Annotated in this window: 58 protein-coding genes, 1 tRNA gene and 1 riboswitch (2 of these 60 running past the window's edge); of the genes, 33 read left to right on the forward strand and 26 right to left on the reverse strand. The window is 34.6% G+C overall.

Annotation, left to right across the window (positions count from 1 at the left end; translation table 11 throughout):
- The 8 genes from IPM51_02095 to IPM51_02130 all read left to right on the forward strand — a co-directional run.
- Positions 1-728 carry the 3' portion of a gliding motility-associated C-terminal domain-containing protein gene (locus tag IPM51_02095; GenBank protein MBK9283092.1) on the forward strand. The gene continues 448 nt to the left of window position 1, outside the view, so the window shows 728 of its 1,176 coding nt (coding positions 449-1,176); its start codon lies beyond the left edge, outside the window; its stop codon occupies positions 726-728.
- An 81-nt stretch (positions 729-809) separates the two neighbouring features.
- A complete protein-coding gene (locus IPM51_02100; protein MBK9283093.1) occupies positions 810-1,604 on the forward strand; it encodes a thymidylate synthase in 795 nt (264 codons plus the stop codon).
- A 5-nt stretch (positions 1,605-1,609) separates the two neighbouring features.
- The gene (locus tag IPM51_02105) at positions 1,610-2,362 is read left to right on the forward strand and encodes a cyclase family protein (protein MBK9283094.1); all 753 of its coding nucleotides are present in this window, start codon (positions 1,610-1,612) and stop codon (positions 2,360-2,362) included.
- A complete protein-coding gene (locus IPM51_02110) occupies positions 2,362-2,949 on the forward strand; it encodes a sigma-70 family RNA polymerase sigma factor (protein MBK9283095.1) in 588 nt (195 codons plus the stop codon). Before IPM51_02105 ends, IPM51_02110 begins: the two co-directional genes overlap by 1 nt.
- Positions 2,950-3,294: 345 nt before the next feature.
- Positions 3,295-3,657: a hypothetical protein gene (locus tag IPM51_02115; protein ID MBK9283096.1), complete on the forward strand. Its 363-nt coding sequence runs from the start codon at positions 3,295-3,297 to the stop codon at positions 3,655-3,657.
- A gap of 55 nt (positions 3,658-3,712) precedes the next feature.
- Positions 3,713-4,552, forward strand: a complete 840-nt coding sequence (locus IPM51_02120) for a DUF692 domain-containing protein (protein ID MBK9283097.1) — start codon at positions 3,713-3,715, stop codon at positions 4,550-4,552.
- Positions 4,545-5,297, forward strand: coding sequence for a putative DNA-binding domain-containing protein (locus IPM51_02125; protein ID MBK9283098.1), 753 nt, complete (start codon positions 4,545-4,547; stop codon positions 5,295-5,297). Before IPM51_02120 ends, IPM51_02125 begins: the two co-directional genes overlap by 8 nt.
- Positions 5,294-5,728, forward strand: coding sequence for a DoxX family protein (locus tag IPM51_02130; GenBank protein ID MBK9283099.1), 435 nt, complete (start codon positions 5,294-5,296; stop codon positions 5,726-5,728). Before IPM51_02125 ends, IPM51_02130 begins: the two co-directional genes overlap by 4 nt.
- Position 5,729: 1 nt before the next feature.
- On the opposite strand, the gene IPM51_02135 is transcribed toward IPM51_02130, so the two are convergent.
- The gene (locus tag IPM51_02135; GenBank protein MBK9283100.1) at positions 5,730-6,587 is read right to left on the reverse strand and encodes a 1-acyl-sn-glycerol-3-phosphate acyltransferase; all 858 of its coding nucleotides are present in this window, start codon (positions 6,585-6,587) and stop codon (positions 5,730-5,732) included.
- A 265-nt stretch (positions 6,588-6,852) separates the two neighbouring features.
- Here IPM51_02135 and mraZ point away from each other — a divergent pair, with 265 nt between their 5' ends.
- Genes mraZ through ftsZ form a run of 13 tightly spaced genes read left to right on the forward strand, consistent with a single transcriptional unit; the run spans position 6,853 to position 22,335 of the window.
- On the forward strand, positions 6,853-7,323 hold the full coding sequence (mraZ, locus tag IPM51_02140) for a division/cell wall cluster transcriptional repressor MraZ (GenBank protein ID MBK9283101.1): 471 nt from the start codon (positions 6,853-6,855) through the stop codon (positions 7,321-7,323).
- Positions 7,316-8,230, forward strand: a complete 915-nt coding sequence (gene rsmH / locus IPM51_02145) for a 16S rRNA (cytosine(1402)-N(4))-methyltransferase RsmH (protein ID MBK9283102.1) — start codon at positions 7,316-7,318, stop codon at positions 8,228-8,230. Before mraZ ends, rsmH begins: the two co-directional genes overlap by 8 nt.
- 21 nt (positions 8,231-8,251) lie before the next feature.
- Positions 8,252-8,704, forward strand: coding sequence for a hypothetical protein (locus tag IPM51_02150; GenBank protein ID MBK9283103.1), 453 nt, complete (start codon positions 8,252-8,254; stop codon positions 8,702-8,704).
- The gene (locus IPM51_02155; protein MBK9283104.1) at positions 8,705-10,846 is read left to right on the forward strand and encodes a transpeptidase family protein; all 2,142 of its coding nucleotides are present in this window, start codon (positions 8,705-8,707) and stop codon (positions 10,844-10,846) included.
- A gap of 1 nt (position 10,847) precedes the next feature.
- Positions 10,848-12,311, forward strand: coding sequence for a UDP-N-acetylmuramoyl-L-alanyl-D-glutamate--2,6-diaminopimelate ligase (locus IPM51_02160; GenBank protein ID MBK9283105.1), 1,464 nt, complete (start codon positions 10,848-10,850; stop codon positions 12,309-12,311).
- Positions 12,311-13,573 (forward strand): phospho-N-acetylmuramoyl-pentapeptide-transferase, encoded by a 1,263-nt coding sequence (locus IPM51_02165; protein ID MBK9283106.1) that lies wholly within the window; start codon positions 12,311-12,313, stop codon positions 13,571-13,573. The genes IPM51_02160 and IPM51_02165 overlap by 1 nt, the downstream gene beginning before the upstream one ends.
- Positions 13,573-14,922, forward strand: coding sequence for a UDP-N-acetylmuramoyl-L-alanine--D-glutamate ligase (gene murD / locus IPM51_02170; protein MBK9283107.1), 1,350 nt, complete (start codon positions 13,573-13,575; stop codon positions 14,920-14,922). The genes IPM51_02165 and murD overlap by 1 nt, the downstream gene beginning before the upstream one ends.
- A gap of 10 nt (positions 14,923-14,932) precedes the next feature.
- Positions 14,933-16,087 (forward strand): FtsW/RodA/SpoVE family cell cycle protein, encoded by a 1,155-nt coding sequence (locus IPM51_02175; protein MBK9283108.1) that lies wholly within the window; start codon positions 14,933-14,935, stop codon positions 16,085-16,087.
- Positions 16,065-17,183: an undecaprenyldiphospho-muramoylpentapeptide beta-N-acetylglucosaminyltransferase gene (gene murG, locus IPM51_02180; GenBank protein ID MBK9283109.1), complete on the forward strand. Its 1,119-nt coding sequence runs from the start codon at positions 16,065-16,067 to the stop codon at positions 17,181-17,183. The genes IPM51_02175 and murG overlap by 23 nt, the downstream gene beginning before the upstream one ends.
- Positions 17,180-18,562 (forward strand): UDP-N-acetylmuramate--L-alanine ligase, encoded by a 1,383-nt coding sequence (locus tag IPM51_02185; GenBank protein MBK9283110.1) that lies wholly within the window; start codon positions 17,180-17,182, stop codon positions 18,560-18,562. Before murG ends, IPM51_02185 begins: the two co-directional genes overlap by 4 nt.
- A 1-nt stretch (position 18,563) precedes the next feature.
- Positions 18,564-19,376 carry a hypothetical protein gene (locus tag IPM51_02190; GenBank protein MBK9283111.1) on the forward strand — a complete coding sequence of 271 codons (813 nt, stop codon included), beginning with the start codon at positions 18,564-18,566 and terminating at the stop codon, positions 19,374-19,376.
- 4 nt (positions 19,377-19,380) lie between these two features.
- Entirely contained in the window at positions 19,381-20,742 is a 1,362-nt protein-coding gene (gene ftsA / locus IPM51_02195; protein MBK9283112.1) for a cell division protein FtsA, read from the forward strand.
- Positions 20,743-20,781: 39 nt separating this feature from the next.
- Positions 20,782-22,335, forward strand: a complete 1,554-nt coding sequence (ftsZ, locus tag IPM51_02200; GenBank protein MBK9283113.1) for a cell division protein FtsZ — start codon at positions 20,782-20,784, stop codon at positions 22,333-22,335.
- A 52-nt stretch (positions 22,336-22,387) separates the two neighbouring features.
- Here ftsZ and IPM51_02205 read toward each other — a convergent pair whose 3' ends face one another.
- Genes IPM51_02205 through recF form a run of 3 tightly spaced genes read right to left on the reverse strand, consistent with a single transcriptional unit; the run spans position 22,388 to position 27,981 of the window.
- Positions 22,388-23,614, reverse strand: a complete 1,227-nt coding sequence (locus IPM51_02205) for a sensor histidine kinase (GenBank protein MBK9283114.1) — start codon at positions 23,612-23,614, stop codon at positions 22,388-22,390.
- 14 nt (positions 23,615-23,628) lie between these two features.
- Complete coding sequence (locus tag IPM51_02210; protein ID MBK9283115.1) at positions 23,629-26,826, reverse strand: leucine--tRNA ligase; 3,198 nt, start codon at positions 26,824-26,826, stop codon at positions 23,629-23,631.
- Positions 26,827-26,877: 51 nt separating this feature from the next.
- Positions 26,878-27,981, reverse strand: coding sequence for a DNA replication/repair protein RecF (recF, locus tag IPM51_02215; GenBank protein MBK9283116.1), 1,104 nt, complete (start codon positions 27,979-27,981; stop codon positions 26,878-26,880).
- A gap of 107 nt (positions 27,982-28,088) precedes the next feature.
- Here recF and IPM51_02220 point away from each other — a divergent pair, with 107 nt between their 5' ends.
- The 3 genes from IPM51_02220 to IPM51_02230 all read left to right on the forward strand — a co-directional run bounded on the left by IPM51_02220 (position 28,089) and on the right by IPM51_02230 (position 30,516).
- Positions 28,089-28,853 (forward strand): tetratricopeptide repeat protein, encoded by a 765-nt coding sequence (locus tag IPM51_02220; GenBank protein MBK9283117.1) that lies wholly within the window; start codon positions 28,089-28,091, stop codon positions 28,851-28,853.
- 39 nt (positions 28,854-28,892) lie between these two features.
- Positions 28,893-29,393 carry a 6,7-dimethyl-8-ribityllumazine synthase gene (locus IPM51_02225; GenBank protein ID MBK9283118.1) on the forward strand — a complete coding sequence of 167 codons (501 nt, stop codon included), beginning with the start codon at positions 28,893-28,895 and terminating at the stop codon, positions 29,391-29,393.
- A riboswitch (cobalamin riboswitch) is annotated at positions 29,371-29,492 on the forward strand. Its footprint overlaps the gene before it by 23 nt.
- 52 nt (positions 29,493-29,544) lie before the next feature.
- Complete coding sequence (locus IPM51_02230; protein ID MBK9283119.1) at positions 29,545-30,516, forward strand: T9SS type A sorting domain-containing protein; 972 nt, start codon at positions 29,545-29,547, stop codon at positions 30,514-30,516.
- Position 30,517: 1 nt separating this feature from the next.
- Here IPM51_02230 and IPM51_02235 read toward each other — a convergent pair whose 3' ends face one another.
- The 4 genes from IPM51_02235 to IPM51_02250 form a co-directional block, all read right to left on the reverse strand.
- Complete coding sequence (locus IPM51_02235) at positions 30,518-31,027, reverse strand: hypothetical protein (protein MBK9283120.1); 510 nt, start codon at positions 31,025-31,027, stop codon at positions 30,518-30,520.
- Positions 31,028-31,065: 38 nt separating this feature from the next.
- Positions 31,066-31,953 carry a 4,5-DOPA dioxygenase extradiol gene (gene ygiD, locus IPM51_02240; GenBank protein MBK9283121.1) on the reverse strand — a complete coding sequence of 296 codons (888 nt, stop codon included), beginning with the start codon at positions 31,951-31,953 and terminating at the stop codon, positions 31,066-31,068.
- A 116-nt stretch (positions 31,954-32,069) separates the two neighbouring features.
- Positions 32,070-32,306, reverse strand: coding sequence for a hypothetical protein (locus IPM51_02245; protein ID MBK9283122.1), 237 nt, complete (start codon positions 32,304-32,306; stop codon positions 32,070-32,072).
- Positions 32,307-32,542: 236 nt separating this feature from the next.
- Positions 32,543-32,626 (reverse strand) — tRNA-Leu (locus IPM51_02250).
- 245 nt (positions 32,627-32,871) lie between these two features.
- Between IPM51_02250 and IPM51_02255 the strand changes: the two genes are divergently transcribed.
- Both IPM51_02255 and IPM51_02260 read left to right on the forward strand, forming a co-directional pair.
- Positions 32,872-33,804, forward strand: a complete 933-nt coding sequence (locus IPM51_02255) for a ribose-phosphate pyrophosphokinase (GenBank protein ID MBK9283123.1) — start codon at positions 32,872-32,874, stop codon at positions 33,802-33,804.
- Positions 33,805-33,877: 73 nt separating this feature from the next.
- Positions 33,878-34,513, forward strand: a complete 636-nt coding sequence (locus IPM51_02260; GenBank protein MBK9283124.1) for a 50S ribosomal protein L25/general stress protein Ctc — start codon at positions 33,878-33,880, stop codon at positions 34,511-34,513.
- 53 nt (positions 34,514-34,566) lie between these two features.
- On the opposite strand, the gene IPM51_02265 is transcribed toward IPM51_02260, so the two are convergent.
- From IPM51_02265 to IPM51_02275, 3 genes are all read right to left on the reverse strand, one after another.
- Entirely contained in the window at positions 34,567-34,800 is a 234-nt protein-coding gene (locus IPM51_02265; protein MBK9283125.1) for a DUF4188 domain-containing protein, read from the reverse strand.
- Positions 34,801-34,896: 96 nt separating this feature from the next.
- Positions 34,897-35,973, reverse strand: coding sequence for a 3-phosphoserine/phosphohydroxythreonine transaminase (serC, locus tag IPM51_02270; protein MBK9283126.1), 1,077 nt, complete (start codon positions 35,971-35,973; stop codon positions 34,897-34,899).
- A gap of 51 nt (positions 35,974-36,024) precedes the next feature.
- A complete protein-coding gene (locus IPM51_02275; protein MBK9283127.1) occupies positions 36,025-38,094 on the reverse strand; it encodes a WG repeat-containing protein in 2,070 nt (689 codons plus the stop codon).
- Positions 38,095-38,425: 331 nt separating this feature from the next.
- On the opposite strand from IPM51_02275, the gene IPM51_02280 reads away from it, so the two are divergent.
- Positions 38,426-39,208, forward strand: coding sequence for a hypothetical protein (locus IPM51_02280; protein ID MBK9283128.1), 783 nt, complete (start codon positions 38,426-38,428; stop codon positions 39,206-39,208).
- Here IPM51_02280 and IPM51_02285 read toward each other — a convergent pair.
- Positions 39,198-39,800 (reverse strand): CoA pyrophosphatase, encoded by a 603-nt coding sequence (locus IPM51_02285; protein ID MBK9283129.1) that lies wholly within the window; start codon positions 39,798-39,800, stop codon positions 39,198-39,200. The genes IPM51_02280 and IPM51_02285 overlap by 11 nt on opposite strands.
- Positions 39,801-39,910: 110 nt before the next feature.
- Here IPM51_02285 and IPM51_02290 point away from each other — a divergent pair, with 110 nt between their 5' ends.
- The 3 genes from IPM51_02290 to IPM51_02300 all read left to right on the forward strand — a co-directional run bounded on the left by IPM51_02290 (position 39,911) and on the right by IPM51_02300 (position 43,577).
- Positions 39,911-41,122 (forward strand): bifunctional 3,4-dihydroxy-2-butanone-4-phosphate synthase/GTP cyclohydrolase II, encoded by a 1,212-nt coding sequence (locus tag IPM51_02290; protein MBK9283130.1) that lies wholly within the window; start codon positions 39,911-39,913, stop codon positions 41,120-41,122.
- A 20-nt stretch (positions 41,123-41,142) separates the two neighbouring features.
- The gene (locus IPM51_02295; protein MBK9283131.1) at positions 41,143-42,567 is read left to right on the forward strand and encodes an AAA family ATPase; all 1,425 of its coding nucleotides are present in this window, start codon (positions 41,143-41,145) and stop codon (positions 42,565-42,567) included.
- Between the two features lie 95 nt (positions 42,568-42,662).
- Complete coding sequence (locus IPM51_02300; GenBank protein MBK9283132.1) at positions 42,663-43,577, forward strand: hypothetical protein; 915 nt, start codon at positions 42,663-42,665, stop codon at positions 43,575-43,577.
- A 93-nt stretch (positions 43,578-43,670) separates the two neighbouring features.
- Here the strand turns inward: IPM51_02300 and IPM51_02305 are convergent, their stop codons facing one another.
- From IPM51_02305 to IPM51_02335, 7 genes are all read right to left on the reverse strand, one after another.
- A complete protein-coding gene (locus IPM51_02305) occupies positions 43,671-44,525 on the reverse strand; it encodes an OmpA family protein (protein ID MBK9283133.1) in 855 nt (284 codons plus the stop codon).
- Between the two features lie 158 nt (positions 44,526-44,683).
- Positions 44,684-45,886, reverse strand: a complete 1,203-nt coding sequence (locus tag IPM51_02310; protein MBK9283134.1) for a PD40 domain-containing protein — start codon at positions 45,884-45,886, stop codon at positions 44,684-44,686.
- A 79-nt stretch (positions 45,887-45,965) separates the two neighbouring features.
- Positions 45,966-46,442, reverse strand: a complete 477-nt coding sequence (locus tag IPM51_02315; protein MBK9283135.1) for a hypothetical protein — start codon at positions 46,440-46,442, stop codon at positions 45,966-45,968.
- A gap of 6 nt (positions 46,443-46,448) precedes the next feature.
- Positions 46,449-46,952 (reverse strand): metallophosphoesterase family protein, encoded by a 504-nt coding sequence (locus IPM51_02320; protein ID MBK9283136.1) that lies wholly within the window; start codon positions 46,950-46,952, stop codon positions 46,449-46,451.
- Positions 46,953-46,964: 12 nt separating this feature from the next.
- On the reverse strand, positions 46,965-47,861 hold the full coding sequence (locus tag IPM51_02325; GenBank protein ID MBK9283137.1) for a ParB/RepB/Spo0J family partition protein: 897 nt from the start codon (positions 47,859-47,861) through the stop codon (positions 46,965-46,967).
- 42 nt (positions 47,862-47,903) lie between these two features.
- Positions 47,904-48,737, reverse strand: coding sequence for a ParA family protein (locus IPM51_02330; GenBank protein ID MBK9283138.1), 834 nt, complete (start codon positions 48,735-48,737; stop codon positions 47,904-47,906).
- A gap of 2 nt (positions 48,738-48,739) precedes the next feature.
- On the reverse strand, positions 48,740-49,420 hold the full coding sequence (locus tag IPM51_02335; GenBank protein MBK9283139.1) for a metal-dependent hydrolase: 681 nt from the start codon (positions 49,418-49,420) through the stop codon (positions 48,740-48,742).
- A 115-nt stretch (positions 49,421-49,535) separates the two neighbouring features.
- On the opposite strand from IPM51_02335, the gene IPM51_02340 reads away from it, so the two are divergent.
- Positions 49,536-50,072, forward strand: a complete 537-nt coding sequence (locus IPM51_02340) for an NAD(P)H-dependent oxidoreductase (protein MBK9283140.1) — start codon at positions 49,536-49,538, stop codon at positions 50,070-50,072.
- 23 nt (positions 50,073-50,095) lie between these two features.
- On the opposite strand, the gene IPM51_02345 is transcribed toward IPM51_02340, so the two are convergent.
- Positions 50,096-50,554: a hypothetical protein gene (locus tag IPM51_02345; protein ID MBK9283141.1), complete on the reverse strand. Its 459-nt coding sequence runs from the start codon at positions 50,552-50,554 to the stop codon at positions 50,096-50,098.
- Entirely contained in the window at positions 50,554-51,909 is a 1,356-nt protein-coding gene (gene purB / locus IPM51_02350) for an adenylosuccinate lyase (GenBank protein ID MBK9283142.1), read from the reverse strand. Before purB ends, IPM51_02345 begins: the two co-directional genes overlap by 1 nt.
- Positions 51,910-52,019: 110 nt before the next feature.
- Here purB and mtaB point away from each other — a divergent pair, with 110 nt between their 5' ends.
- Positions 52,020-53,360: a tRNA (N(6)-L-threonylcarbamoyladenosine(37)-C(2))-methylthiotransferase MtaB gene (gene mtaB / locus IPM51_02355; protein ID MBK9283143.1), complete on the forward strand. Its 1,341-nt coding sequence runs from the start codon at positions 52,020-52,022 to the stop codon at positions 53,358-53,360.
- On the opposite strand, the gene IPM51_02360 is transcribed toward mtaB, so the two are convergent.
- The 5 genes from IPM51_02360 to IPM51_02380 form a co-directional block, all read right to left on the reverse strand.
- Entirely contained in the window at positions 53,357-53,716 is a 360-nt protein-coding gene (locus IPM51_02360; GenBank protein ID MBK9283144.1) for a hypothetical protein, read from the reverse strand. The genes mtaB and IPM51_02360 overlap by 4 nt on opposite strands.
- 56 nt (positions 53,717-53,772) lie before the next feature.
- Entirely contained in the window at positions 53,773-55,863 is a 2,091-nt protein-coding gene (locus IPM51_02365) for a dihydrofolate reductase (protein ID MBK9283145.1), read from the reverse strand.
- A gap of 139 nt (positions 55,864-56,002) precedes the next feature.
- Positions 56,003-56,305 carry a ribosome-associated translation inhibitor RaiA gene (gene raiA, locus IPM51_02370; protein MBK9283146.1) on the reverse strand — a complete coding sequence of 101 codons (303 nt, stop codon included), beginning with the start codon at positions 56,303-56,305 and terminating at the stop codon, positions 56,003-56,005.
- Between the two features lie 28 nt (positions 56,306-56,333).
- Positions 56,334-57,227, reverse strand: coding sequence for a tyrosine-type recombinase/integrase (locus IPM51_02375; GenBank protein MBK9283147.1), 894 nt, complete (start codon positions 57,225-57,227; stop codon positions 56,334-56,336).
- A gap of 80 nt (positions 57,228-57,307) precedes the next feature.
- A complete protein-coding gene (locus IPM51_02380; GenBank protein ID MBK9283148.1) occupies positions 57,308-57,505 on the reverse strand; it encodes a 30S ribosomal protein S21 in 198 nt (65 codons plus the stop codon).
- Positions 57,506-57,621: 116 nt separating this feature from the next.
- On the opposite strand from IPM51_02380, the gene IPM51_02385 reads away from it, so the two are divergent.
- A protein-coding gene (locus IPM51_02385) for a bifunctional oligoribonuclease/PAP phosphatase NrnA (GenBank protein MBK9283149.1) crosses the window boundary here: on the forward strand, positions 57,622-57,671 show its 5' end (the start). Its footprint extends 958 nt past the window's final position; only the first 50 of its 1,008 coding nucleotides appear in the window; its start codon is at positions 57,622-57,624; its stop codon lies beyond the right edge, outside the window.

Genomic DNA, 57,671 nt, shown 5'->3' on the forward strand with positions numbered 1-57,671 from the left:
CTCAAGAACACGCAGCCGCAGTTGTATACGATTTCGGAAATGGCGATGTGTTAATGGGTGACGATCTAACGCATTGTTTACAAAATGCAGGAATGTATAACCTTAAAATTAAAACAACCGGTAAAAATGGATGTAGCTGGACATTCGAACATGGAACACCAATAGTGGTTAATCCTATGCCGGGCTCTAGTTTCACCTCAGACCCTGAGTTAATTACAACGGCTAATAATAATGTAACTTTCTTACCTACAAACGCTAGTGGAGTAGTTACTAACTATCTGTGGACGTTTGATGGTGCTAAAGGAAATCAAGGTAACGACACTTCTAGTTCAAAATACCCTACAAGATTGTATGACAAAACTGGTAATTATGCAGTTATGCTAATTTCGAAAACAGATAAGGGTTGTATAGACAGTGTGTTGAAAGTTATTGAAGTGCGCGATGAATTCACCTTGTTTATTCCTAATTCATTTACACCAAATGGAGATAACTTAAATGATGTTTTCAATGTAAAAGGAGTAGGCATGAAATCTGAAGGATTTAGCATGGAAATTTATGATCGTTGGGGTACTTTAGTTTATTCAACCAAAGACGTTAATAAAGGTTGGGATGGAACAGTAAAAGGAATAACCGCTGAAAACGGAGTTTATGTATTCAAGGTGAAAGCAACAGGCTCAAATGGCGAAGGTCGTAAAGAGTATGTTGGGCATGTAACCCTAATGAAATAAACGCTAACAACTTTTTAAAAATCCCCTCTGTGATAAACGGAGGGGATTTTTACTTTTATACTGTTTTTAAATTAGTAAGAAATGAAGCAGTACCACGAGTTGATGGATCATGTGTTAAAGCACGGAATCAAAAAAACAGATAGAACGGGAACAGGAACCATAAGTGTTTTTGGATACCAGATGCGGTTTAATTTACAAGAAGGTTTCCCGTTGTTGACCACTAAAAAAGTACACACCAAAAGCATCATTCATGAGTTGTTGTGGTTTTTAAAAGGGGATACCAATATTAAATATTTGAAAGATAATGGCGTGAGTATATGGGATGAATGGGCTGATAAGGACGGAAATTTGGGTCCGGTTTATGGTTACCAATGGCGAAACTGGCCCACGCCAAATGGCCAACATATCGATCAAATTACTCAGGTGATTGATATGATTAAAAAAACCCCGGATTCAAGAAGGTTAATCGTAAGTGCTTGGAATGTTGCCGATATAAATAATATGAAGTTACCTCCATGTCACGCTTTTTTTCAGTTTTATGTGGCCGATGGTAAATTAAGTTGTCAGCTTTATCAGCGTAGCGCCGATATTTTTTTAGGCGTTCCGTTTAACATCGCTTCCTATGCATTATTAACTTTTATGGTAGCGCAGGTTTGTAATTTAAAAGTAGGAGATTTTGTGCACACACTGGGCGATGCACATCTTTATTCAAATCATATTGAACAGGCTCGTTTGCAACTGTCCCGCGATTTTAAATCTCTCCCAACTTTACAAATAAATCCTCAAATAAAAAATATTTTTGATTTTACATTTGATGATTTCAAAATTCAAGACTATAATCCACATCCACACATTAAAGCTGATGTTGCTGTTTAACTAATATGATAGGAGCTTTATTTCACAAGGGAAAAGAATTTAAAATTGATTTTTATAAACCAATTGACATTTCTATTCCGTTACATACGGGAGAAAATTGTGTTAGTGCTTGGTACGTTGCTCCAATGAAATTAGAGCCTGTAGTTAACGGACAATGGATAGGCGACATAAATAAAGGAGGTAGTGTAAACTTCAGAAATGTTATTTTTAATCCGCATGGAAATGGCACGCACACAGAATGTGTTGGGCATATCAGCAAAGAGTTTTATACAATCAATCAATCCTTGCAAAAGTTTTTCTTTATTGCCGAATTAATTACTGTACTTCCGATAGAATTAGAAAATGGAGATTTTGTCATAACAAGAAAACATTTTCAATCGGCTTTACAGGATTTAAAAAATACCGAAGCACTGGTTATACGCACAATAAGTAATTCGCCGGAAAAAAAATCTCATCAGTACAGCAATTCTAATCCTCCTTACATTGACCCGGATGCAATTGCTTATTTAAACGAAATTGGCATCGAACATATATTAATTGATTTACCAAGTATCGATAAAGAATTGGATGAAGGGAAATTGGCTTCGCATCACTTATTCTGGAATTATCCGGATAATCCCGCTTTAAATAAAACAATCACAGAGTTGATATATGTTCCAAATGAAATTCAGGATGGCACATATATTTTAAATATTCAAATTGCACCTTTCGAAAATGATGCCAGCCCAAGTAAACCTGTGCTTTATAAAATTTATTAATGGGCAGTCCAAATAAAAATTCATTAAATCCTCCCGAATGGGTAAATGAATACGCCGATTACTTGTATAAGTTTGCATTTTATAGAGTAAATGACAGCGAACTGGCCGAAGACTTAGTTCAGGATACTTTTTTATCGGCATTAAATGCTTCAAACGAGTTTAACGGTTTAGCCTCTGAAAAAACTTGGCTTTCGGCTATATTAAAAAACAAAATTATTGATCATTATAAAAAAGCGTCAACACAAATGGAAAAAAATTTTTCAGAGGGACAACCAAACTACTTGAATTATGAAAACTTTTTCGACGATAAAAAAAATGGGCATTGGCAAAAAGGCGCTATGCCAAAAGAATGGGAAGAGCCGGCTATTGAATTAAATAAAAAGGAGTTTCAATCTGTTTTTGAAATGTGTTTAAATAAAGTTCCGGTAAAATGGCGAGGTATATTTACTATGTGCGTTATAGATGAGTTGGATGCAAAATTAATTTGTAAGGAATTTGAACTTACATCGTCTAACTTTTGGGTGATTATTCATAGAATTAAATTACAACTAAGAGCATGTTTGGAAAAAAACTGGCTTAAATTATAATGAGCGAAATAAAAGAACATACTTACAAGTGGTATACGTTTGGATGTAAAGACGCATCTTACCTAAAAGTTAAGTCTTCTTTTCATAAATTAAATTTATCCGAAAAAATCCTTTATCATTTTCACCTTTTTATGTGCAAATATTGCCGTAGATTCTCTCAGCAAATTCAAAAGTTAGATGATTTCATTAAAAATTCTTCTAAAACAGACAGTTTAACTATGTCAGAGTCAAAAAAAGCGCTTATAAATCAACAAATTAAGCAATTTTTAACGAAGAATTAATATTGGGCTGTAAGGAAGCCTTTCTTTAATCGTATATTAGTATATAACTTAAAATAAACACAAAATGGAAAAAAAATCAACATTAGTTACCTGCTCTATGATTGCAGGTGCATTATTAAGCGTATCATCTGTTAAAGCTAACAGTTTATTAGAGTATAATGCTCTAGGAAGCGCCGGTGAAGTTCGTTCTGCTTTAGTAAAATCTATTGAAGCAAGTTGCGGAGAGAAAAAAGCCGACGACACTAAAGCAAAAGACGCGAAGTGCGGAGAGAAAAAAGCAAAAGATGCTAAGTGTGGTGAGAAAAAAGCAAAAGACGGAAAGTGTGGAGAAGGTAAATGTGGAGAACACAAGGGTAAAGCAAAAGACGGAAAGTGTGGAGAAGGTAAGTGCGGAGAGAAAAAAGGTGATAAAAAAGATCCTAAATAATTAAATAAAGAGCTGCCCTTCTTAATCGGAAGGGCAGTTTTTTTTAAACAAGATTATGAATATGAATACGCACACCGGTATAGGCTTTAGAAAAGATTTTGCCGAAGAATTGATAAATTCTGAAGTGTTACGTCCTTCATTTATTGAACTGGCTCCTGAAAACTGGATTGGGATGGGTGGTTATTGGAAAAAACAACTTGATAAAGCTGCCGAAAAATTTCCAATTACTGCACATGGGCTTTCTTTGTCTATCGGAAGTCCGGAAGAACTCGATATCACTTTCATCAAACAAGTAAAAAAGTTTATTAAGCAATACAATATTCAGGTTTATTCAGAACACTTAAGTTATTCGAAATGCGACAATGCACATTTATATGATTTACTACCAATTCCATTTAGAATGGACGCAGTAAATCATATTATTCAAAGAATAAAAACAGTTCAGGATATACTTGAAATCCCATTGGTAATTGAAAATGTTTCGTACTACACTCCTGTTGCAGCAGAAATGAATGAGTCGGAATTCATATCCGAAATCATTAAAGGTTCGGGTTGTAAAATGCTTTTGGATGTAAATAATGTTTATGTAAATGCTTTTAATCATCAATACAATGCTAAAGATTTTATAAGAGAATTGCCACTGGAGCAAGTGGCCTATATGCATATGGCTGGACATGAAAAAGTATCTGATTCATTAATTATTGATACGCATGGTCAGGCCATAATTGATCCGGTTTTTGAATTATTTGAGTTTGCAGTTTCTCTATTGAATCCGGTGCCGGTGTTATTAGAAAGAGATTTTAATATACCGGAAATGCAAGTGTTGCAAAATGAATTATCCAGAATGGATCTTATAATTGCCAAGTCGTGGAAATCTAAAAAATTACATGCTTAATAAAGAAACAAAAAGTCAGCAAAGTTTATTAGCCAACTACTGTAGAGATGGCCAAACTCCGAATGGACTCATAAACGTTAAATCAGAAAACCTTCATCATTATCGCAGGTTAGTTTTTAATATTGCTTCTGATATTTTAGAAACAGCTTTTCCTATCACATTTAGTTTTTTGGAAGAAAATGTTTGGCAAGATTTGGTACACACCTATTTTAAAGAACATAAATGTCAAACCAATCAGGTTTGGCGGATGCCCCTTGAATTTTACGATTATTGTAAAGAAAAAAATATAGCCGAAAAATTAAATCTTCCTTATTTAAATAATTTATTATATTTTGAATGGCTCGAACTGGATGTGCATACGATGGAAGACATGGAGTTCCCGGAATTCAAATCCAATGGCGATTTGCTTGCTGATCCTATCGTTTTTAATCCGGAATATAAATTAATTCCATTCACATTTCCGGTACATAAAATCCCTCCCGGGGAAGAACTTCTCAATCAAAAGGGAAATTATTTTTTACTTATTTACCGGGAAAAGGAAAGCGGAAATGTACAATTCATAGATCTTTCTATGTTTTATACTTTTTTATTGGAAAATATTGCCAATGGATTAATTGTAAAAGATATTCTTGTGGATGCTAATTCTATGTTTGGTATAAATGATATTAAGTTATTAAAAGAAAATACATTACTTTTTTTGCAGGACCTTCAAAAGAGAAAATTTATTTTAGGCTTTAAAAAATGATAAAATTAATTAATCAATTCCAGTCACTGGCTCAGAAAAGTGGAGACATAAGTCTTTTTCTGTTACGTATACTTCTTGCTTATGGATTTTGGGAACCGGCTAAAATGAAATGGGACGATATTCAATCCGTTGCTGATTGGTTTGAAAGTTTGGGCATATTTGCTCCAAAATTAAACGCGTACATGGCAGCCTCAACTGAAATGTTGGGCGTGTTTTTATTGGCTTTAGGCTTGGGTTCTCGATTTATTGCTATTCCATTAATTGTTGTTATGCTTGTGGCTATTAAAACTGTTCACTGGGAAAACGGATTTTTAGCGTCAGATAACGGTTTTGAAATTCCTTTGTATTACCTCTCAATGCTTTTGATTTTGTTTTCCTTCGGAAGCGGAAAATTAAGTCTGGATTTTGTAATTCAAAAAATCAAAAAATAATTTACTTCATATTTTTAACGTATTCACGAAAGGTTATTCCGGATTTTATTGCATTGGTATAAATATAATCATGCATAATATTAGACCATTTTTGAGGGGTGTGATTGGCATAAAAAAGTGATGGCTCAATAATTTTCCCGAAATGTATTTTAATGGTATTTCCTTTTTGCTTGAACATTTCATCCGGTAAAAACAACATTTCTAAATTTGCTTTAATACCTAAGCGTTTTCTCCATTTAGCGAAGTTGTAAAAGAATCTTGAATTTTGCCCTTCAATAAAAACCGGTACAATCGGTTTATTGTATTTAATGGATTTATTAATGAAGCTTTTATTCCATTCCAAATCACGAATTCCTTCTTTAAATTTTCTGCTTACTAATCCGGCGGGAAAAACCAAGATAGCCGATTCGGTGGCATAAATCTGCTCAACAAACTGCAAACTATTTCTACTTTGGCCGCCAACTTTATTCACGCCCACAAAAACATCTCCGTAATTTTTTATATTTTTTAATATATCGTTTACAATAAACCGAACGTCATTCCGCTTATCGCCAATTGCTTTAATCAAGGCCATGCCGTCTAAGCCTCCTAAAGGATGATTAGCCGCAACAATCACGCCACCTTTTAATGGCAAATTCTCATGGCCGCTCACCTCCAGTTTCACATCAAGAAATTTAAGCACTTCTGTATTAAATTCCAGTTCATGAAATTGTTCGAGGTAAATCATACCCTTGTTAATGTCATCCTCGTGCAACTTTCTTTTTAGCCAATTAATCGCAAAACGGGGTAAAATTTTATACAGCGTAGGCGCCTTAGTCATTAAAACTTTCTCTACGTCAATGTATTTTTTTACTTCCATGGGTGAGTGCAAAATAATCCTCTAATTGTTAATATCCTAAGGCATTTTTTACCTGGTTTTTTAAGCTTTTCTGTTCTTTAAAATCATTGAAAAGCCTTGAGCCATAAGGCCTGTAGCCATTCCCTCTCTTTTTTCCATAATGAATTTTTACTATGGATTGGGTGTTAATAAGTGTAATTTATTAACAAAAGTGGTAAAAAATGGAAGTTTGTGGTAAAAAGTGGTAATTATTTAACTATTTTTGCCACTATCATTAACACACCAAATGTCCAGTATCATAGGAGAATACGATTGTAAAGTTGACGCTAAAGGCAGATTCATGTTTCCTGTTGATTTAAGGAAACAGTTGGAAGCTTTGTTTGACCTGGGATTTGTAGTGAACAGAAACTTACATCAGCAATGTTTGGTTTTATACCCAATTAAAGAATGGGAAAAACTAAATAAAAAAATAAGCAAGCTTAATCGATTAATAAAGGCTAACGATGTTTTTGTGAGAAAGTTTACGGGTGGGGCAACAAGTGTGTTAGCAGATACTACAGGAAGAATTTTACTTCCAAAAGCATTAATTGATTACGCAAGTGTAAAAACTGAAATTAAAGTATTAGGAAGTAATAATGTGATTGAGATTTGGGATAAAACAATTTATGAAAACTTCCTAAAACAAGATATTGATATTGAAAAATTAGCCATAGATGTACTTGGAGGATTAAATTTCAATGAAGGTGACGATGAGTAAGACTTCTGCTTATCACACCCCCGTTCTTTTAAAAGCTTGTATTGATAATTTAAACATTAAACCGGATGGTACTTATGTTGATTTAACTTTTGGTGGCGGTGGTCATTCCAACGAAATTTTAAAGTGTTTGAATGAAAAAGGAAAACTGTTTGCCTTTGATCAGGATGAAGATGCTTTAGCAAATAACATTCATGATTCAAGGTTTACTTTAATTCCGCAAAATTTCAGATTCCTAAAAAATTATCTTCGTCTAAATGGAGTAACCACAGTGCATGGAATTTTGGCCGACCTTGGAGTATCTTCTCATCAGTTTGATGTTCCGGAAAGAGGGTTTTCAATTCGATTTAATGCGGATTTAGATATGCGCATGAATCAGAAAAGTTCGATTACCGCAAAATCTATTTTAAATGATTACGAAGAAATTCAACTCACCAACATTTTTAAGGAATATGGCGAAGTTCAAAATCCACGTAAGTTAGCTCGTTTAATTGTTGCCGCCCGATCTGAAAAATCAATAGTAAATTCTGACGACTTAAAAAAGATAATCGCGCCTTGTACTCCACCCAAAGACGCTAATAAATTTTTAGCAAAAGTATTTCAGGCTCTACGAATTGAAGTGAATGCCGAAATGTCTGCTCTAAAAGAATGTTTAACGCAGTGTTTGGATGTTTTGGATAACGGAAGTAGAATAGTGATAATTTCTTATCACAGTTTGGAAGATAGAATAGTGAAGAATTTTTTGAGATCGGGAAATACCGAGGGGAAAGAAGAAAAGGATGTGATTTATGGCACGGTTAAAAAAGTTTTTAAGTTAATTACCACAAAACCTATCATTCCGGATGAAAAAGAAATTGAAATCAATACAAGAGCAAGAAGTGCAAAGTTACGTGTGGGAGAAAAAATATAATTTATAACACACACTAATAAAGTGGCAAACAAATACCGGGATAAAACTGTTCCCGAAATAGAAACTGAAATGCCTGAGATTCAAAATGAAACTCAGCAGGAAAAGAAACCCCGTAAAACTCGTAAAAAAGGAGTCCTGGCTAAAGGCCTCTCTTCTGTTTTCAGCGGTTCATTTTTAACTTCTGAAAAAACCATAAAACACCTTCCGTACATTTTATTCCTTACTGCAATTGCTGTTTTTTATATCGCTAACGGATTTTATGCAGATGATAAAATTCGTCAAGTGAACAAGCTTTCTAATGAAATAAAAGAAAAGCACTCTGAATTTATTTCAACTACAACTGAATTGATGTTTGTAAGTAAGCAGAGCGAAGTGGCAAAATCAGCGGAAGTATTGGGTTTAAAAGAATCGGTTGAGCCACCGGTGAAAATTAAGGTTGATAGTTTGCAACTTAAAGAAAATCGAAAGAACTAAATGGAAAATAAAAAACAAATATTAGTTCGAACCTATATTTTATATGTAAGCATGTGCTTATTTGCGGTTGGCATATTTTATAGAATATTTGTTATTCAATTTATTGAAGGGGAAGAATGGAGAAGAAGAGCAGAAGCTAATACAACACAGCTTCACACCATTGAAGCAGTTCGGGGAAATATTTTTGATGTGAACGGTGCCTTATTGGCAACTAGTGTTCCGTATTATGAAATTGCCATCGATATTTGCGCGCCATCAATTGATGAAAAACTTTTTAAAGAAAAAAGAGACTCATTGGCCTTGTGTTTAAGTAATCTTTTTGGAGATCATACTGCTTCCGAATATCTAAATATTTTGAGAAAAGCTCGAAATAACAGAGATCGTTATGTAGTACTGCAAAGAAATGTTTCTTACAAAAATCTACAAATTCTGAAAAAATTCCCAATTCTAAAAAAAGGTAGTCGGGGCGGTTTAATTACCCTACAAACAAATAAAAGAGAGCGTCCTTTTCAGTTGTTAGCTGCTCGAACCATTGGTTTGGCGCGTGAAGGTATAAAACCGGTTGGTCTTGAAGGAGCATATGATTCTGTTTTATTGGGTGTGCCCGGAAAAAGATTAATGCAAAAAATTGCAGGAGGCGTATGGCGTCCGATAAATAGTGAAGCGGAAATTGAACCTAAAGAAGGTAGCGACTTATATACTACTATTGATATTAACGTACAAGATGTGGCAGAACATGCCTTAATGAAAGCACTCATTAAAAATCAAGCTTCACACGGCTGTGCCATTTTAATGGAAGTTAAAACAGGCGCCATTCGGGCTATTGCAAATTTATCAAAAGGAAAAAAAGATTCTAGTTATTATGAAAGTTTAAATCATGCTATGATAGATGCAAACGAACCGGGATCAACATTTAAGCTCGCTTCTTTTCTTGCAGCAATTGATGATTATGATGTGAGTTTGGATGAAAAAATTCATGTTGGAAATGGAGAGGTTACCTATTATAACAAAACTATTAAAGATGCTCACCCTCCAAAAACTCCGTCATTATCTGTACAGGAAATTTTTGAAACTTCTTCAAACTGCGGAACTGCAAAATTAATCATGAAGTATTATTCAAAAAATCCGCAAAAATATGTAGATAAAATTAAATCTTTTCATCTCGATCGTAAACTCGGGCTTTCAATTCCCGGCGAAGCAAGTCCATTTATTAAGGATGTAAAACACAAAGATTGGAGTGGTTTAACCTTACCGCAAATGAGCTATGGCTACGAAACTTTGATTACGCCTTTATTAACCTTAAGCGTTTATAATGCCATTGCTAATAATGGGAAAATGGTAAAACCTCGTTTTGTAAATGAAATCAGAAGAAATAATCAAGTGGTGAAAAAGTTTGAACCGGAAGTATTGATAGAGCAAATGGTAAAGCTGGAAACCGTTAGTAAAGCAAAAAAATTAATGGAAGGTGTGGTTGAAAATGGAAGTGGAAAAGGTTTAAATATTAAATCTTTTAAAGTGGGTGGGAAAACCGGAACTGCTCAAATAGCAAAAATTGGTCGCCGAAAGGGGAGTGGTAAAACTGCTTATGGCGATGTGGGTGACAGAACTTATCAGGCCTCGTTCGTAGGATATTTCCCAGCTGAAAAACCCCTTTATACTTGCATCGTAATTATTAATTCTCCAAGTAATGGAATATATTATGGTGGTTTAGTGGCTGGTCCGGTTTTTAAAGAAATTGCCGAAAAAGTGTATTCAAGCGGACTTGAATTTCTTCCTCCTATTAATAAAGGAAAAGATTTAATTACAAAAGTTCCGGAAGGAATTAATACGCTTTCAGATGAATTACAAAGATTAGCAAAATCGTTTTCACTGCCAGTTAAGGAAGTAAACTCAAATCAATTTGTAAGTAGAATTAAAAGCGATACTTCAACAATCGCAATGATCGAAAATAAAATAGAAAGACAACTTAAAAATGGTGTAATGCCAAATTTACAAGGCCTTTCTGCTAAAGATGTTTTATATATTCTGGAGAATCACGGGCTGAATGTAAAAATTGTTGGATTCGGAAGCGTTCAGAAACAAAGTATTGATGCAGGAACTAAAATTGAAAGAGGAAATAAAGTTATTCTCACTTTGATATAAATTGAAATTATTAAGCGACATATTATATAAAGTAAAACTGGAACAAGTTATTGGTGCTACTCACTTGGCTGTTGCCAATGTGGTTTTTGATTCCAGAAAAGTGAGAAAGAATTCTTTGTTCGTTGCTATAAAAGGTACTCAGTCGGATGGTCATGAATTTATTGAACAAGCCATAGAAGCCGGAGCCTTGGCTGTAGTTTGTGAAAAACTACCCACCGAAAAAAAATCGAATGTAACTTATGTAAAAGTAAACGACTCTAATTATTCACTGGGCATTATTGCTTGCAATTTTTTTGACAACCCTTCTTCTAAGTTAAAATTAATTGGAGTTACCGGAACTAATGGTAAAACAACCACCGTGACTTTACTTTTTAATTTATTCAGAGCATTGGGTCATTCTGTAGGATTATTATCTACAGTTCAGAATAAAATAAATAATTCGGTAATACCATCCACGCACACTACTCCTGACGCGCTAGCCTTAAACGAATTGTTAAACGCAATGGTAGAACAAGGATGTAATTATGCCTTTATGGAAGTGAGTTCTCATGCCATTGTACAACATCGCATTGCCGGAATTAATTTTGCAGGAGGGGCATTTTCCAATATCACTCACGATCATTTAGATTATCACAAAACCTTTGATGAATACATTAAAGCAAAAAAATTATTTTTTGATAATTTATCATCATCATCATTTGCTTTAGTGAATAAAGACGACAAGAATGGATTAGTGATGGTTCAAAATACCAAAGCACTAATAAAAACTTATTCATTACATAGTATAGCCGACTTTAAATGTAAAATTCTTGAAAGTCATCTTAATGGATTATTTCTGCAAATTGATCAAAGAGATGTTTGGGTAAAATTAATCGGAACATTCAACGCTTATAATGTTTTGGTGGTTTACGCAATTGCAACTTTACTGAAACAGGATAGTACGAATGTGCTTACTGCTCTAAGCAATTTAAATTCAGTTGAAGGAAGATTTCAGTACGTAAAGTCTGATACCGGAGTAATTGGTATTGTTGATTATGCGCACACCCCTGACGCATTAAAAAATGTGCTCGAAACAATAACAGATATTCGTTCGGGTAATGAGCAAGTAATAACTTTAGTGGGTTGCGGTGGTGATCGGGACGCGAAAAAACGACCAATCATGGCAGCAATAGCTTGTGAGTTCAGTAACCGGGTAATTCTCACTTCCGATAATCCCCGAACTGAAAATCCCGAAACTATTTTGGATGAAATGCAAACCGGAGTAAACCCGGCCGAAGCTAAAAAAGTACTTCGCATCAGTGATCGTAAAGAAGCAATTAAAACAGCTATTAGTTTTTGTAAATCAGGAGATATCATTTTGGTTGCCGGAAAAGGACATGAAAAGTATCAGGAAATAAATGGTGTGAAACACCCATTTGATGATTTTGAAATTTTAAAAGAAACCATTAAAACCCTGGGCGTGTAATGTTATATTATTTATTTCAATATTTAGATAAAGCTTTTGATTTCCCCGGTGCCGGCATGTTTAATTACATTTCATTTCGGGCTGCTCTCGCTTTAATTTTTTCACTATTGATTTCGCTGGTATTTGGCAAACGTATTATAGCATTCATTAGAAAAAAACAAATCGGGGAAACTATTCGGGAATTGGGACTAGAAGGACAGGCACAAAAAGGCGGAACACCAACCATGGGCGGATTAATTATTTTGGCAGCGATTATTATGCCTACTATTCTATTTACAAAAATTGATAATGTTTATGTAATTCTGATGCTGATTTCAACTGTTTGGTTAGGAGGTATCGGATTTTTGGATGATTACATCAAAGTTTTCAGAAAGAACAAAGAGGGATTACAAGGTAGATTTAAAATAATCGGACAAGTAGGTATCGGATTAATTGTAGGTTGTGTTTTTTATTTTCATCCGGATGTGGTAGTGAAAGAAAGAATTGCTAAAGGAAAAACAGATTTAATTTCAATTTCACAGGTTACCGAAAAAGTGGTAACACTTCCAAAATATGAAGAGCATGCCAAAAAGAATTTAAAAACATCGATTCCTTTTTTAAAGAATAACGAATTAGACTACTCTTCATTTATATCTTGGCTATGCGATGATTGTGCGAAATTTGGCTGGATAATTTTTATTCCAATGGTAATTTTGGTTGTTACCGCTGTATCTAACGGGGCTAATATTACCGACGGAATTGATGGCCTGGCAGCAGGAACAAGCGCAATTATTGGTGTAGTATTAGGAATTTTAGCCTGGGTATCCAGTAACACCATTTTTGCCGACTACTTAAATATTATGTACTTACCAAATACCGGAGAGCTTGTGGTATTTATTGCGGCATTTATTGGAGCTTGTGTTGGGTTTTTATGGTACAACTCATTTCCAGCGCAGGTTTTTATGGGCGATACCGGAAGTTTAGCTATTGGTGGAATAATTGCTGTTTTCGCAATCGCTATTCGTAAAGAATTATTAATTCCAATTCTATGCGGAGTATTTCTGGTAGAAAATATTTCTGTGATCCTACAGGTGTATTATTTCAAACATCAGAAAAAGAAACGCGGACTTGAATATGCACAAACCCATAGGCTTTTTAAGATGGCCCCTTTACATCACCATTATCAAAAAAGTGGATTTCATGAGTCTAAAATTGTGATGCGGTTTTTTATTATAAGTATTGCTCTTGCTGTATTAACCCTGGTAACGCTGAAGATTCGCTAATGAATAAAAGAATAATCATACTCGGTAGCGGCGAAAGCGGAGTAGGCAGTGCAATACTGGCTAAAGAAAAAGGCTTTGATGTTTTTGTGAGTGATCAGGGAACGATAAAAGAAAAGTATAAAACGCAATTACAAACTGAAAAAATATTATTTGAAGAAGGAAAGCATACTTATGAATTGTTACAAAATGCTACGGAGGTTATTAAAAGCCCCGGCATTCCGGATTCAGCAGACATTATAATGAAATTAAAGAGCAAAAATATTCCAGTGATATCAGAAATTGAATTTGCGGGAAGATATACCAAGGCTAAGAAAATTTGTATAACGGGCTCTAATGGAAAAACAACTACCACATTATTAACTTATCACATTCTTAAAAAGGCCGGATATAATGTAGGGTTAGGCGGAAATGTGGGAAAAAGTTTTGCCTTACAGGTTGCCCGTGAAAATTTCGATTACTATGTGTTGGAGCTAAGTAGTTTTCAATTAGACAACATGTACGATTTCAAGGCCGACATAGCCATTCTCTTAAACATTACTCCTGATCATTTAGACAGATACAATAACTCTTTTGACGAATACGCCAACAGTAAACTAAGAATAATTCAAAATCAAACCGAAAAAGATTTCTTCATATATAATTGCGACGATGAAACAATTCAACGTAAGGTAAAAGAAATACAGTGCAAAGCCGAAAAAATTCAATTCAGCATTAAAAAAAAAATCGAAGGAAACGGCGCTTATTTAAACGAAAATCAACTAACCCTTAATTATAAACCAAATCAAAACCAACCCTTAATTATGACAATTGAACAATTAGCCCTCCAAGGAAAACACAATGTGTACAACAGCATGGCCGCATCTTTAGCAACAAGAATTGTTGATGTGCGCAAAGAAATCATTCGCGAAAGCTTACAGGATTTCCAAAATGTTGAACATCGCTTAGAATTTGTAGCCTCCATCAACGGAATCGAATTTATTAATGATTCTAAAGCAACTAATGTAAATTCAACATGGTATGCACTTGAAAGTATGGAAAAGCCCGTAATTTGGGTTTGTGGTGGGCAAGATAAAGGAAATGATTACAATGAATTGTCGGAAATTGTAAAATCAAAAGTAAAAGCCATCATTTGTTTAGGTAAAAACAATAAAAAAATTGTAGAAGCCTTTAAAGACATTGTTGAATTAATAGTAGAAACGGATAACGCTCAGGATGCTGTAGCCGCTTCATACAAAATTGGTAAAAAAGGCGATGTAGTTTTATTGTCACCTGCTTGCGCAAGCTTCGATCTTTATAAAAACTATGAAGATAGAGGTATGCAATTTAAAGCCGCTGTTCGCTCACTTTAATTAAAAAAAAATGAAGGTATTCAACTATTTAAAAGGAGATAAGGTAATATGGGCCATCATGCTCTTGCTATCTCTATTGTCCGTTTTAGTTGTTTATAGCGCGGTTGTTACACTTGCGCATAAGTTCAAACAAGGGAATACCGAATTCTATTTAATGAAACATATGGTAATTATTGCACTCGGTTTTCTTATTGCCTATTTGTTTCATCGAATGCGTTATACCATTTTTAGTAAAATTGCGCAAATCGGATTCTATCTTTCTATTCCTTTATTAATTTACACGTTATTAAAAGGAGTTAGCGCCGGCGAAGCTTCACGTTGGCTTGAAATTCCGGGATTGGGTTTAACTTTTCAATCTTCCGATATTGCCAAACTGATGCTCTTAATTTATGTGGCTCGCGTGCTAACTATTAAAGCGAAGGAACTGGTAGATTTTAAATCGGTACTTAAACATTTAATGATACCAATTGGAATTGTATGTATTTTAATATTACCGGCTAACTTTTCTACAGCTGCATTATTGTTTATTAATTGCATGCTGTTATTATTTTTGGGCGGAGTGCATTTAAAAATAATTGCCAAAATTTTCGGTATTTGTATTTTAGCAGGAGCCATGTTCTTTGCATGGGTTTGGTTGGCTCCTTCTTCTATTCCGGGAGGTAGAGGTACTACCTGGAAAGCTCGTATTGAAAATTTCACCAATGGCGATTCTAAAAATAATTATCAAAGTGAACAGGCAAAAATCGCAATTGCTACCGGAGGGGTTATTGGTAAGGGTCCGGGTAATAGCACACAACGTGCATTTTTGCCACAAGCATCTTCCGATTTTATTTATGCTATTATTATTGAAGAGTATGGATTATTAACCGGATTCATTATTCTTTTTTTATACATGATTTTACTATATCGAGGGGTCAAATTATTAAGGGATGGAGATAAACCTTTTGGTAGTTTCATGGCCTTGGGCCTAACATTTAGTTTGGTTTTTCAAGCTTTAGTAAACATGGCAGTTGCTGTTAATTTATTTCCGGTTACCGGACAACCTTTACCATTGGTGAGCATGGGTGGAACTTCTATTTGGTTTACGATGATTGCCATGGGAATAATTTTAAGTGTAAGTAAAGGAGTAGAAGAGAAAACAGATGAGCAACTCGAAACAACTTAAAGTAATATTAAGCGGTGGAGGCACCGGTGGACATATTTTTCCAGCAGTTGCTATTGCTAATGAATTGAAAAGATTAGTCCCCGATGTAAAAATTTTGTTTGTGGGAGCACAGGGCAAAATGGAAATGGAAAAAGTTCCTGCCGCCGGATATGAAATTATAGGAATTCCAATTGCCGGACTTCAAAGAAGATTTACTTGGTCAAATTTTAAATTACCCTTTCTCATTATTTTGAGTTTAATCAAAACCAAAAAAATTATTGCTGAGTTTAAACCAAATGTTGTGGTGGGAACCGGGGGTTTTGCGAGCGGACCCATATTAAGAGCCGCATCAAATAAAGGTATTCCCGTTTTAATTCAGGAACAAAATTCATACGCCGGTATTACTAATAAAATTCTGGCCAAAAAAGCTTCTTTAATTTGTGTGGCCTATGAAGGCATGGAAAAGTTTTTTCCTAAAGAAAAAATAGTATTAACCGGTAACCCGGTAAGGCAGGATATTATAAATTTAGAATCAAAAAGAAGCGAAGCTTTGAAATATTTTAAGTTAAATCCCGAATTAAAAACAATATTAGTTATTGGCGGAAGTTTAGGGGCGAAAACAATTAATGAGGCAATTGGACAAAATTTAAAGTTATTAGCCGAGGCTAATATTCAATTGATTTGGCAAACCGGAAAAGGATATCTGGCAATTGCAAAAACGCAAACAGAAAAATTTGAATCAAACGGAATTTTTGCTTTTGATTTTATTTCCAAAATGGATATGGCATATGCTAGTGCTGATCTGGTAATTTCAAGAGCAGGGGCAAGTTCAGTTTCCGAATTGTGCAATTGTTCAAAGCCAAGCATCCTCGTTCCTTCACCAAATGTAGCTGAAGATCATCAAACTAAAAATGCAATGGCTTTGGTTAACAAAAACGCAGCTATACTAATTAAAGATACAGAAGCTCGTGATAAATTAATACAAACGGCCATTCAAATTATAAATGATAAATCAGAACTCAATAGATTGTCAGAGAATATTTCTAAAATGGCTTTTTTAAACTCGGCACAAACTATTGCCAAGCACGTTTTACAAATTGCCGGCTATACAAAATGAAAATTCTTGATTATAAATTATATTATTTTTTAGGAGTGGGTGGTATTGGCATGAGTGCGTTAGCGCGTTACTATAATCATTTCGGAAAAAAAGTAATGGGTTATGATAAAACCTCTACTCCTTTAACTATCCAATTGGAAAAAGAAGGAATTGTGTGTCATTATGATGAAAATGTAGACCTTGTTCAAAATTTGAACAAAGAATTTAATAAAGATGATATTTTAATTGTTTTTACTCCGGCTATTCCATATGATAACAGTGAATTTCAATATTTTTTAAAGAATAATTATTCGCTTTTAAAACGTTCTCAAGTACTGGGTAAAATTACAGAGCAGTTTAAAACGATTGCAATTGCCGGCACACATGGTAAAACTACAACCACCACCTTGGTTACACACATTTTAAAATGTGCAGGTATTAATTGCTTTTCTTTCATGGGAGGCATTTCATCTAATTACAACACCAATTTAATTTTAGGAAATATTGAGGATGAAAATACGTTTGTAGTTGTTGAGGCCGACGAATACGACCGCTCATTTCTCACTTTACAACCTTATATCGGATTAATTACTAGCGTTGATGCCGATCATTTGGATATTTATGGTGATGACAGTCACGTAAAGGAAGGGTATACACTCTTTGCCGAACAAGTAAAAAAGGAAGGTATCTTAATTGTTAAGAAAAATGTTGATAACGATTTGAAGCTCACCCGCAAACGGCTAATCTACTCGTTAAATTTAGATACGCAATATTGTGCAGAATCGATACGTATCGAAAATGCTCAATTTTTGTATGACATCAAAAGTCCGATTTCTCCTGTAACCCACGTGGCACTAGGAGTTCCGGGGCTTCATAATGTTGAAAATTCGATAGCTGCTGTGACTATTGCACAACAGTTAGGTGTAGAAAGTGATGTTATTCGAAATGCGTTACGTTCTTTCAAAGGTGTGAAAAGAAGATTTGATTATCGGATAAAACAAGATGATTGCATATTTATTGATGATTATGCACACCATCCGGAAGAGTTAAGAGCAACAATCACTTCAACTAAAGCTTTATATCCCAATAAAAAGATAACCGGAATTTTTCAGCCCCATCTTTTTACAAGAACCAGGGATTTTGCTAAAGGATTTGCAGAAAGTCTTAATTTGTTGGACGAGTGCATTCTGTTAGACATTTATCCGGCTCGCGAAAAGCCGATTCCCGGAATAGATTCTCATATGTTGATTGAAAAAATGAGAAACATGCCTAAAAAAGTGTTGAGTAAAACAGAATTGCTGGTTGAACTTGAAAAAAATAAACCGGAAGTTTTATTAACCATGGGAGCCGGAGATATCGATACACTGATCACACCCATTGAAAATATTTTAAAGAAATAAATTGAAAAAAATAAACTATAAAAAGATTCTTCACCTGCTAATATGGACATTTTCTATTAGCGGATTGCTGGTTTCTTTTTCTTTTGTTTCTAAAAGCGAAAAACAAATTAGTGTGAACAGATTGAATATTTCAATTTTAAATAATACTGAAAATCAATTTCTTTCAGAAGCCGACATTCGCGCCTATTTTGAACAAAGTGGCACAAAAATATTAAATCAAAAATTTGCAGAGATAAATATTCCTAAACTGGAAAGATTATTAAATGTACATCCGGCAATTGAAAATGCTGAGGTGTCGGCAGAATTAAATGGAGAAATTAGTGTAAACGTGTTGCAGCGTACCCCCATTTGCAGAATCATTAATGCAGATGGAGAAAGCTATTATATCGATTCTCAGAACAAATTAATGCCACTTAATGAGAACTATTCGGCTAGAGTAATTGTGGTAAATGGAAATTTAAATGAACCCTTCGCTCGCAGGTATCAACTTACAGTTGATGAGATAGCCGGGAGTGAAGTATACAAAAAAGTTAGCTTATTGGATGATATCGTAGCAGTAGTTCATGTAATTAATCAAGATTCAACTTTATCCAGTTTAATTCATCAAATTAATATAAATGAAGAGCAGGAAATAGAATTATTTCCGGCAATAGGTAATCATAAAATAGTATTTGGGGAAGCTAAGGATATTGAGCAAAAATTTAATCGATTAAAACTATTTTATACCGAAGGTTTGAATAAAGCTGATGCTTGGAATAAATACTCAATTATCAATTTAAAATATAAAAACCAGGTGGTTTGTACGAAAAAATAATATTATGGAAAAACAACACGATCAACAAAATCAAAATCTCGCTTCTGAACTGGTAGTAGGTTTAGATATTGGAACAACAAAAATTGCGGCAATTGTTGGTCGTAAAAATGAGTTTGGTAAAGTTGAAATTTTAGGTATCGGAAAGTCAGAATCGTTAGGTGTTACCAGAGGTGTTGTTGTAAATATTGAGCAAACAATATCTTCTATACGTGCGGCTGTTGCAATTGCTGCAGATAAGGCCAATGTGGATATTGGAGAGGTGATTGTTGGAATTGCCGGTCAGCATATCAAAAGCATGCAACACCGAGGAATGATTACCCGTCAGAGTTTGGAAGATGAAGTTTCACAAAAAGATGTAGATAATTTAATTGATAATATGCATCGTTTGGTGATGAATCCGGGCGAAGAAATTATTCATGTAATACCTCAAGAGTATATTATTGACAGTGAATCAGGAATTAAGAATCCAATTGGTCATGCCGGCATTAGATTGGAAGGAAATTTTCACATCATCACCGGACAGGTAGGTGCAGTAAAAAATATTTTTAAATGTGTAAACAGAGCAGGATTAGAAACTGTTGATTTACATTTAGAACCATTGGCAAGTGCCGATGCAGTTTTATCCGGAGAGGAAAAAGAAGCCGGTGTAGTGTTAGTGGATATTGGAGGAGGTACAACAGATGTGGCTATTTTTTACGATGGAATCATCAGACACACAGCTGTAATTCCTTTTGGTGGAAATATTATTACAGAAGATATTAAAGAGGGTTGCAGCATCATCAGAACTCAAGCCGAACAATTAAAGGTGCGTTTTGGTTCTGCCTTGGCTCAAGAGAATCAGGAAAATGAAATTATCTCAATTCCCGGTTTACGCGGTCGCCCACACAAGGAAATATCTATTCGATTTCTGGCACAAATTATTCAAGCCCGAATGGAAGAAATTTTAGAGTTTGTTCTTTTTGAAATTAAAAGCAGTGGCTTCGAAAGAAAATTATCAGCAGGAATAGTAGTAACAGGCGGTGGATCTTTATTAAAACATTTACCTCAATTGGTTATGCTTACTACCGGAATGGATTGCCGAATTGGAACTCCAAATGAACATTTAGCCGGCAATGAGGATGAATTAAAGAACCCATTGTATGCAACCGGTGTTGGTTTAGTAATGAAGGGAATTGAAAAATACGAGCGCGATGCTAAAAAAGGAATGAATGCAACTAAAATTCAGATTACAGATGAGAGCCCGGTTGAAGTGGAAGAGACAAAAGACAAGAAAAAAGTGGTTGGACATTCCAAGAAAAAACTGGGAGGCTTTTTTGAGAATATCATCAAAACAGCTTCTGAATGGATAAGTGATGATATTGAATAAAAACTAATAAATAATAAACAACAAATACGTAAAATCATGATGCAATTTGAATTACCTCAAGAAGAAAACTCAATCATAAAAGTGATTGGTGTTGGTGGAGGAGGAAGCAATGCCGTTAATCACATGTATCGCCTTGGGATAAAAGGTGTAGACTTTGTGATATGCAATACAGATAAACAAGCCATGGATCAAAGCCCTGTTCCTAATAAAATACAATTGGGTTCAGACTTAACTAAAGGTCTTGGTGCCGGAGCTCAACCTGAAGTGGGTAGAAACGCCGCTTTAGAATCTATAGATGAAATAAAAAGTTACTTAGATTCCAATACGCAAATGGTATTTATCACTGCCGGTTTAGGTGGTGGTACCGGAACTGGCGCTGCTCCGGTAATAGCCAGTATTGCCCGCGAAATGGGAATACTAACGGTTGGTATTGTTACGATACCTTTTGCCTTTGAAGGAAAAAAGAGAAGGATGCAGGCAGAAGCCGGTTTGGAAGAAATGAAAAAGTATGTAGATACTTTACTAGTAATTGGTAATGATAAGTTAAGAGATATCTACGGTAAATTAAAAATGAGCGAAGCTTTTGCGCATGCCGATGATGTATTAACCGGTGCAGCAAAAAGTATTGCAGAAATTATAAGCTTACACATGCATATTAATGTCGACTTTAATGATGTTAAAACTGTAATGACAGATAGCGGAGTTGCCATTATGGGTTCTGCCATTGCCAGTGGAGAAAAAAGAGCATTAAAAGCGGTTGAACAAGCTTTGAATTCTCCTTTATTAAATGATAATGATATTTCAGGCGCTCGTCATGTATTATTAAATATTATGAGCGGAAGTGATGATATTGATATGGATGAGTTTGGTGAAATAACTGATTTTATTCAAGAGGCTGCAGGCGGAACTGCCGAATTAATTACCGGTTATGGTACCGATCCTTCGTTGGGAGATAATGTAAGCGTAACTATAATTGCAACCGGATTTAATACGAAACAGGCTACCGGATTTGAATCACACATTGTATCAGATAGAAAGATTGTGAACTTAGATGACCAACCGCAAATAAAGAACGAGCCGGTGCAAACTAATATTGTGGATGAAATTAAAAATGAAGAGCCATTTATTTTTGTGAAAGAGGAAGTGAAGGAAACAAAAACGGTTGATGTTTTACCCACCGTAAATCCAACAGATGAAACAAGCCATCACGATATTACCAATGAAGTAAATGAATCGCCTCAGGCAAAAATTACGGAGTTTACTTTTAATGAAGTTTCCGACGAAAACGTAACGGATATTACTTCATCAGTTTCTGAAAATACGGAAGAAAAGGAAGTGGTTAACCGTGAAGAACAAATTAAATTGGCTCAAGAAAGAATCCGTAAATTAAAAGAAATCACGCTTAAAATGAAAAGCCCTGAAGGATTAGCTTCTTTAGAAAAACAAACAGCTTTTGAACGGAAAAATATAGCGCTAGAAAATAAAACGCCGAGCACCGAGAGCAATGTGTCAAGATATACTTTAGGAGAAGGAGACGATAAAAAAATTGAAATACGTCCGAATAACTCCTTCTTACACGATAATGTTGATTAAGTTGTTGGTTTATTAGTTAAGAAATGCAAACCCTGTAAGGTTTGCATTTTTTTTATAATGGAAATTTAACGCGGAATTCTGTATTTCCTTCCTTACTTTCATAATGAAATTGTCCGTCCAATTGTTCACTAAGCGCCTCAATCAAGGTGAGTCCTAAACTATCATTTTTTGTTTGTTTTACATCAAAGCCGTTGCCATTATCTGATATTTTCAGTAAGGCTGAACCAAACTGAATACTTAATGATATATAAACGGTAGGGTTAATTGTATTTTGATTGAATGCATGTTTTAGGCAGTTGGTAATACATTCATTGGTGATTAAACCTAAAGGTACAGCCTTTGTAATATCCCCTTCAATATTTTCTATACTCTCCGTAAGATCAACTTTAAAATCCAGTTGTTGTCCATCCAATATTTCATTCGCTAAACCTACTAAATACTGCTTTAAATTAATTTTAGATAAGTCTTTCTTTTTGTATAAACTTTGATGTACCATGGCAATACTCATCACTCGACTCTTTGCATCTGAAAGGGCTTCAATCGTTTCTTCATTTTTGCTTAAATTTTTTTGCATATTAAAAAGTCCAATCAATACGGCCAAATTATTTTTAACCCTGTGCTGAATTTCCGAAATTAAAATTTCCTTTTCGTGTAACGAATTTTCTATAATTATTTTGTCACTTTTTGTTTTATCCAGTAAATTAATTACTTCATTGTATTGTTTATTAAGCATCCCAATCATGATAATAATTAAGGAAAGTGTAAGCAATATGCAGAATAGAATATTATAGTTAAAAAGTAATTCTATTTCTTCCGCATTAAAATTAACTTCGGGATATAATTGAATGTCAAACAAACGGTTTGCAACAAATCCGATAATTAATATTAAAAACAATCCATGAGTTCGAAATTGATGTTTTTCAGGATTGTGTAATAAACCAATACAAAACAAGGCGGGAAAATAAAATAAATAACTCGCCGTAGCTTCAGGATAATATTCTCCAACATACAGTAAAACACAACTTAATCCAATTACAAATGTTGTGGCCGATAGGTTAAATCTTCTTTTGTAATTTGAATACAAAATAAATACATTATAAAAGATAATAAATAACTGAAGAGAAATGGGATATTTTTGTTTTATAAAAAGAATTGTTGTTCCACCCAACACCATTCCAAAAATTGTTATTAATGAAATGATGTTAAGTATACGGACTTCCCGTTTTTGATAGAAACTGATTTCCGGAAATAGACCGATGTCCAGAATTTTTTGTAACATATTATTAAAAGCAGTTAAACTACCAGATTAACAATTTTTTTAGGAACAACAATAACTTTTTTTGGCTTAGCTCCGTTTAAATATTTCTGCGTCTCTTCCAAACTTAAAATTTCTTTTTCTATCTCAGCCGGATTTAAATTTGCCGGTAATGCCACGTTAAACCGCGTTTTACCGTTAAAGGAAACCGGATAATTGAACGAATCTTCTACCAAGTACTCCGCTTTAAGTTCCGGAAACGCTGCAAAGGCAATGCTTTCTTTATGTCCAATCGCCTCCCATAATTCTTCGGTAATGTGCGGGGCGTAAGGAGAAATTAAAACCAATAAGGGCTCTAATATCTTACGCTTTGTACATTTTAAATCGGTTAATTCGTTTACACAAATCATAAAATTACTCACCGAAGTATTGAACGAAAATCGCTCAATGTCTTCTGTTATTTTTTTAATGGTTTTGTGTAATGTTTTTAATTCTGCTTTATTGGGTTCTTCTTCACTAATAACTAACTTATCTTCTTTATAAAACAACTTCCAGAGTTTTTTTAAAAATCCGGAAACACCGGTAATGCCATTGGTATTCCAGGGTTTACTTTGCTCAAGCGGACCCAAAAACATTTCATACAAACGTAAAGTATCGGCACCGTATTTTTCGCAGATTAAATCAGGAGTTACCACGTTATACCAACGCTTACTCATTTTTTCAATAGCGTTTGAACATATTAATTTTCCATCTTCTAATTCAAATTCAATATTTTTGAAATCGTCTCTCCAATTTTTTAATGCATTAAGGTCAACACTATTTCCTTCAACAATATTTACATCAATATGTACATCTGTACAATTATAATTCTTCTTTAATCCTGCAGAAACAATTCTGTTTTCGTTGAGAACTCGATGTATTATTGCTGAAGTTCCCTGTATCATCCCCTGATTAATTAATTTTTTGGCGGGTTCATCTACAGGTATTAAACCCCTATCAAATAAAAATTTAGTCCAAAAACGCACATATAATAAATGGCCGGTGGCATGTTCGCTTCCGCCAATGTATAAATCAATATTTTGCCAATAATCCATTAATTTTTTATCGGCAAAAGCATTTTTATTTTGAGCATCCATGTATCTTAAAAAATACCAGGAACTTCCTGCCCAACCCGGCATGGTGGTGTGCTCGTAATTAAATTCTCCTTTGTATTTCCAGTTTTTCGCTCTGGCTAATGGGGGTTCTCCGTCTTCGGTGGGTAAAAATTTATCTACCTCAGGTAACACCAACGGTAATTCCTCATCGGATAAAGCGTAGGGAATATCATTTTTATAATAAATAGGAATGGGTTCGCCCCAATATCTTTGTCTACCAAAAACGGCATCTCTTAAACGGTAATTTATTTTTCCGGTTCCTATATTTAATTTTTCAATTTCCTGAATGGCTTTTTTAATGGCAGCCTTCACCTCTAATCCGTTTAAGAAATCAGAATTAATTAGTTTTCCTTCTTTCTCATCCCAGGAATTTTCTTCAAAATTATGCTCTTTCGTTGGAATAATTACCTGAGGTTTTTCAATTTTAAAATGTGTAGCAAATCTGAAATCTCTTTCATCATGTGCAGGTACTGCCATCACCGCTCCGGTACCATATCCGGCCAAAACATAATCACCCACCCAAACCGGAATTGGTTTTTTGGTGAAGGGATGTTCAACATAAGTTCCGGTAAATACTCCGCTTACTTTATTTATTTCGGCTTGTCTTTCTCTCTCACTTCTGTTTTTGGCGTAAGTTACATACTCTTCAACTGCATTTTTTTGTTCTGCTGTAGTAACAGTATTCACTAAGTCATGTTCAGGGGCTAAGGTTACAAAGGCTACTCCAAATATTGTATCTGGTCTTGTTGTAAATACTTCGATTGTGTTTGAAGCCTCACCCCCTTGCCCCCTCTCCAAAGTAGAGGGGGTTGAGGAAATTTTTGTTCTTATTCTTTCAATGACTTCATCCAAGTTGTTATTGATTTCTTTATTTGTGAATCTGATCACTTCAAAGCCAATTGAATTTAAAATTCTTGTTCTGTTGGCATCTCGCTCTTTAGTTAGTTCATGTATTTCGCCATCTACTTCAATGATGAGCGACTTTTCTAAACATATAAAGTCAGCAATAAACGTTTCTATTGGGTGTTGTCTTCTGAATTTTACACCTAGTTGATTATTTCTTATAGCTTGCCATAATTTATCTTCAGATTCAGTTTGAGGCTGTCGATTTTCTTTTGCAAATTGTTTTAAAGCTTGGTAAACTGATTTATCTGCTGTTTGCCACTTCGGTTTGTTTCCCTTCTCCATTGGAGAAGGGTTAGGGATGAGGCTGAATTTCAAAGAAGTTCCCTCACTTTTTCCAATCCAATTTCGTTGTGATTCTTTTAAACTTTCACTCCAGTCAATTTGTTCGAGTCCGTCTAATAAACGCTGAGCATAAGCAGTAATTCGCATGCTCCATTGTTTCATCATTTTTCTTTCTACCGGATGTCCGCCTCGTTCACTTACTCCGTCTTTCACCTCGTCATTGGCTAATACAGTACCCAGGGCAGGACACCAATTCACCACGGCTTCGCCTAAATAAGCCAAACGATATTGCATTAAAATATCAGATTTTTCTTTTTCACCGAAATTTTTCCATTGATTGGCCGAGAAAGAAATAAATTTCTCATCGCAAGCGGCATTCACTTTCTGATTACCGTTTGTTTCAAATTCATGGATAAGGGTTTCAATTTTTTCGGCTTTATTCGTATTTTCATTAAACCAGGAATTAAAAAGCTGAATAAAAATCCACTGAGTCCATTTATAATATTCCGGATTTGAAGTTCTAACTTCTCTATCCCAATCAAAACTAAAACCAATTTTATCTAACTGTTCGCGGTATCTGTTTATATTTTCTTCGGTAGTGATAGCAGGATGTTGTCCGGTTTGTATGGCATATTGTTCAGCAGGTAAACCAAAACTATCGTATCCCATGGGATGTAAAACATTAAATCCCTTATGTCTTTTATATCGGGCAATAATATCCGATGCGATATAACCCAAGGGATGCCCAACATGTAAGCCGGCACCTGAAGGATAGGGGAACATATCTAAAACATAATATTTGGGTTTAGCTGAATTATCTTCGGCCTTAAATGTTTTTGCCGCAGCCCATCGTTCCTGCCATTTTTTTTCTATAGTTCTGAAATGATATTCCATTTTATTTACAAGCCCTAAATATAACGATAGTTTAATTAAAATTGATGCGTTTTAAAGCGGAACAGCATTTCCGGTTTCTACCAAAAATACTTTATGTTCAATAGGCATACTATCAAATAGCTGCTGCATTCGGTCGGCATGGGAATCCGTTATAAATACCTGCCCAAAATTTTCATTGCTCACCAATTCAATTAACTTAGTAAATCTGTTTTTATCCAGTTTATCATATACATCATCCAGCAAAAGCAAGGGCGTGGTATTTTTTTTATCTTTTATAAACTCGTATTGAGCCAGCTTCAGCGCCAACACATATGATTTTTGCTGGCCCTGAGAAGCGAATTTTTTCAAACTGTTGCCGGATAAAATAAATTCCAAATCGTCTTTATGCGGACCAATACTGGTATAAGTTAATGCACGATCTTTGGCCAAATTAGCCATTAAAGCTGCCTTATAATCTTTGCTTCCAATACTACTCTGATAGGCCAGGCCCACTGCTTCAACACTGCTGCTGATGAAAGCGTAGTATTTATTAAAAATGGGAATAAATTGTTTGAGAAATTCTTGTCGTATTTCGCAAATTATTTTTCCGTGTAACACCAATTGTTCATCCCAAATATCAATGGTTTCAGAATCAAATGTTCTGCTTTCGGCAAATTGTTTTAATAGAGCGTTGCGTTGTCGAATAACTTGTTGGTAAGCAACCAATTTATCTAAATACACTTTATCGTATTGCGCAATAACACTATCTAAAAATTTTCTTCTTTCCTCACTGGTGCCGTTAATTAATTCGGCATCACCCGGTGAAATCATAACTAAGGGAAATTGACCAATGTGTTCACTTAATCGATCATATTCCTTTTTATTTTTTCGAAAAACTTTTTTTTGATTTCGCCTTAATCCGCAATAAACCTCTGTTTCTTCATTAAATTTATTAAACACGCCTTGAATTACGCAAAGTCCCTCGTTGTGTTTTATGTTTTGACTGTCAATAGCATTGAAGTAACTTTTACAAAAAGAGAGATAGTAGATGGCATCCAGTAAATTGGTTTTGCCCATGCCGTTATTACCCACAAAACAGTTAATTTTTTGCGAAAATTCAGCGTCAAATGAAGCGTAATTTTTGAAGTTTATAAGGGATAATTGCTTTAAAAACATGGGTTTTCAACAAAATTAGGCATTTTTTAAGGCTAAGTACCGCTATTTAAAAAAAATTCGGAATTCAAGGAAAAAATGCTAAATTCGCAGACTAATTTTTTGTACAAATGTCTGATTTAAAAGAAGAAACAAATGTTGAGAACAACGATGAAATCGTTGAAGTAAATGAAGAGGTTTCAGAAAAAGTAGCAAAGCCGATTGATCCCAGTTTAGAGGGCATTCAATTGTTTTATGAAAAAAATAAAAAAATGGTCACTTATGTGGGTGGCGGTTTAGCTTTACTTATTGCTCTTTTTGTATATTATAAATTTATGTATCTGCCTGAAAAAGAAAAAGAGGCAGCCAATGAAGCATTTTGGGCTCAAGCTTTTTTTGAAAGAGATAGCTTTAATTTAAGCTTAAAGGGCGGACCTATGGTGATGGCAGCAGAAGGACAAAAACAAATGATGGGCTTTGAACAAATTGCTGATGAATATAGCATGACTAAAGTTGGAAATTTAAGTAATTATTATGCCGGTGTTTGTCTTTTAAGAACAGGGAAATATGAGCAAGCCATTGAACGTTTTAATCAATTCAGCGCGAATGATGCATTACTGGCACCCATTGCACTTGGAGCAACCGGCGATGCGTATATGCAATTAAATAATGCCGAACAAGCCGTAAAATATTATTTGAAGGCGGCTGATAAAAGCAACAATAGTTTTACAACTCCTTTATACTTAAAAAAAGCAGGATTCGCTTATGAATTAAAAGCAAATTATGCAGAAGCTTTAGGTATTTACGAAAGAATAAAACGCGAATATGGAAAAAGTGCGGAAGGAAAAGAGATTGAACGCGATATTGCTAAGGTAAAAACATTAGGTAATCTTTAATATGAAAGTCCCGATACAAACGGGACTTTTTAATTTTATATGAGTTCAGTAAATCATCATTTATCAAAAGTGCAGGGAAGCGAAGTTCCGGATGCATCCTTATATAAATTTGGAATAGTTTGGTCGGAATGGAATTCGGAAATAACTAATGCGCTTTTACAGGGAGCTAAAAATACTTTGTTGGATAACGGAGCCCGGGCCGAAAATATTATTATTAAAGCTGTACCCGGCAGTTTTGAACTTACTTTAGGCGCACAATGGATGTTGGAAGAAACAGATGTAGATGCTGTGATTTGTTTAGGTTGTGTGATACAGGGAGAAACCAAACATTTTGATTTTATTTGCAATGCCGTAGCCAAAGGAATTACGGATTTAAATATTGAGTACAGTGTGCCGGTTATTTTTGGCGTACTTACACCTAATGATATGCAGCAGGCCTTGGATAGAGCAGGAGGAAAGCATGGAAATAAAGGAGATGAAGCTGCCATTACAGCCATAAAAATGATTGCGCTATATGATTCATTTGACGAAGAATTGTAATTGAAAAAATAAATTAAGGAATCCTGTTTGAATCAGGAGCTGACGCGCAACCGTGATGCAATTTTGCTAAGCCGGACACTTATTAACTAAAAAACACTCTCGCGATACGGAGTACGACTTAAGTAAAATTAAGTAATTGTATCGCTTTAGTATGAAGCGATTTTTTTTATTTCTAATTTTTCCCTTTTGTATAAAAGGACAATTTGCTCCCGCTGCCGGACAACCGGGTTCAACGGCTATTAAAAAAGATAGTTCAATTATTGTGAATTGGGCCAATGCCTGTGAAATTACAAGAGGATATCAGGATATTTCTAATACAGGATTGGGATTAACTACAGTTGGAGAAAATACGAGTGCAATTGGACCGGCAGATGGGAACCAAGTGGTGAGTTTAGGAGATGGAGGGCAGGCCATTTTAAATTTCCCGCAAGCCATTCGTAACGGTCCCGGATTTGATTTTTGTGTTTTCGAAAATTCATTTGATCCCGGATTTTTAGAATTGGCTTTTGTGGAAGTAAGTAGCGACGGAATAAATTACACCCGATTTCCGGCAACTTGCAATGTGCAAAACACCTTGCAGATTGGTCCTTTCGATACCAGCAGCGATCCAACTAAAATAAATAATTTGGCCGGAAAATATGTAGCCCATTACGGAGTGCCTTTTGATTTGCAAGAATTGGCGGGAAGTATTGGATTAGATTTGGAAAATATTACTCATGTAAAATTAATTGATGTGGTGGGATGTATTCAGCCGCAGTATGCGCGTTACGATAAAAACAATAATATTATTAATGATTTATGGTCAACGCCTTTTCCTTCGAGCGGATTTGATTTAGATGCCGTAGGCGTAATACATCAAAAACCGGTTGGACTCAATGAAAATATTGAACAAAACAAAGTAAAAATGTTTTATAATTCATCCGATAAAAATATTGTGCTTAGCTTAAACGAAGTGTTAGCAGGAGAAATTCAGGTAATATCTTTAACCGGTGCAATTTGCAAAAGAGAAGAATTAGATAGTTTAAATCAATCAATTGCCCTTAGCGATTTAAGCGATGGAATTTATCTGTTGAAAATTAACACGGCGAATTTTTCAATTACACGTAAAATTTTGGTGTATTGATTTATTTCACCTTTACAAAATTAAAATCTTCTTGATGGAAAACTTTTTCTGTCATCCCAGCAATTCTTGCGCATAAAAAATCAGGTTGTGGATTTTTGTAAATGATTTGTTGAGGATAATCATGTTCAGGATTTTCAAAATAATATTCTCCGTCTTTTATTTTTGTGAATTTAAAGGGCACAGGTTTCCCTTCATTTTGATCAGCGACAATTGGAATGTAAAATATTTCATCACCTATTTCTTGTAAAGTAATTGATTCTTTAAACAATGTGTCTTGCCCCCTTAACGTAACACTCATTCCTGCATATAACTTATCTGTTTTTTTCTCCCAAATTTCATAAGAGATTAATTTATCATTAACGGATTTCCATTTTCCAATCAACCAACTCATCATTTGAATGTTATTTCTATTCGAATTTTTCTGTTCGGAAATATTATTTTGTTCATTTGTATTATGTTGGTTGCACGAAAACAAAACAAGTACCAAAGTGTATGACATTAACTTTTTCATAACATGAAGGTAGTTATTTATTCTATAAATTTTTTTCGCTAATCTTTCAAAGAATCAATTTTAAGTGAAGTCATCGTTAATGAACCGGCCACGGCCACATCATTAAACAAACTAAGTTCATCTTTTTCTTCTTTTAAAGCCAACACATAAAGCAGGGGAAGAAAATGTTCGGGTGTTGGTATAGCTAAATCAAATGCTTTACCCTGCGATTTAAAGTTGATTAAGGCTTTGTGATTGTGATTTACAATAAACGTTTTCATTTTTTCGTTGGCTTCTTTTGCCCAATCATAAGCATAATTTGAAGTGTTTAGTTTATCCCAGGCTACCATTCCTAAATTGTGTACCATATTGCCGCTTCCAATAATTAATACGCCCTTTTTTCTTAAAAAATCAAGTTGTTTGGCTAAATCATAATGATATTGCGGTGCTTGCTTATAATCTAAACTCATTTGAAAAACCGGAATATTAGCTTCGGGGTACATGGGTTTTATCACCGACCATGCGCCATGATCCAGTCCCCAATTATAATCGAGTTTAATTTCAGACTTGGTAATATATTTTTTAGTTGCTGCAGCCAGTTCCGGATGGCCATTGGCCGGGTATTGTACATCAAAAAGGGCTTGAGGAAATCCGCCAAAATCGTGTATTGTTTTTGGTTTTTCCATAGCGGTAATCAGCGTACCGTTAGTTTCCCAATGCGCCGAAATGCATAAAATGGCTGTTGGTGTTGGAATGTCATCGCTAATTTTTTTCCATCCTTTTACGAACTCATTATCTTCAATCGCGTTCATGGGGCTGCCATGTCCGATAAAGAGCACCGGCATTTTTTTATTTTCGTTGGATGTCATTTTTTTATTTTGTTGAATTTGTGACCTGCCTATAAGCGGTAAAGCACTTAAAAGTTTAATAAATTCCAAACGGGTCATAATCAAATGTATAAAAACTAAAGTAAGTTGTAAAGCGACTAAGGCTAAAAATTGTGAAGGAAATGAGCGATGAAGTAGGGTTTAATAAAACCGATAGCCCTCAACGGTAATTTAAATTACTTACGAGTAACTATAAACTTTTTATTAAGAGAAAACTTATTAATTGTACCATTTATGAAATAAATACCCGTCACTATTGTACTCACATTCAATTCTATTTTACTTCCTAGAATTAAATAAGACAAATTTTGCTTTGTTCCCAAAACATTCTCATATCTCAAATCAAGATTGTTGGTGCAAGCAATATAAAACTTATCAACTGAATCAGAATGTAAAATATTAACACTAGCCATGTTTAACTGAATAAAAAAATCTCAAAACTATAGAAATGAAAACTCAGAGTTCGAAACCTCGCTTTCGCTCTATAATATTAAATGAGAAACAGAAAGAGAAAGAAGAAAAATCAGAGCTCGAATGTTCGCTCTCGCTTTCATTCTCACTCGAAATTATTAAATGAGAAACAGAATGAGAACGAAGAAAAATCAGAGCTCGAATGTTCGCTCTCGCTCTCATTCTCACTCTGATTTTGTACCCGAAATCGGGGTCGAACCGATATGATATTGCTATCACTGGTGTTTGAGACCAGCGCGTCTACCAATTCCGCCATCCGGGCATTTCATTTTTTAATATATAAACAAAGAACATAATTATTCCAATTGCGCGCCTGTCTGCCGGCAGGCAGGTCTACCATCCCGATAGTTATCGGGACCGCTATCCGGGCATTATTAATTGCATGCTCTTTTACACAATTCACCTAAAAAGGGGCTACAAAGCTACTTTTTGTTTTCTTATTTACAAAAATATAAGCCCTTTTTCATAATAAATCATCAATTTTCACTATATTTGCCCTCCCAAAAAATGGAAACACAAGTACGGTTTTTTTCAGGTATCGCTTCAGAGGAATTGGCAAAAAAGATGGCCGATTCTTACGGCACTTCTTTGGGTAAAGTTGAACATTATCGTTTTAGCGATGGTGAATTACAAGTTTCTTATGAAGAAAGTATAAGAGGACAAAGCGTATTCATTATACAAAGCACGATGCCATCAGCTGATAATTTAATGGAATTGTTGTTATTGATTGATGCTGCTAAACGTGCAAGTGCCAGAAATATAATTGCGGTAATTCCTTATTACGGCTATGCGCGACAAGATAGAAAAGATAAGCCTCGGGTTGCTATTGGCGCGAAATTAGTTGCTGATATGTTAGCTGTTGCAGGAGCCACTCGTGTTATGACGATGGATTTGCATGCCGATCAAATACAAGGATTTTTTGACGTGCCGGTTGATCATTTGTATGCTTCAACAATTTTCATTCCATATATTAAATCGCTTGCTTTAGATAATCTCACCATGGCCGCGCCGGATATGGGCGGAAGTAAAAGGGCAAATGCCTATGCTAAACATTTAAAAGCAGATATCGTTATTTGTTATAAGCAAAGAGCGAAAGCCAATGTAGTTGAAAGCATGACCGCTATAGGAGATATTGAAGGAAGAAATATTGTATTGGTAGATGATTTAGTAGATACAGGTGGAACTTTGTGCAAAGCTGCAGATATGATGATGGAGAGAGGTGCATTAAGTGTTAGAGCTGTTTGTACGCATCCCGTTTTATCGGGTAAAGCTTATGAGAATATTGAAAAATCAAAGTTGAAAGAACTGATTGTAACGGATACTATTCCTTTGACTCAAAAAAGCGATAAAATCAGAGCCTTAAGTGTAGCTGATTTATTTGCCAAGGTGATAAGAAGTGTGCATACCTACGAATCGATTAGTGGAAATTTTATACAGTAATCCCGAATAAATAAAAATAAACGTGAATGATAATTGATCGGGCAATTGGAGTTCACATAAAAAAAATAAAAATATGAAAACAGTATCTTTGAGCGGTTCGCCAAGAGCGAACGTAGGGAAGACGGATGCTAATGCTTTAAGAGCGGCAGGTCGTGTTCCATGTGTAATTTATGGTAATGGTTCACAAATCCATTTCAGCGCCGATGAGCGTCACTTTAAAGAAATTATTTACACGCCTGAAACTAATTTAGTTGAAATTGAGGTGGAAGGAAAAAAATACAGAACGGTATTGCAAGAGGCGCAATATCATAAAATTAATGATAGATTAATTCACGCTGATTTTTTACAGGTAGAAGATAATAAACCGGTTACGGTTTCTTTACCTATTATAACTAAAGGTCAGGCTGAAGGTGTTAAAGCCGGCGGAAGATTAGTTATAAAAATGCGTAAGTTAAAAGTAAGAGGATTAGTTTCAAAATTACCTGCTGTAGTGGAGTTAGATGTTGAGCCTTTAAAAATTGGGAAATCAATAGCTGCAGGTGATATTAAAATGGATGGAATTACTGTACTTCACCCGGCAAACGTTTCGGTGATCAGCGTTCAAACACAAAGAGCTGCTGTTGAAGAAGTAGTAGCTGCTCCAACAACTACCGCGGCAGCAACACCGGCAGCAACGGCTGATGCAGCAAAAACAGATGCTAAAAAATAATTATTTTGTAAAATTGAAAAACCCGAGACTTGTCTCGGGTTTTTTTTATTTCTTTATTTTTCGAACAGGTGACTTCGTTCTACCTTACAGATTTGGGAAAGGTAACGAGCATACCACATTTCCGCTTTAGCTTTTGCCAATAAATGCGTTGAATTATTTTGCCAGGTTCGAATAGATTCCATGCTCTCCCAGTAACTGATAAAAATTCCTGAATTGCCACTGTTTACACTTTCATAACCCAAAAAACCATCTTGTTCGTGTGCCAGCTTCATGGTTAAATCATCCATTTCGGCATAACCATTTAAATCCCCACTTTTGGTACTGGAAAAAATAACGGCGTAAAAATCTTTATCGGGTAATGGTTTTATAAAAGGCACAACAATTTATCCTTTCTTTTTTTCAAAATCTTTCATTACATCAACCAATACCTGAACACTTTCTATAGGTAAGGCATTGTATAAACTGGCACGATAACCACCCACATCTCTATGGCCACGTATTCCGCTGATGTTAGCTGCCTTCCAGAAGTTGTCGAACTCAGCTTCTAACTCCGGGTTTTTCATTAAGAAACAAACATTCATATTACTTCTGTCGCTTTTCTCAACCGTACCGTAAAACATCGGGTTTCTGTCAATTTCATTATATAACAAATCTGCTTTTTGCTGATTAATTTTTTCTATCCAGGCTATACCGCCATTTTTTTTGAGCCATCTTAGCGTTAATAAAGAAACATAAACAGGGAATACCGGAGGTGTATTGTACATACTGCCACCTTTTATGTGTACCTGATAGTCTAACATAGATAACATTTTTCTTCCTGTTTTTCCCAACGCATCTTTTTTCACCATTACCATAGTGCAACCTGCCGGTCCCATATTTTTTTGTGCCCCGGCATAAATTAAAGTAAAATCTTTTGCGTTCACTTTTCTGCTGAAAATATCTGAACTCATATCGCAAATCAAAGGAATAGGTGATTTAGGAAATTCTTTAATCTGTGTTCCGTAAATCGTATTGTTGCTGGTGATGTGTAAATAATCTGCATCTGTTGGAATATCAAATCCTTTTGGAAAATAGGTATACTTTTTATCTTCACTGGAAGCAATAATTTTGGTGTTGCCAATTACTTTAGCTTCTTTAATGGCTTTGCTGGCCCATACGCCTGTGTTTACGTAGGCTGCTGTTCCGTTATCTTTTAGGAAATTATAAGGAATCATGGCAAATTGCATGCTGGCTCCGCCGCCCAAATAAATAACATCGTAATCTTCACCCACTTCAAACAATTCCTTTACTATGGAACGCGCTTCTTCCATTACCTTATCGTAATTTTTACTTCTGTGAGATATTTCAAGAAGAGAAAGATTTAATCCGTCAAAATTAATACATGATTCGGAAGCTTCTTTTAATACTTCCTGAGGTAAAATACCCGGACCGGCGCTGAAATTGTGAACTTTTGCTGACATAAGATTTATGGTTTAATTACAAATCAAAAGTACAAATACTTTACGAATTGCTTAAAGATTTAATAATTTAATTTGACCCGAACTTAGGGTGATAATTAATGTTTTTTTATTGTAGATCTCAAAAAAATCAATTCCTTTGAGAAACTCCTTTCCGTTAGCATCTATTAAGGTTTTTTCTTCATCTCCTATGAAAAAATAATTCGCATTTATTTTTTCTATTTTTTCTTTGGTTTGATAAATTGTTTGCCCCTTCGTATTAATAATTAGGTTATCGTCTTTTAATTTTACAATTGCCAAACTATCTTCAAAATCTTCCGCTTCTGTAAATTTATATGGAATAGTGATGTTTAATTTTTTATCGACATACCCAAACTTATTTTTCTTCTTTACCCGCATTAATCCATTCGAAAAGAAATTCACCTCATCCAAAGCTCCGGTTTCTGCTATTACTTTTCCGTTGAGGTTAACAATTGTTGAGTTGTTGTTTTGATTTAAGCGTAAATAATTTCCATTGCAATAATATTGAATGGGAAATTCTAATTTATATTCGTACTTTATTTCACTTAAATAGCAATCGCTTCCGTGATAAAAACCGTATTGATAATTTTTAACCAGTAAGTAGATTTGATTTTTACATTTTTGAATCTGATCAAATTGAGGTTCTAATATTATTTTACCGGATGCGTGGATTATTCCATACAAATTATCTTTTTTAATAATGGCCTGTTTGTTATCATCAAAATCTGAAATCCAAGAAAAATCTGCTTTGTATACGCTACCTTCTTTGGATACAAAACCATATTTGGAGCCAACCGAGTAATAAGCAAAACCATTTTTAAAATAACCGAGTTTATTAAACTGAGGTTCAAGAATAATTTTTCCATATTGATCAATGGCTCCGTATTTTTCATTGGATTTAAACACATAAATACCATCGCTTAATTCATAAATCTCTTCAAAACTATGCAATTTTATACCCTGTCTATTAATTAAATGCCATTGCTTATTTTGTTTAACAGGAGCAAGTCCGTTATGGAAGGAAAATGCTTCCTCATAAATTTCATTAAATGCTATTTCGTTTTCTTTATTAATAAAAAAAGTAGAATCATTTTTACTAACAACGGAAAGTCCTTCAGAAAAAGCCTGAGCAGATTCGTACATGCAATGAATTTTTTTATTACCGTTTTCTGTTATGAATCCATAAAATTCTGAATCAAAATAGGGAATAAGAATTATTTTATTCAATTCCAGCTCTTTTAGTATGGAATTTTTAAAAGGAAATTCAGGATTCTCACTTAAGAAAAGTTGAAGTTCATCCGTATTAAAGGTTTTAACGGAAAGTGAGAATAAAAATTTCCAAGCTTTTTCAAAATAAGGAGAATTCGGAAAGGCATGAACAAACTTTTTTAATCCACCTTTATCTTCATTTTTTTTAAAAATCTCAAAGAGTTCTCGGTATGCCGAATTAAGCATTTGACTATTAGGATTTTTAGTGATAAAATTGAAATAGGATGTTTCTGTTTTTGGAGCGGTTTGCTCATTAAAAATCTGAATGTCGCGTTGTTGTAATGCCTCTTTAATGTATACGCTAAGCGGATGCGTTAATATGAATTGAATGGTGCTGTCACTTTTTGCGTAAGAAAGTGCTTTATCCCATTCAATTTCATCCCGCAGGTTTATTAAATCTTTACGAATATTAGGCGAGGCAGAATAGGAGCGTTGTAGTAAATGATTTAGTTTATGCACACTGTATAAAGGTTTAATTTGTTGCATTAACAATAGAGTTGAAGAATCGATCAAGTTTGAAAAACTAACACTGTTTATTTGAAAATTTTGAAATTGATATTCTTTATTTTCATTGCGCAATAAATTGGCCCCTGCAACCGCATATTTTAAAGCACTGTCGAGTTGATGAAAAGGATTATCTTTTCTAAAATAAATTAATGAAAGTCCGTAATAAGCCGAGCTATTCTTTTTTTTGATTAAACTGTAAAAGATTTTTTTTGCTTTAAAATAATCGTAAATCGAAAGCGCTTCGTACCCTTTTTCTATTTGTCCGGCCACCAAATGAATTTTTTGGACAAAAAGTATTAATGTAATAATGAGAGTAAAACGTTTCACAATAATTTTGGTAGTGTAAATTTGAATTTTTTTATGCACACATGAAAGAATTAATAGCGAATCTGTAGTATATTTGCCAACAATCCATGTTTACGACCGGAAGAATAATTTTTACCCTTTTTTTTGTGCTGATTTTTATTGTTGGGCTAATTTGGTCGTATAAAAAAGATGCAATCATTACTAAATTACATTTTAAAAAACCATATTTAGTTTTGATTTCTATTATCATTTTTTTAACAATTCTTTATCTAATTGTTAAAATGAGAAAATATCTCTAATTCGTCGATAAAAATTCTATCTTTGTGCTCGTAAAAAAGTGTTTAAAGGATAAATGAAAAGAAAAGTAGGTTTAGCAGTTTTAAGTATTATTTCACTGAATTTTTTCAGTGCAACGCTAGTGGTTGAAGGAAAATATCAAAACAAAAATGTTTTTGTACAAAATGCATACAGCAGTAATGGTGTTGGTTTTTGTGCGCAGGAAATTAAGGTAAACGGAAAAATCACCACAGATGAAACCAATTCAAGCGCTTTTGAAATTGATTTAGCTTCTTTACAATTGAAGTACGGACAAAATGTTACAATCGAAATTATTCATCAAGATGGTTGTATGCCTAAGGTTTTAAACTTGGAAGACCTTAAGCCAAAGCCAACATTTGAAATACTGACATTAAATTTAAATCCTTCCGGCTTATTAAAGTGGAGTACTAAAAATGAGGCCGGATCTCTACCTTATGTTGTTGAACAGTTTAAGTGGAACAAATGGATTCCAATTGGCGAAGTAAATGGTATTGGTACACCTGAAACACATGAATACTCATTTCAGGTAGTTATGCATAGCGGAGAGAATAAATACAGGTTAAAACAAAAAGGAATGAATTCCATTACTAAGTATTCTCAAGTAGTAAGCGTTCGTTCTGCTATTAACAAACCTTCATTTGCTATACCAAGACACAACAATGGTATAGATTTTAGTTCAGAAACAGGATATGAAATATACGATGCCTATGGGGTAGTCGTGAAAAAGGGTTTTGGTAAATTTGTTAAAATAGATAATCTATCTAAGGGCGGTTATTATTTGTGTTATGACAACACAATGACTGAGTTTAAGAAATAGTTTTTAAGAGTGTTTTAAATTCACTCAAAATCATTGCTGTTGCTCCCCAAACTTTTAAATCTTGTACGGCAAAATAGGGCGCTTCTATTTGTTGTTTATCTCTTAATTTAATATTTCCGGTACGTACAATATTCTCGTTCATGAGTTCATTTACTAACAATTTAGCAATGTGCTTAACTTCACGCGGATTTTTTCTTAAGTCCGGATTTGGAATAGTGCATAACCCAACGATTGGGTTCACCAGATACTTACTTACGGGAATATATAATGGAGTTAATTGACCCAAAATTTCTACATCGTTTTTTTCAACACCTATTTCTTCTGCGCATTCCCGCAACGCTGTGATGGCAGGATCTTCATCATCTTCTTCACACTTCCCACCCGGCAAACTTACCTGGCCGCTATGCACGCCATCATAGGCAAATCGTTCGGTTAAAGGAATGTAATAATGACCATTTACATCTGTGCATAATAGTATTATAACCGCACTTTTTCGGTAATCTTCGTTTTCAAGTTCGTTGGCATTTAACTTTTGTCTCTTTAATGGAGCCATCATATATTGCGCATCTTCTCCCGGAAGGGTTTCCGTCAATATAATTTTGAGTTTATTTATGTCTTGTTCCAAATTAAAAGCCCTAAAAGCGTTTGAAATTAAGTAAATTTGTTGTTGCTTGAGAATTTTTTAAAAGTAAATGTTAACCGATGGATGTGATTAATTATAAACTCGATAAGATTGAGGACGCAATAAATGATGTAAAAAATGGTAAAGTCATTATTGTAGTTGATGATGAAGACAGAGAGAATGAAGGTGATTTTATAACAGCTGCTCAAAATGCAACTCCTGAAGTAATTAATTTTATGGCCACGCATGGGCGTGGATTAATTTGCGCCCCACTAACGGAAGAGCGTGCAATGGAATTAAAATTAGACATGATGGTTCCGGCAAATACTTCTTTACACGAAACCCCATTTACCGTTTCGGTAGATTTATTGGGTCACGGTTGTACCACCGGTATTTCAGCTTCCGATCGCAGTAAAACAGTAAAAGCTCTAATTAATCCGGATATCAAAGCTTCTGAGTTTGGTAGGCCCGGACATATTTTCCCTTTAAAGTCAAAAAAAGGCGGAGTGCTTCGAAGAGCCGGACATACTGAAGCTACAGTTGATATTGCTGTATTGGCCGGGTTTGCGCCTTGTGGTGTGTTGGTAGAAATATTAAATGAAGATGGTACCATGGCCAGGCTTCCGGAGTTAATGGTAATTGCTAAACGTTTCGATTTAAAAATCATCAGCATCAAAGATTTAATTTCGTATCGTTTAGAGAAGGAAACTCTTGTGACCAAACAAGTAGAGGTTAATATGCCAACGACTTTTGGCGAATTTAAATTAATAGACTTTAAAGTTGATACCAACGAACAAGAACATTTGGCTTTAGTAAAAGGAGAATGGAAAGAGGAGGAACCTGTTTTAGTTCGAATGCACTCGAGTTGTTTAACAGGAGATGTTTTTGGAAGTTGTCGTTGCGACTGCGGACCTCAACTCCATGAATCCATGAAGTTAATTGAGAAAGCAGGTAAAGGGGTAATCGTTTATTTGAACCAGGAAGGCAGAGGTATTGGCCTTTTAAATAAATTGAAAGCCTATAAATTACAGGAAAATGGTTTGGATACAGTAGAAGCCAATTTACAATTAGGATTTACAGCAGATGAAAGAGATTATGGAGTGGGTGCACAAATATTAAGAGGATTGGGAATTCGGAAAATTAAATTAATTACCAATAATCCCAAAAAGAGAGCCGGTTTAATAGGGTATGGATTAGAAATTGTAGATAATATACCATTGGTCATTCCATCTAATCCGCATAATGAAAAATATTTAGCCACTAAAAAGGATAAACTCGGACATACCTTTTGACCCGGTTTTAATAATCATTGATTCAAAAAAGTTATACACCTGAAAAATTTGCGGTATATTTTACCGAACAACTTCCATTTAAGCCAAATAGCGGACAGTTAGAAGCAATTCAAAAAATAAGTCAATTTATTTTTTCAACTAATTTAAATTCGGTTTTTGTTTTAAAAGGTTATGCTGGTACAGGTAAAACAAATTTAATTTCAGCATTAAATAATAGTTTATCGCTGATTAAAATGCAATGCGTTTTAATGGCTCCAACCGGCAGGGCCGCAAAAGTTATTTCTGCTTATTCCGGAAAGCCGGCATTTACCATTCATAAAAAAATATATGCCAAGACAGAATCAGATAATGGAAGCATTCAGTTTTTTTTAGCCGATAACACACATAAAAATACTTTGTTTATTGTGGATGAAGCCTCTATGATTGGAGATGCAAGCGAAGGTGGAAGTTTTAGCCAGAACTCCTTATTACAGGATTTATTTTCTTTTGTATTCAGCGGCGATAATTGCCGATTATTAATTTGTGGAGATACCGCTCAATTACCACCGGTAGGAAGCGATTTAAGTCCGGCGTTGAATATAGATTTTTTAAAATCAGCTTTTCATTTAGAATTAAATCATTATGAATTAAAAGAAGTTGCCCGCCAAGAAGAACAAAGCGGTATACTTTATAATGCAACTATGCTAAGAGTTAGTTTGTTTGAATCAGCTTTTTTACTACCTAAATTTAAATGCACTGCTGATTTTGTACGAATTAACGGAGACGAATTGGAAGATGCCATTCAAAATGCAATTTCAGAATATGGTGAAGAGGAGGTTTTGGTTATTACCCGAAGTAATAAAAGAGCAAATCTGTTTAACCAAAGTTATAGAAACAGAATTAAATATTACGAAGAAGATTTTTGTACCGGCGATAGAATAATGATTGTAAAGAATAATTATTTTTGGACCAAATCATCAGAAAAAAATTCATTTATCGCCAATGGTGAAATGGCCGAAATTTGCAAAATAAAAAATAGGGAGGAATTATATGGTTTTGCGTTTGCAAATTGTGTGGTACGCTTTTTGGATAATGAAGAGTTAGGCGAAAAAGAAGTTAAAATATTAACCTCCTGTTTGTATACAGATACGCCGGCATTGAGTCAAGAACAACAAAAGCATTTATTTGATCAGGTGATTGAAGACGTAGAAAGTTTTCATTCCAAATCCACCAAGCTTGCGTATGTAAGAAACAGCGAGTATTACAATGCGCTGCAGGTGAAATTCAGTTATGCAATAACTTGTCATAAATCTCAAGGCGGTCAATGGTCGGTTATTTTTATTGACCAAGGGTATATAAAGGAAGATGAAATGGATCGTAATTTTTTGCGTTGGTTGTACACAGCCATCACCAGGGGTACCAAAAAGGTGTATTTACTTAATTTCAACGATTTGTTTTTCAATTAGTTATGTATTTGTGGAATGAATTTTTTCACGTATTCAGGTTATTATTGTATTTTTATTAGGTTATTTTTATGAGGTATCTCTGTACATTGCTTATTTTGAGCGCCTTCGCTCTGAACCTCCGTGCGCAAAATTTTAGTCGCCCGGGTGATTGGAAGAAGTGGCGTAAGGAATTATACATTAGTGCCGGTACTTCAAATTTCTTAGGTGATTTAGGAGGAAGAGATCAAGTTGGTACAGATTATAGTCCGGTTGATATTGATTTTCCGGTTACAAAAAGTGCATTTGGATTAGGGTATCGTTATAAACTTCAGCGCTGGTTAAATGTAGCCAGTAAATTTAATTTCGCTTTTATCAGAGGAGATGATAAGTTAACACAAGAACAATACCGTAACAATAGAAATTTAAATTTTAAATCAAAAATTTTCGAACTCTCCGGCAGAATTGAAATTGGTTATCAAAGTAACAAGTCCGGAAACCGTTATGGTATTAAAAAGACCTTAAGCCGAAGGATGAAAAACAACAATCAGAATTTATTTTTCTTTATTGGTGTAGGTGGCTTTTATTTTAATCCAAAAGGTTTAGCGCCAAACGGAACCTGGGTTAAATTACATCCACTTCATACAGAGGGACAGGGCTTACCGGGCGGACCAAAACAATACAAGCGTGTGTCTGTTTGTATGCCTTTGGGATTGTATTATAAAGTGATTATCAACAAAAAATGGTCTTTTGGTGCTGAGTTTGCCTATCGTAAAACTTGGACTGATTATATTGACGATGTTGCCACACGTTATTATGATAACAAGGCTTTATTTGATGCCTATGGACCTTTATCTGCTCAAATGGCTGATCCAAGTTTAGGAAGTATTCCTGGCGCCACTAAGCCTGATGCTGATGGGATAGGGGCGCAAAGAGGAGATGATGAATATGATTCTTACGTGACTCTGGAATTAACTTTCGGGTATATCTTCAAACAAAAACGTAAACGTTCTCGATTACGTTCTAAATTCTAATAAATCTATACTTACTTCTATAAAGTGACTAACTATAATAATAGTTTCCTGCAATCTTGCATAATTCACTATCACTAAAAAGTCGAACTAAATTTATTTTTTCTTGGTGAATCCGGTTACCTTAAATTCTGTTCTTCTGTTTTCCGCATGTTCTTCTTCCGAACATTCTTCACACTTACAAGTCTTAATCAATTTGGTTTCGCCTAATCCTTTTCCTTTTATTCGATTGGCGGCAATTCCTTTACTCACAATATAAGCAGCGCTTGACTTAGCTCTTTTATCAGATAATATTAAATTAGAAGAGGAGGAACCATTACAATCGGTATGCGAGTCTAATTCTATTATAATATCCGGATTAGCTTTCATCAAATTAACCAATTTATCCAATTCTACGGCGGCATCATCACGCACATTAAATTTTCCGGCATCAAAATAAATATTATCAATTTTAATAGCTTTTCCAATTACAATTTTTTGTGTGAGTAAATCTTTTTTAATATCATTTTCAATACTTACTCTAAATCTTTCTGTATTTGTAAAGTATTCGGGTCTTTTTTCGGCGCCTATATAAAGATCCTTGTCCAAGGGCAACTGACAAACTTTATAAGAACCACTTTCGTCGGTTATCAAGTTTAAATAATTATTTCCGTCTTCATCATATATAGCAACTTTAACTCCAACTAAAGGCAGATTAGTTTCTTTATCAATAATTTTGCCTTCAATACATTTTCGCGATTTAGGAATCATTTCTAAATACACCAAGGTATCGGCATCAGTAGCTAACCGGGTTGAGGTGTACGGGTGATAGTTAACAGCTTTTGCTGAAATATTAAATTCACGTCCCGGTTTCAGTCTGGTTTTAAACACTCCTCCTGAATCTACAGCCTGTCCAATTGTACCATTGGCAGTAAGCATAGAAATTTCCGCTGCTACACTTGTTCTCTCCACTGAATCTATAATTTTAAATTTGGCAAAAAAAGATGCCGGTTTTTGATTTATAAAATAGTAAATGTCATTGTCTCGCATTCCATTTTTGCGATTGGATGAAAAGTATCCTCGTTTACCATCCGGAAGTAGAAATACGCCAAAATCATTGAATTGAGAATTTAAACCAATACCGCATTTTCTGCTTCTATAAAAATACTTTCATCACCTGATGGATCTGCGAAGAATATATCTAATCCGCCCATTCCCGGTTTCCCATCACTTGAAAAGTAGAGAATACCTTCGTTGGAAAGATGTGGGCAAATTTCGTTGCCGCCACTATTTATATGTGGCCCCAGATTTTTTGGAGGCCCCCAAGTGCCATTTATTTTTTCACATACCCAAATATCATATCCTCCTAACGTTCCGGGCATATCACTCGCAAAATATAATTTTGTGCCACTTTTATCTATAAACGGATAGGCCGTATTATAAGAAGAAGAGTTGTGTATAAATGGCTGCACTTCCGGATGAGCTACACCATATGTGTTTATTTCTGTAAATAATATTCTTAATAAAGAGGCTCCGTGACCATATCCGGCTTTTTTCATTTCTTTGCTCGAGTAACAGCCTGTAAAATACATTACAGAATCATCCGGAGTAAATGCAACCGAACCGTTAACCTTGTCGCGCTGTATAATGGGGTTGAAAATTTTTCCTTTTTGCCAGGTTACACTATCCACTTTCACAGCAGAAAAGATTTGACTTTTCTTCTTTTTAAAATCAAATATTTTCTGAAGAAAATTTTTGTCTTTATCCGTTATATAAATTAATTCACTTTTATAAATAACAGGATTAGCCTCGTGCTCATCCGATGAAAAACCTGTTACAGGAATGATGTGAAGTAAAGAGGCATCTTCAGTAAAAAATTTCGGATTGCTGTAGGCGTTACTCCATGCCATTACAATAGGATCTCTACTATTTTTTAGTTCGTTAAATACGCGAGTAGCTTCTTCATTTCTATAATTAGCAAGTAAACATTTTGCATATTCCATTCGGTCTTGATCACTGGCTTTTGCGTGGGTATAAATGGGTGTCCAATAATCAATGGCCTGATCATGATCATAAACCCTGCTATAACAAACTGCTATTTGCCGAGTGGTGTAAAAGTCTCCCTCATGTTTAGATAAATGCTTTTTATATATCGCCGCTGCACCCATGTAGTCGGCTCTAATGAATTTTTTATCGGCTATCAATAAATTTACATCGCCGGGGTGTTGTGCTTTTATGGAGTTGGTGAAAAAGCATTGAGCGATTAGCAGTACAAATAATATTACATTTGTGCTAATACAATTACGCTTTGCATTTAAATAGCCTTTATTCATGGTGTGATTTAGTCGTTAAAAGTAGCAAATTTATTGATTCATAACTGTTTATAGAACCAAATGCAAAAAACTAATACACCTAGTCCGGTTCATAAAAATCGATGATTAAACCATCGAGCGGATGAACAGAAATAATTCTGGTTTCAGGCCCAAAGTTAAGAAGCAGGGAATCTGATTTATAGGCTTCATTTTCTTTAGTTAACTGCACCATATCTAATTTCTTATCGATAATATCTTTCCACATAGCTGTGCTTGAAGCATCAACTTTAAAGATTTTTATTTTACCGTTAAATTCTTTTTTAAGCTCGGCTGCAATAAGCTTTGCATCCTCTTCGGTGGTCATCAATCCGGTTCCTTCGTTGTTACAGGCTATTTTTAAGGATGTACCGTTTTCAAAAGTAAACTCAACCCGGTCTATTAATTCTACAATATCATTTTCGTTGGTGCTATTTTGCCAAAGTATACAAACTACTTTTTTTAAAACGTTGTTTTGTGCCGTTGTAAATCGTATTAAATCTTGTTCAGAAAAAGTAATGTTATTATTCGAATCTTGCATGTTTAATTATGTGGATGTTCTTTTACCGAGCTCAATGATAGCTAAATTTTTTATTTCTTCCCCTTCAATTTCAAATTTTATGGCTGTTTTTACATTGTGAAAGCCATGAACTCCACAAGCGCCCGGATTCATAAACAACAAATTATTTTTTTTATCATACATTACCTTTAAAATGTGTGAATGCCCACAAATTAAAATATTGGGATTAGTTTCTTTAATTTTTTCGCGAACAGATAGATTATAGGTGGATGGAGAACCTGCAATATGCGTCATTAACACTTTTACCTTTTCACAATTAAAAATATTAAATTCAGGGTAGCTTGTTCGGATTTCTTGGCCGTCAATATTTCCATATACAGCCAGGAGTTTTTTCAGCTTAATTATTTCCTCACAAACCGAATAATTGCCTATATCTCCGGCATGCCAAACTTCATCAGCGGCTTCAATATGCTTTATTAATTTTTGATCTAGATGTGAATGTGAATCTGATATCAATAAGATTTTTTTCAAATGAAATATAACTTATTCAATACCGAAATGTGCAATGATTTGACGTAATTCTTCATCGTCGCTAAAACTTAATACAAGTTTTCCGCCGCCTTTACTATTACGTGAAAGGGTATAAGCTTTAGGGAAAATTTTATCTAGTTGCTTACTTATGATTTTATCTTCAGCCATTAATGGTTTAACCAAACGATTTATTTTTGGTTTTAATTTTAATTTTTCGCCTCTTGCTAATTCTTCAATTTGTCGTACGGAAAGATTTTGTTCAAGGGTTAGGGCAAAAATAGCTAATTGACGATCCTCGTTTTCAATATTGATAAGTGCTTTGGCATGGCCCATGGAAATTTCACTTTCGCGCAATGATTTTTGAATTGGTGCGGGCAATTTTAATAAGCGTAAAAAATTAGTTACCGTGCTTCTTTGTTTTCCAACTTTTTCACTCAATTGTTCTTGCGTTAAATTGCATTCGTCAATTAATCTTTTGTAAGATAATGATACTTCAATAGGATCTAAATCTTCCCTTTGAATATTTTCTACCAGCGCCATTTCGAGCATGGCTTGATCATCAGCCACGCGAATGTAGGCAGGCACCTCACGTAATCCGGCCATTTGTGAAGCTCTGAATCTTCTTTCGCCTGAAATTAATTGGTATTTATCATAGCCCAGTTTTCTAAGTGTTAGGGGTTGAATTATGCCATGTTGTTTAATGCTGGCACTTAATTCCTGTAATGCTGTTTCATCAAAATTAGTTCTGGGTTGAAAGGGATTTACTTCAATATGTGCCAGTTTAATTACAGAAACGCTGTTCACAACAGGGGCAGCGTCTCCGGTTTGTTTTGTGGTAATATCTGTTTTTGCGTTTTCAAGCAAGGCGCTTAAGCCTCTTCCCAATGCCGGTTTTTTTCCTGTACTCATTTCTTTCTATTCTACTCCGTTTAACTCCTTATTTATTTTCCTTTAAATATCTTCACTCAATTCCGACTCTTCGGAAATATTTATAGTTCTTTCACTGTCGCTTATTTTGGTTAAGCCATTTCTTTGTAAAATTTCTCTGGCTAAATTTAAATAGTTTGTTGAACCTTTACCGGCAACATCATGCATGATAATAGTTTTTCCAAAACTTGGGGCTTCTGCCAATTTGGTGTTTCTTTGAATTAAAGTATCAAAAACCATATCCTGGAAATGTGTTTTTACTTCTTCAACTACCTGATTCGCTAAACGTAAACGTCCGTCAAACATGGTAAGTAAAACACCTTCAATATCTAGGTTGGTATTTAAATGAGTTTGTACAATTTTAATGGTTTGAAGTAGTTTTCCCATTCCTTCTAAGGCAAAATACTCGCATTGTACCGGAATAATTACACTATCAGCCGCACAAAGCGAATTGATTACTGTTAATCCCAAAGAAGGGCAGCAATCAACAATGATGAAATCATATTTGTCTTTTACCTTATCAATGGCCTTTTTCATCATGTATTCGCGATTGGTTAAATTCACCAATTCAACCTCTGTACCCACTAAATCGGCATTGGTTGGCAATAACCAAAGGTAAGGTGTATCCGTTTTAAGAATAACATCTTTTGGATGCGTGGCTTCGATTATACATTCATATAATCCTGCTTTAACATTGGCCGGATCAATGCCCACACCTGAAGTTGCATTGGATTGCGGATCGGCATCAATTAATAATGTTTTATATTCTAAAACCGCTAAACTAGCAGCTAAATTAATTGCAGATGTTGTTTTTCCTACTCCGCCTTTTTGGTTTGCAATGGCTATAACTTTTCCCATAATTATATATTTATATTTTTTCCAATTTCCATGAGCGTTAAATTTTTTCCCGCTGCCGAAAATTTATGAATCGCTTCTGTTTTATCAATTTTTATATATCCAAATGTATCGTAATGCATTCCTATGATGTTATTGCATTTAATAAATTCACAAGCTATAATGGCATTATCAACTCCCATGGTGAAATTATCTCCTATGGGTAAAAATGCAAAATCAATGCTTCTGTAATCCCCTATTAATTTCATATCGTAGGTTAAGGCTGTATCTCCTGCATAATAAAAATTGCCCTCTGAACTTTCAATCACAAATCCCATGGGATTTCCTCCATTACTTCCGTCGGGTAAAGAGCTGCTGTGTACAGCATTCACGCATTTAATGCTTCCAAAATCCAATTGAATTTTACCGCCAATATTGGTTGGGTGAATATTAATGACTCCCTTTTCGCTTAACCAAACATTAATTTCCCAGCTACAAATAACTTTAGCTTTTGTTCTTTTTGCAATTTGTTCGGCATCGGCAATATGATCTTCATGACCATGTGAAATAATGATGTAATCGGCTTCAATCTTACTCACATCAATACTTGCCGCAAGCTCATTAGGGCTAATAAAGGGGTCGAAAAGCAAATTTTTACCATTTACTTTAACTCCAAAACAAGAATGACCATAATAGGTGATGTTCATAATTAAGAAACAAAATTGCCCATGAGGCGTTTGTAAAATTAAACTTAATACGGACTTTAGGAAGCCTTAGTTTTTAACAAAAGCAATCCATCAAGCTGTAAGCTGTTAATAAAAAATGAATCCAATTCTCATTATAAGCTGCACAAGCAGACCTAAAAGCAACACATTAAAAGTGAGTAAAATTTATGCTGAAATCGCAAGTAAACAAGGTCATGAGGCTAAGATACTCGATTTAAATACTTTGCCGGAAGACTGGATGCGGTATATTTTAACGGAAACCCGGCATCCTAAATTTGATGAAATAATTAAAAGTTATTTGTTGGATGTTTCTGCATTTATTTTCGTAGTACCGGAATACAATGGAAGTTTTCCGGGTGTGTTAAAATTGTTTATTGATCATTTACCTACGCATGTTTGGAAAGATAAAAAGGCTTGTTTGGTTGGCGTTTCTGTTGGGAGAGCCGGTAATTTAAGAGGATTGGATCATTTAAATGGAATTTTGAATTATTTAAAAATGAATGTTTTTCATAACAAGCTTCCTATATCAAAATTGGATCAGGTGATAAATAATGAGGGTGTTTTAGTGGATGCAGTTCAGGAAAAAGTTTGCGCAGATCAAATAGCGGGTTTTATACAATTCTGCAACGTATAAATTTGGGATTACAAAGATTGGAGCTATTTGTTAATTAGGTATTTTTTTAACCAAGTATCGGAAATTTTTTGCTCCCAATTATTTAATTGCTCCCAGTCAGCCGCCGAAGTGTTGTAAACGAGGGTTTCATTATTTATAATTTCTTTGGATAATAATTCAGGTATTTGTGAGGAATGAATAACCTGTACCTCTTCGTTATTTTTAACGGCAACTAATAATCTGTTGTAAAGTTCTATGTTAAACAGCGATTCACAATCTTTAATAAAACGCGATAATTTATCGGTGCTGCAACCGCTGGCCGACTGCAGGCTTTCATTCACTTTTACAATGATTATTCGTTTTTTAAAAATTTCAAAAGATGCATGGAGTTGTAAATCGTGGGCAGTCCATTTCGAAACAAAATTTTGGCCGGCTTGTTGTAAGCTTTGTAATTCTGAATCTGTTAAGTTTTTACTGATAATATATATCCAAACTCTTCCCATTAAAATGATGCGTTTTTACCGGTGTAATTATGCGGTGTAATTTTTTTCAGTTCGGTTTTAATAGCGGCCGAAACATTTAATTTTTCAATAAAAGCGTGAAGTGTTTGGCGGGTAATTTTTTCATTTTTTCGAGTTAATTCTTTTAACGCTTCATAAGGTTTTGGATAGGATTCTCTTCTTAAAATAGTTTGAATGGCTTCAGCAACAACGGCCCAATTATTTTCCAAATCGGTATTTAATGCTTCTTGATTTAAAATCAATTTATTTAATCCTTTTAATATACTTTCGTAAGCAATTAATGAATGAGCGAGGGGCGAGCCCAGGTTTCTTAAAACGGTACTATCGGTTAAATCTCTTTGTAATCTGGAAACCGGTAATTTGGCCGCTAAATGTTCTAATAAGGCATTTGCTATACCTAAATTTCCTTCTGCATTTTCAAAATCAATGGGATTTACTTTATGTGGCATGGCCGAAGAACCTATTTCACCGGCTTTTAATTTTTGTTTGAAATAATCCATGCTGATGTAGGTCCACAAATCTCTACACAAATCAAGCATAATAACATTAATTCGTTTTAAGGCATCACAATACGCTGCAATATTATCGTAATGTTCAATTTGTGTGGTAAACAAAGAACGATTTAATTTTAATATTTTATTTACAAAATCATTGGCGAAATCATTCCAATTCTTTTTCGGATAAGCTACATAATGTGCATTTAAATTTCCGGTTGCTCCACCAAATTTGGCGGAAAACGGAACGGCATTTAATTGCTTTAATTGAATTTGTAAACGATGAGAGAATACATAAATTTCTTTTCCAAGTCGGGTAGGGGAGGCGGGCTGTCCGTGGGTGCGGGCAAGCATAGAAACGTCTTTCCACTCCTTAGCTTGTTTACTCAAATGCAAAATAATTTCACTTATTTTTGGAACAATAATTTTCTCACTTCCCTCTTTTAGTGATAAAGGAATACCGGTGTTATTGATGTCCTGAGAAGTTAAGCCAAAATGTACAAATTCATTAAATTTTGAAAGTTTCAGCGCTTTTAGTTTTTCTTTCAGAAAATATTCTACCGCCTTAACATCATGATTGGTTATTTTTTCAGTTTCCTTTATTTGTAAGGCATTTTGCTCACTAAAATTTTTATAAATATTTCTTAAAGCATTTTCCTGCGCAGCTTTAAGGGGTGGGAACTGAGGTAACTTTTGTTTGGCTAAAAAAATAAAATATTCTACTTCCACCAAAACACGGTATTTCATTAAGCCGAATTCAGAAAAATATTCAGCTAAGTTTGCAGTGGTTTTTCTATATCTCCCGTCTAAGGGCGAAATGGCGGTTAGTGGATTTAATTGCATAGGTAACAAAGCACAAATGTACTGTAAAAATGTGATTATTTTAAGATTCTGTGGGGGTTTTAACAGCCTTTAGGGAGTGGCAAAAGAGAATATCCGTATCTTTGAAATCCATGGATTTTAAGGGTAAATCGGTTGCATTTCATACGTTGGGTTGTAAGTTGAATTTTTCAGAAACTTCAGCTATTGGCCGAATGTTTATGGAGCAAGGTTTTACCAAAAAAAAATTTGATGAGCCGGCAGATGTATATGTAATAAATACTTGTTCGGTAACCGAAAATGCCGATAAAGAATGTAAAACAATTGTGAGATCGGCCTTAAAAAATAATGCCAACGCTATTGTTGCCATAGTAGGTTGTTATGCACAGCTAAAACCGGAAGAAATAGCAAAAATCGAAGGAGTTGATATAGTTTTGGGTGCAACCGAAAAATTTAAGCTCTTAAACTACATCAATATTAATGCTAAAAACACACAGGCTCAGGTGATGAACTGTGATATTAATGAAGCGGATTTTTTTGTGGATGCCTATAGCGCCGGCGACCGCACACGCACTTTTTTAAAAGTACAAGATGGTTGTGATTATACTTGTACCTTTTGTACCATACCGCTTGCCCGCGGAAAAAGCCGAAGTGATACCATCGAAAACGTAGTGGCCAATGCAAAAAAAATAGCGCAAAGCGGGGTTAAAGAAATTGTACTTACCGGTGTTAATATTGGCGATTTTGGTTATGGCCGTTTTTTGGATGAGGAGAAAAAGAAACGGAAAGAATACACATTTTTAGATTTGATTCAGGACTTGGATGAAGTGGAGGGTATTAATCGTTTTCGGATTTCTTCCATAGAGCCCAATTTATTGAAAGATGAAATAATCAGTTTTGTTGCCAATTCTAAAAAATTTGTTCCGCATTTTCACATACCCCTGCAAAGCGGAAGTAATGAATTGCTGAAAAAAATGAAGAGAAGGTATTTAAGAGAATTGTATGTTGACAGAGTAAACAAAATAAAAGAATTGATGCCCGATTGCTGTATTGGAGTGGATGTTATTGTGGGATTTCCGGGAGAAACGGAAGAATTATTTCAGGAAACTTTTGATTTTTTAGCTGAGCTCCCAATTTCTTATTTACATGTTTTTACGTATAGTGAACGCGATAATACGGAAGCCATTTTAATGGCGGGCGTAGTACCGATAGCTGAAAGAAAAAGGAGAAATAAAATTTTGAGAAGTTTATCTACCAAAAAGCTAATGAAGTTTTACGCTGAGAATATGGGCAAAGAAAAAAGTGTTTTGTTTGAAAGCGAAAATAAAGACGGATGGATTTCGGGATTTACGGATAACTACGTGCGTGTTAAAGTTCCTTTTGATGATCAACTCATAAATACCGAACAGAAAATTGTAGTGGGTGAGTTTGATGCGGATGCCATTATGAAAGCGAATCTCTTAGCGCGCGTTTAATCATTTTTTCTTTTCACAATCAACATCATACCGTTATCTAATAACATATAACCGTATTCATAAACATAATGGTAAACGTGATTATTTCGGGTAGTTAATTGGTTGGTGTAGTATTGAAAGTTAAATCCTTTATCCACAACTTTTTGTTTAGGCACAGTAATTTTAGATTCGTTTTTGATTGTGCTTTCCAATACCCTTCGATTGCGTCTTAAAATGTTATTTACATTGCGTACGTAATTATTTCCATCGCTATTTAGCCTGTTATTAAATGAATTGCGACAAATATCACTGCAGAATTTTTTATCAGTTCTGCCTACAATATTTTCACCGCATTCCGGACAAATTTTTGAAGCCATATTTCTAATTCTAATTTGAAGTTAGAACTTGAAAATGAAATTTCCAAAAAGGATAATTAGTTTATGTGCGGCAATAAACTATAATAAGCGCCTAACTCCAACATCTGCCCAATGAAACTGGTTGGGTAGGCAATTTTTACGTCAGTAATTTTTCCTTCGGCATTGGTAACCGGAGTTAATTTAGGCTGAATAAATCCCTGGTATGGGGCCATTTGTAAGGAAGAATATCTTTCCATCACTTCTTTATGTAAAGCCTGATCTACTTTTACACCATAGTTTTCAATGAGATTTTTACCGGCTTTATAATCGCCTTGTGATTTAACGCGTTGAATTTCGCGTAACAAATCACCAAATAAAACCCGTAGTTTATCGTAATCGTTTATTACAAAATAAGTTTTTCCGTTTTCGTTTTTCTTTTCAATTACATTTTCTTTTTTTCCTTTTTCGTACACCCAGGCTGCAACCATTTGTCGGTTTCTCATGTGAGCTTCTTCAATATCTTTTCCGGGTTTAATGCGCGAAAGCTGAACAATTAAGCCTTTGGTAATATACTCATCGTAGGCCGCTTTACCGTAGTCTAACGAAGGCATAACCCCTAATTCAATTAATTTAGGATCGTGCAAATAATAAAGCGCAACTAAATCAGCTCTACCTTCTTCTAATGCACTGGCATAATTTTTTAATGTTTCGTGTGAAGCACCAACTCCGGCTTCGGCTTGTCCGCTGGCATGTCCGATTACCTCATGCATATCGGTGTGTAATTTATCCGCTAAAGAAGCACATTCCAAAACACGTTTTTTAATTTGATCGTTGTAATAAAATTCATTCACTACACTTCCACCGGCTGCCATATCATACGCTTCTACAATATTTCCTAAGTTAACCGATTTACTTCCGTGCACTTCACGAATCCATTCGCTGTTTGGCAGGTTTATACCTATGGGCGTACTTGGAGCCGCATCACCACTTTCAACAACGGCATTAATTACTTTAGCGGAAATTCCTTTTACATCTTTCTTTTTATGTTGTGGAAGAATAGAAGAATTATCTTCAAACCATTGTGCGTTGGCTCCAATAGTAGCAATACGTTTACTGGCTTCAAAATCTTTAACAGAAACAACCGATTCAAATGAACCTTTTCTTCCTAAGGGATCATTATACACTTCAATAAATCCGTTTACTACATCCACCGAACTTTCTGTATCTTTTACCCAGGCAATATTGTAATCGTCAAAGTCTTCCAATCTACCGCTTCGGTAAAAACGGATTAATTTTATCAAGGCATCTTTTTGATTTTCATTTTCTGCAACTTCGGTTGCTTTTTCTAACCAGTAAATAATTTTTTCAATGGCATTGTTATACATACCGCCCAACATGTATTTTTTCTCTACTACTTTACCGTTTTCTTTTACCACTTTGCTGTTTAAGCCATAGCTTGGATTTTCTTTTTTGGATTTATCAATCATTGCGGCGTAAAAGTCTGTTACTTCTTTTTGAGTAACCCCTTCATACATATTAACCGCTGAATTAAGAATTAAATCCTTATCAGAATCCAAACTCACTTTTTTGGCAGCAAGTTCCGGGTTATAGATTATATCCAAAATGAATTTGCTGAATTCTTCTTTTTTTAAACCATTAATTAAGGGCAGCGCACTTTCATCAACCGCATTTATCAATTTTGCAAAATATTCTTGACTGCAATCCGGTGTAAATTTATCCATGCTGTAGTGATGGTGAATGCCATTACTAAAGAAAAATCTTTTCGCGTACACTAAAAAGTTATCGTATTCCGTATTCTTTTCTTCGTTTTTCGTGTTATTCAAAATAACTTCCAATGTGCGGCGAATGGTTAAATTGTATTTGTAATTCTGATCATAAATAATATCTCTTCCCGATAATGCTGCTTCGTATAAATAATAAAGTAAGGTTTTAATCTGTAAAGGAAGTTTATCAAAATCTTTTACTTCATAACGCAAAACTCTTAAATCTGCAAATTTATCGGCTTCATAAACAAAAGTTTCTTCAACCGGACTTGTTACAACACTGTCCTTTTTCAAATTTGCCTTTAATGCTTCTAATTCGTTTTGAGAAGATGAGCAGGCATTTAATAAAAATACAATAGCTAAAAGTTTTACAATGTTATTCATAGGATTTGATTTTTTTGCATCGCAAGAATACGTAATATTTAAAACAATGGCAAGAAAATTGAACGGGTAAATTGGGGGATTTTAGCTGATAAAACAAAAAAACCGCGATTAACGCGGCTTTTTGAATGGGGCAGTTAAATTACTTTACTGCTTTGCTTTTTTCTTTGTGTTTAATGACCTGTGATTTGATAGCCTCTACAGCTAAATCGGTTGCTTCTTCAAAGCTGGCGCATTGTTTTTTTGAGAAAAATTCATGCCCCTTGCCCAGCATTTTTATTTCTGCAATTTTGTTGGCCGAATTCTCATTTTTTTCCAATTTGAGTATGATTTCGCTGTTAATGATTCCGTCATAAAAAGTAGAAACTTTACTTACTTTTTCATTAATAAACTCGATTAGTTTTTTGTCTGCATCAAAGTGCACTGATTGAATGTTGATTGTCATAATTTATTCCTCCTTTTTCTTTTATTAATTACTCACCCGACCTAGGGTGAGCTTGTTTATGTGTTTTCTTTAGTTTATCAATGGTGTTGTGCGTATAAATTTGAGTGGCTGAAAGATTAGCGTGTCCCAATAATTCTTTCACTGCATTAATATCAGCTCCGTTATTCAATAAATGGGTGGCGAATGTGTGACGTAAAACATGCGGACTTTTTTTATCAATTGTACTTACATGCGATAATACTTTTTTCACTATACCTGTTATTTGATTTGTGCTAAGCGCTTTATTTTTTTTGGTAACAAATAAATGCGGGTTGCCAAAGCCTTCACTTTCTTTTACGTGCAGGTATTCTTCCAGGTTTCGTTTAAAGGCCAGGCTAAAGGGTATTATCCTTAATTTATTTCGCTTTCCCAATACCTTCAATTGCAAATTATACAGATCTATATCTTCAATTTTTAAATTGATGAGTTCGGCTCTTCTTATGCCGGTTTGATATAGGGTATCCATTAACAATTTATCTCTCACTCCTTCAAAATCGTTATTAAACGCTAATTCGTTAAACAAAGTTTGGGTTTGTTTTTCATCAATGAAAACGGGAATTTTTTGAGATTTTTTTGGTCCGCTTATTAATGAAGCCGGATTTATTTTAACGCTTTCGTTTTTCAATAAAAATTTGAAAAAGGATTTTAAGGTGCTTAATTTTCGGTTTACGGTTTCGGGGGTATTTCCTAATTCTATTAAACCTGACATAAAATGCCGGATATGATGATGATTGATTTCTGAAACCGCAATACCTGAATCCTGTGTATGGATGAAGTCAGAAAACTGTTTTAAATCGATAGCATAGCCGTTTACCGTATGATCGCTTGCTCTGCGCCTTAACTTTAAATATTTTGAAAAATTCTCTCGCTCTATATCAAACATCAGTAATAAAAAAATCCTAACCTAAATTAAGAATTCAAGGTTAGGATTGCAATATCCTTTAGAAAGAATTAACAGATTAACTATTTTTCAATAGCACCTATCTGTAACTTTTGCTTGTAAACGGCTTTAATTTTCGTTTCACGCAAACGTACCGATGGTTTAGTAAATTTTTGGCGTTCACGTAATTGCTTAACAACTCCGGTTTTTTCAAACTTCTTTTTGTACTTCTTTAAGGCTTTCTCTATTGAATCACCTTCTTTAATCTGAACAATTAGCATTTTTTAAATTTAAAATTTAGAGGGGCAAATGTAGTAAAAGATCTTTAGTTATTAAAAAATATAGCTTTAATTATGTAAATAAAGGGCTTAAAATGGCTAAATTTGAGGCTCCGACTATGAAAAAGGACTCTTTTGGTAAATTTAAGCAGGTAATTCAAAAAAGTGA

This window comes from Sphingobacteriaceae bacterium (genome assembly GCA_016715905.1).
Classification (GTDB): Bacteria; Bacteroidota; Bacteroidia; order B-17B0; family Aurantibacillaceae; genus Aurantibacillus.

What these genes read in the sequence shown, in the direction of transcription:
- IPM51_02100 (MBK9283093.1), top strand. Translation starts at nt 810, where the DNA reads ATGAAGCAGTACCACGAGTTGATGGATCATGTGTTAAAGCACGGAATC.
- IPM51_02105 (MBK9283094.1), top strand. Translation starts at nt 1,610, where the DNA reads ATGATAGGAGCTTTATTTCACAAGGGAAAAGAATTTAAAATTGATTTT.
- IPM51_02110 (MBK9283095.1), top strand. Translation starts at nt 2,362, where the DNA reads ATGGGCAGTCCAAATAAAAATTCATTAAATCCTCCCGAATGGGTAAAT.
- IPM51_02115 (MBK9283096.1), top strand. Translation starts at nt 3,295, where the DNA reads ATGGAAAAAAAATCAACATTAGTTACCTGCTCTATGATTGCAGGTGCA.
- IPM51_02120 (MBK9283097.1), top strand. Translation starts at nt 3,713, where the DNA reads ATGAATATGAATACGCACACCGGTATAGGCTTTAGAAAAGATTTTGCC.
- IPM51_02125 (MBK9283098.1), top strand. Translation starts at nt 4,545, where the DNA reads ATGCTTAATAAAGAAACAAAAAGTCAGCAAAGTTTATTAGCCAACTAC.
- IPM51_02130 (MBK9283099.1), top strand. Translation starts at nt 5,294, where the DNA reads ATGATAAAATTAATTAATCAATTCCAGTCACTGGCTCAGAAAAGTGGA.
- IPM51_02135 (MBK9283100.1), bottom strand. Translation starts at nt 6,587, where the DNA reads ATGGAAGTAAAAAAATACATTGACGTAGAGAAAGTTTTAATGACTAAG.
- mraZ (MBK9283101.1), top strand. Translation starts at nt 6,853, where the DNA reads ATGTCCAGTATCATAGGAGAATACGATTGTAAAGTTGACGCTAAAGGC.
- rsmH (MBK9283102.1), top strand. Translation starts at nt 7,316, where the DNA reads ATGAGTAAGACTTCTGCTTATCACACCCCCGTTCTTTTAAAAGCTTGT.
- IPM51_02155 (MBK9283104.1), top strand. Translation starts at nt 8,705, where the DNA reads ATGGAAAATAAAAAACAAATATTAGTTCGAACCTATATTTTATATGTA.
- IPM51_02165 (MBK9283106.1), top strand. Translation starts at nt 12,311, where the DNA reads ATGTTATATTATTTATTTCAATATTTAGATAAAGCTTTTGATTTCCCC.
- murD (MBK9283107.1), top strand. Translation starts at nt 13,573, where the DNA reads ATGAATAAAAGAATAATCATACTCGGTAGCGGCGAAAGCGGAGTAGGC.
- IPM51_02175 (MBK9283108.1), top strand. Translation starts at nt 14,933, where the DNA reads ATGAAGGTATTCAACTATTTAAAAGGAGATAAGGTAATATGGGCCATC.
- murG (MBK9283109.1), top strand. Translation starts at nt 16,065, where the DNA reads ATGAGCAACTCGAAACAACTTAAAGTAATATTAAGCGGTGGAGGCACC.
- IPM51_02185 (MBK9283110.1), top strand. Translation starts at nt 17,180, where the DNA reads ATGAAAATTCTTGATTATAAATTATATTATTTTTTAGGAGTGGGTGGT.
- ftsA (MBK9283112.1), top strand. Translation starts at nt 19,381, where the DNA reads ATGGAAAAACAACACGATCAACAAAATCAAAATCTCGCTTCTGAACTG.
- ftsZ (MBK9283113.1), top strand. Translation starts at nt 20,782, where the DNA reads ATGCAATTTGAATTACCTCAAGAAGAAAACTCAATCATAAAAGTGATT.
- IPM51_02205 (MBK9283114.1), bottom strand. Translation starts at nt 23,614, where the DNA reads ATGTTACAAAAAATTCTGGACATCGGTCTATTTCCGGAAATCAGTTTC.
- IPM51_02210 (MBK9283115.1), bottom strand. Translation starts at nt 26,826, where the DNA reads ATGGAATATCATTTCAGAACTATAGAAAAAAAATGGCAGGAACGATGG.
- recF (MBK9283116.1), bottom strand. Translation starts at nt 27,981, where the DNA reads ATGTTTTTAAAGCAATTATCCCTTATAAACTTCAAAAATTACGCTTCA.
- IPM51_02220 (MBK9283117.1), top strand. Translation starts at nt 28,089, where the DNA reads ATGTCTGATTTAAAAGAAGAAACAAATGTTGAGAACAACGATGAAATC.
- IPM51_02225 (MBK9283118.1), top strand. Translation starts at nt 28,893, where the DNA reads ATGAGTTCAGTAAATCATCATTTATCAAAAGTGCAGGGAAGCGAAGTT.
- IPM51_02230 (MBK9283119.1), top strand. Translation starts at nt 29,545, where the DNA reads ATGAAGCGATTTTTTTTATTTCTAATTTTTCCCTTTTGTATAAAAGGA.
- IPM51_02235 (MBK9283120.1), bottom strand. Translation starts at nt 31,027, where the DNA reads ATGAAAAAGTTAATGTCATACACTTTGGTACTTGTTTTGTTTTCGTGC.
- ygiD (MBK9283121.1), bottom strand. Translation starts at nt 31,953, where the DNA reads ATGACCCGTTTGGAATTTATTAAACTTTTAAGTGCTTTACCGCTTATA.
- IPM51_02245 (MBK9283122.1), bottom strand. Translation starts at nt 32,306, where the DNA reads ATGGCTAGTGTTAATATTTTACATTCTGATTCAGTTGATAAGTTTTAT.
- IPM51_02255 (MBK9283123.1), top strand. Translation starts at nt 32,872, where the DNA reads ATGGAAACACAAGTACGGTTTTTTTCAGGTATCGCTTCAGAGGAATTG.
- IPM51_02260 (MBK9283124.1), top strand. Translation starts at nt 33,878, where the DNA reads ATGAAAACAGTATCTTTGAGCGGTTCGCCAAGAGCGAACGTAGGGAAG.
- IPM51_02265 (MBK9283125.1), bottom strand. Translation starts at nt 34,800, where the DNA reads ATGGATGATTTAACCATGAAGCTGGCACACGAACAAGATGGTTTTTTG.
- serC (MBK9283126.1), bottom strand. Translation starts at nt 35,973, where the DNA reads ATGTCAGCAAAAGTTCACAATTTCAGCGCCGGTCCGGGTATTTTACCT.
- IPM51_02280 (MBK9283128.1), top strand. Translation starts at nt 38,426, where the DNA reads ATGAAAAGAAAAGTAGGTTTAGCAGTTTTAAGTATTATTTCACTGAAT.
- IPM51_02290 (MBK9283130.1), top strand. Translation starts at nt 39,911, where the DNA reads ATGGATGTGATTAATTATAAACTCGATAAGATTGAGGACGCAATAAAT.
- IPM51_02310 (MBK9283134.1), bottom strand. Translation starts at nt 45,886, where the DNA reads ATGAATAAAGGCTATTTAAATGCAAAGCGTAATTGTATTAGCACAAAT.
- IPM51_02315 (MBK9283135.1), bottom strand. Translation starts at nt 46,442, where the DNA reads ATGCAAGATTCGAATAATAACATTACTTTTTCTGAACAAGATTTAATA.
- IPM51_02325 (MBK9283137.1), bottom strand. Translation starts at nt 47,861, where the DNA reads ATGAGTACAGGAAAAAAACCGGCATTGGGAAGAGGCTTAAGCGCCTTG.
- IPM51_02330 (MBK9283138.1), bottom strand. Translation starts at nt 48,737, where the DNA reads ATGGGAAAAGTTATAGCCATTGCAAACCAAAAAGGCGGAGTAGGAAAA.
- IPM51_02335 (MBK9283139.1), bottom strand. Translation starts at nt 49,420, where the DNA reads ATGAACATCACCTATTATGGTCATTCTTGTTTTGGAGTTAAAGTAAAT.
- IPM51_02340 (MBK9283140.1), top strand. Translation starts at nt 49,536, where the DNA reads ATGAATCCAATTCTCATTATAAGCTGCACAAGCAGACCTAAAAGCAAC.
- IPM51_02345 (MBK9283141.1), bottom strand. Translation starts at nt 50,554, where the DNA reads ATGGGAAGAGTTTGGATATATATTATCAGTAAAAACTTAACAGATTCA.
- purB (MBK9283142.1), bottom strand. Translation starts at nt 51,909, where the DNA reads ATGCAATTAAATCCACTAACCGCCATTTCGCCCTTAGACGGGAGATAT.
- mtaB (MBK9283143.1), top strand. Translation starts at nt 52,020, where the DNA reads ATGGATTTTAAGGGTAAATCGGTTGCATTTCATACGTTGGGTTGTAAG.
- IPM51_02360 (MBK9283144.1), bottom strand. Translation starts at nt 53,716, where the DNA reads ATGGCTTCAAAAATTTGTCCGGAATGCGGTGAAAATATTGTAGGCAGA.
- IPM51_02365 (MBK9283145.1), bottom strand. Translation starts at nt 55,863, where the DNA reads ATGAATAACATTGTAAAACTTTTAGCTATTGTATTTTTATTAAATGCC.
- raiA (MBK9283146.1), bottom strand. Translation starts at nt 56,305, where the DNA reads ATGACAATCAACATTCAATCAGTGCACTTTGATGCAGACAAAAAACTA.
- IPM51_02375 (MBK9283147.1), bottom strand. Translation starts at nt 57,227, where the DNA reads ATGTTTGATATAGAGCGAGAGAATTTTTCAAAATATTTAAAGTTAAGG.
- IPM51_02380 (MBK9283148.1), bottom strand. Translation starts at nt 57,505, where the DNA reads ATGCTAATTGTTCAGATTAAAGAAGGTGATTCAATAGAGAAAGCCTTA.